The following is a 57,671-nucleotide window of genomic DNA, read 5'->3' on the forward strand; positions in this document are numbered from 1 at the left end:
GCCGCGCATCTATGAACACATCCGTGCCCTCAGACAACTCGGGTTTCGACTCCCGGTCACGGGATATACCGTGACCGGCGCACTCTAGCTCGAGGGTTACGGGATGGCAACCTGCACGGCGTGATGATTGTTCTGCGCAGCCTGACAGCCGCCAGCGGCCATAACAGGATTCTTTCGACGTCAAAAATACGGATTCTTTACATCCCGGCAGCGGTTTCGGAATCGATTCTTTACGCCTGTCCCACCGAGAATTTTCACACCGCGGAATGGGTCCGCATCCAAGGAGTGAAAGATGAACCTTCTCGATGGGCTATCGCTGCTCATGGTCGCAGGCCTCTTCGTCTATCTGCTGTTCGCGCTTCTCCGTGCCGGAAAGGAGTGAGCGTCATGTCCCTACAGGATTTCCTTCTGCTTCTGGCTTTCTTCGCGCTGGTGCTGTTGCCGGCACCCTTGCTGGGCAAGTTCATCTACCGGGCCATGGAGGGGCAGCGCACCTGGTTGCGGCCCCTCTTCGAACCAGTGGAAAAGTGCATCTACCGCTGCGCCGGCATTCGCCCGGAGCAAGGCCACAGCTGGAAGCAGTACGCCGGCGCCGTGGTGATCTTTTCCGCAGTCAGCTTGCTGGTTCTGTTTCTTCTGCTGGTCGCCCAGGGCGTGTTGCCGCTCAACCCTCAGGGCATGCCGGGTATCGAGTGGACGCTGGCCTTCAATACCGCCGCGAGCTTCGTGGGCAATACCAACTGGCAGGCCTACAGCGGCGAGGCCACGATGAGCTACCTGAGCCAGATGGCCGGCCTGACCGTTCAGAACTTCGTCAGCCCCGCCGTTGGCCTCGCCGTGCTGGTGGCGCTGGCACGTGGCATCGGGAGCCGCTCGGCGCAGAGCCTGGGCAACTTCTGGGTCGATCTGACCAGGGCGACACTGTATGCACTGCTGCCCCTGAGCGTGGTGCTCGCGCTGTTTCTGGTCTGGCAGGGCGTGCCACAAACCTTCGATGCCTACGCCAGCGCCGTGACCTTGCAAGGGCAGGAGCAGAGCATTCCCCTCGGGCCAGCGGCCAGCCAGATCGCCATCAAGCAACTGGGCACCAACGGTGGTGGTTTCTTCGGCCTGAACTCGGCGCATCCGTTCGAGAACCCGACCGTGTGGAGCAACCTGTTCGAACTGGTGTCGATTCTGCTGATTCCCGCCGCCTTGCTGTTCACCTTCGGGCACTACGTCAGGGACCTGCGGCAGAGCCGTGCCCTGCTGTCGAGCATGCTGATTCTGTTCGTGCTGGGCCTGGGCGTCGCGCTGTACGCCGAGTACCAGCCCAACCCGGCATTCGCCCACTTGCCGGTGGAGCAGGCGGGCTCCCTGGAGGGCAAGGAAAGCCGATTCGGTGTCGCCGCGTCCGTGCTCTGGGCTGCCGCCACCACCGCTGCCTCCAACGGTTCGGTCAACGCCATGCACGACAGCCTGAGCCCGCTGGCCGGGATGGTCGCGATGCTCAACATGATGCTCAGCGAGGTGATCTTCGGTGGAGTAGGGGCGGGGCTCTACGGCATGCTGCTGTTCGTGCTGATCGCCGTGTTCCTGGCGGGTTTGATGATCGGCCGCACGCCCGAATACCTGGGCAAGAAACTCGATGCCCGGGAAGTGCGTCTGCTGGTCGCGACCCTGGTGGTGATGCCCATCGGCGTACTGGTTTTCTCGGCCCTGGCCGTGAGCCTGCCGGGGCCAATGGCATCGATCAGCAACCCGGGGCCCCATGGCTTCAGCCAGGCGCTCTATGCCTACACCTCGGCCACGGCCAACAACGGATCGGCGTTCGGTGGTTTCAGCGCCAACACGCCATTCCACAACCTGATGCTCGGGTTGGCGATCCTGCTTGGGCGCTTCGGCTACATCCTGCCGATTCTCGCCATCGCTGGCAGCCTGGCGGCCAAGAAGCAGGCGCCCACCGGCCCCAACAGCTTCCCGACCCATGGTCCGTTATTCGTCACGCTTCTGACCCTGACCATCCTTCTGGTTGGCGGCCTCACCTTTCTACCAGCGCTGGCGCTCGGCCCCATCGCCGATCACCTCAGCTCAGCCCTGTAAGACGGAGCGAACATGAACGTGCAAAGTCAGGCGCCGCTGCGCGCCACTCCTGTCGCCACCAGCCTTCAGGCATTGTGGCGGCCGGCATTCAAACAGGCCTTCATCAAGCTGGACCCACGCCAGTTGATACGTTCGCCGGTGATGCTCACCGTCGAGCTGACTGCCGTGGTGACGACGGTGCTCTGCGTCATCCCGAACCAGGCGGTGAGCCCCTGGTTCACCCTGCAGATCGCCTTATGGCTGTGGTTCACCGTACTGTTCGCCAACTTCGCGGAGGCGCTGGCAGAAGGGCGCGGCAAAGCCCGCGCCGATAGCCTGAAATCCGGCAGCGAAGGGCTTACCGCGCGCTACATGACGGCGCACGGCTACTTCGAGCAGGTACCGGCCAGCCGGCTGCGCAAGGGCGATGTGGTACGCGTCGACGCGGGTGAGCTGATCCCCGGGGATGGCGAGGTGATCGAGGGCGTCGCCGCGGTCAACGAGGCGGCCATTACCGGTGAGTCGGCCCCGGTGATTCGTGAGTCCGGTGGGGACCGCTCGGCCGTGACCGGCAACACCCTGGTGGTATCGGACAGCCTGACGATTCGCATCTCCGTGAACCCGGGCGAGTCCACCCTGGACCGGATGATCGCCCTGGTGGAGGGCGCCAAACGGCAGAAAACCCCGAACGAAGTGGCCCTCGACATTCTGCTGATCGGCCTGACCCTGATTTTCCTTCTGGTGGTCGCCACCCTGCAGCCATTTGCCCGCTACGCCGGTGGTGATCTGCCTCTGGTCTACCTGGCGGCCCTGCTGGTAACGCTGATCCCGACCACCATTGGCGGGTTGCTGTCGGCGATCGGCATCGCCGGCATGGACCGCCTGGTACGCCTGAACGTGATCGCCAAGTCCGGGCGTGCGGTCGAGGCCGCTGGCGACGTGCACACGCTGCTGCTGGACAAGACCGGCACCATCACCTTCGGTAATCGCCGCTGCAGTGCCTTGTTCAAGGCACCTGGCGTCACCACGCCGGAGCTGGCGGATGCCGCGCTGCTCGCTTCGCTTGCCGACGACACGCCGGAAGGCAAGTCCGTGGTGGAGTACCTGCGAGCGCTGCATCCGATGCAGGAGCCTGCGCGTACCGATCTGCAGGCGGTGCCGTTCAGCGCCGAAACGCGGCTGTCGGGGGTGAACTGGAACGGCATGCAGTACCGCAAGGGCGCCGTCGATGCGGTGCTGAACTGGCTGGCCATGAGCCGGGCCGATATGCCCGAGGTGCTTGCCCGTGAAGTGCAGCAGATCGCGCAAAGCGGTGGCACGCCTTTGCTGGTGGCGAGCGACGGCAGGCTGCTGGGCGCCATCCACCTCAAGGATGTGATCAAGCCCGGCATTCGCGAGCGCTTCGCCGAGCTGCGGCGCATGGGCATTCGCACCGTGATGGTCACCGGCGACAACCCGCTGACCGCTGCGGCCATCGCCGCCGAGGCAGGCGTCGACGATGTGATCGCGGAAGCCACGCCAGAGAAGAAACTGCAGCGCATCCGCAGCGAACAGGCAGACGGCAAGCTGGTTGCCATGTGTGGTGACGGCGCCAACGATGCACCGGCACTGGCGCAGGCCGATGTCGGGCTGGCCATGAATGACGGCACCCAGGCTGCCCGCGAAGCGGCCAACCTGGTGGACCTGGACTCCGACCCCACCAAACTGCTGGACGTGGTGCAGGTCGGCAAACAGTTGCTGGTCACCCGCGGTGCGCTGACCACCTTCTCGGTGGCGAATGACGTCGCCAAGTACTTCGCCATTCTGCCTGCACTGTTCGCAGGCATTCATCCGCAGCTTGGCGCCCTGAATCTCATGCAGTTGCACAGCCCGCAGAGCGCGATTCTGTCCGCCATCGTGTTCAACGCGCTGATCATCGTCGTGCTGATTCCGCTGGCCCTGCGTGGCGTGCACGTGCAGGCCGCGGATGCCGCCAGCCTGCTGCGCCGCAACCTGCTCATCTATGGTCTGGGCGGCATCGTCGCGCCCTTCATCGGCATCAAACTCATCGACCTGCTGCTGGTCGCTCTGGGACTGGTTTGAGGGCTCTCGCATGAACGACATGAATGTTTCCAATCGCTGGTTTTCCCACCTGCGCCCGGCTGTGGCGATGCTTGCCCTGCTGACGCTGGTCACCGGCGCGGCTTACCCGGTTTTCGTCACCGTCATTGCCCAGAGCCTGTTCGCCCACCAGGCCAACGGCAGCCTGATGCGGGACGACAGTGGCGCCGTGCGTGGCAGCTGGCTCATCGCCCAGCAGTTCGACGGGCAGCAGTGGTTCCAGTCGCGCCCGTCTGCGGGAGGTTTCGCCACCGTGGCCAGCGGCGCGAGCAACCTGTCGCCCAGCAACCCGGCGCTCGCCGAACGGGTGGCGGCGGATACCAGCCGTTGGGGGGCAACCGAGCAGCGCCGCGTTCCCCTGGCGCTGGTGACCACCTCCGGCAGCGGCCTCGATCCGCAACTGCCGCTCGCGGCGGTTCTCTATCAGGTCCCTCGCGTTGCCGCCGCACGGGGCATCACCGCGGAGGCACTGCAACGGCAGGTCGAGAGCATGGTGCAGCGTTCGCCAATCGGCCCGGCGCTGGTGAACGTGCTGGCACTCAACGCATCCCTGGCCGGGCTCGGCGCCGAGGTCGAGGTGCCATGAACAGCACCCAGCGAGCGGACGCGCTGCTGGCCGACCTTCCCAGGGAGGGGCGCGGCCGGCTGAAGGTCTTTCTGGGCGCGGCGCCTGGCGTGGGCAAGACCTACGCCATGTTGCAGGCTGCGCGCAGGCAGCTGGAGCTCGGCGTCGATGTGCGGGCTGGCATCGTCGAGACCCATGGGCGCAGCGAGACCGCCGCGTTGCAGGCGGGCATTCCCCAGCAGCCGGCGCGCGCGGTTGCGTACCGTGGCCTGAACCTGGCCGAGCTCGATCTCGATGGGCTGCTCCAGGCGCGCCCGGCCCTGGCTCTGGTGGATGAGCTGGCCCACACCAACGCCCAGGGCAGCCGGCACGCGAAGCGCTGGCAGGATGTTCAGGAGTTGCTCTGCGCGGGCATCGACGTCTACTCGACCATCAACGTTCAGCACCTGGAAAGCCTCAACGATCAGGTTTTCGAGATTACCGGCGTGCGGGTGCGGGAAACCGTGCCGGACTGGATCATTCAGGATGCGGACGAGATTCTGCTTATCGACCTGCCACCCAGGGACCTGCTCGAACGCTTGCGCGAGGGCAAGGTTTACGTGCCGGACCAGGCGCGAGCCGCCATCGAGGCGTTCTTCAGCCAGACCAACCTGACGGCGCTGCGTGAGTTGGCGATGCACACGGCCGTGGCGCGGGTCGATGCCGAGCTGGATCGGCGCACGCTGCACTCCGGTGAGGTTCTGCCGGCGGTCAGGGGGCGGCTGCTGGTCGGCATTCAGGGCGATGACTGCGCCCAGGCTCTGGTGCGCCATGCCTGCCGCGTTGCCGACCGCCGCCACTTGCCGTGGTCGGTGGTGCATGTGGACGATGGGCGGGCGGTGGATGACCGCTGGCGACAACGCCTGCAGCAAGCCTGTCAGCTTGCCGAGCGTCTCGGTGGCGAGGTGGTGACCCTGCGTGGCGAACCGGCGAGAAGCCTGGTGGAGCACGCCCGCGAACGCCGCGCCAGCCTGATCCTGATCGCCCGTGGCAGGCCGCGGCCCGGTTGGCGGCGCAACCTCTGCAGCCGGCTTCTGGCTCTTGGCGAAGGGTTGGAAATCAACGTGCTCGATGTGGCCGCCAAGGCACCCACCGCCCGGCCATCGGCCGCGCCGAAGATCGTCTGGAGGCACTACCTGCTGGCCGCGCTGGTCAGCCTCGGCGCCACCCTGGCAGCCATGCTGCTGACCCTGTTTCTCGAATTGCCCAACGTTTCCCTGGTGTTTCTTTCCGCCGTTCTGGTGGTCGCCGTGCGCAGCAGCCTCGGCCCGGCCCTCGTCTGTGCGGTGCTGTCATTCATCGCCTACAACTGGTTCTTCATCGAACCGCTGTATTCGCTGACCATCGATCGCCAGCAGGATGTGCTTTCGCTGTTCTTCTTTCTGTTCATGGCCACGCTCAGCGGCAACCTGGCTTCTCGGCAACGGCGTCAACTGCAGAGTCTGCGGGAAACCCAGGGGGAAACCATTGCATTGCTGGAGCTGTCGCAGCGCCTGGCCGCCGCCACCGATCGCAAGGCGGTCATCAGTGCGGCCCAGCAGCATCTGCAGGAGCGCCTGCCAGTGGAGGTGCAGATCCTCGATCGCGGTACCGGGCAAGCGTGGCTGAGGGAGACGGGCGGGCCAGCGGACCTTGGCGAACGCGATGCCGCTGCCGCCGATTGGGCCTGGCGCCATTACGAGCCTGCCGGCCTCGGTACCGACACACTGCCTGAGTGCGTCTGGTGGTGGTTCCCGTTGACCGCTGAAGATGGCCCGCTGGCGATGCTCGGTGCACGCCCGCGCGACGGCTCCGTGTTCCCGGCCCCGCAGCGCCGCAAACTCACCGCGCTGTGCCAGCCCATCGCCCAGGCACTGGCCCGTGCACGGCTGGCCGAGGAGCTGGAGGCAGCCCGTCTGCACGGTGAGACCGAGCAACTGCGCAGCTCCCTGCTCGCGTCCGTTTCCCATGACCTGCGGACCCCGCTGACCTCCATGCGCGGCTCCATCGACACCCTGCTGACGCTCGGCGCGGCCATCCCTGCGGCGGATCGTATCGAACTGCTCGAAGGCACCCGGGACGAAGCCGAGCGCCTGGATCGCTACATCCAGAACCTGCTCGACATGACCCGGCTCGGCCACGGTGGCCTGAAGCTTTCCAGAGACTGGGTCGCCCCCAGTGATATCGCCAGAAGCGCCCTCAATCGCCTGCGCCAGGTGCTGAGCGGGCTGGACGTTCAGGTCGACATCCCCAGTGCACTGCCGCTGTTGCACGTACACGCCGCGCTCATCGAGCAGGCGCTGGTCAACGTTCTGGAGAATGCCGCACGTTTTTCACCCGAGGGCGGGCAGGTCCGGGTGAGGGTATTCAGCGACGCTCAGGAGCTGGTATTCGCCGTCAGCGATCAGGGCCCCGGCATTCCGTCGAGCGAGCGCAGGCAGATCTTCGACATGTTCTACACAGCAGCGCGAGGTGACCGCGGCGGCAAGGGAACCGGCCTGGGGCTGGCGATCTGTCAGGGCATGCTGGGCGCCCACGGCGGCCACGTCGAGGTGTCTGACGGGCCTGGCAACCGCGGTACCACCTTGTCTCTGCACCTGCCCATGGCCCCGGCGGTCGAGAGGGATGGCAATCATGAGTGAACGACCGCGCATTCTGGTCATCGACGATGAAAAGCAGATTCGCAAGCTGCTCAGGATCAGCCTGGCCACCCAGTCCTGGGAGGTGCTGGAGGCCGCTACGGGGGAAGCCGGGCTGGCACTCGCGGCCACCCAGTCGCCCCATGTCATCGTCCTCGATCTCGGCCTGCCGGACATGGATGGCCATGACGTTCTGGAAGCGTTGCGCACCTGGTCGACCCTGCCGGTTCTGGTGCTCTCGGTGCGCAGCGACGAAGAGCAGAAGGTCAGGCTGCTCGACAGCGGCGCGAATGATTACGTCACCAAGCCCTTCGGCATTCAGGAGTTTCTCGCGCGGGTCAGGGCGCTGTTGCGTCACTCGCCAGGCGAGCTGGTGGTACAGCCTAGGGTGCACGCGGGGCCGCTGTGCATCGACCTGGCGACACGGCTCGTGACCCTGAATACCGGCGAGGTCAGCCTGACCCGCAAGGAGTACAGCGTGCTCGAGCTGCTGGCCCGCAACCCTGGCCGGGTGGTGACCCAACAGCAGCTGCTGCGAGACGTCTGGGGCGCCAGCCATCTCGAAGACAGCCACTACCTGCGCATCGTGGTCGGCAAGCTGCGCCAGAAGCTGCACGACGAACCGAACGACCCCCACCTGATCCGGACGGAGCCCGGCATCGGCTATCGCCTCATGGCGCAGGCCTGCTGAACGCTGAGGGGGCTGCGGGCCAGGCTGCCTGCCGTGCAGGCCATGGCACCGATGAACCGCGCTGGGCAGATGGGAAGCCCTTGACTGTCTCGTGGTTGCCCTAGAGCTGGCGGGTGATCATCGCCACCGACTGCTCAGGGGAGGTCAGCGCCGTGTCTATCAGCAGCGCATCACCCTGCCAGGGCTCGTAGTCGTGATCCAATACCGACTGCCAGGTGGGTGGGGTCAGGCCGGGGATATCGATGGCTCTGCTTTCCACCCGGCGCCGGTGCTCGTCTCTGTCGGAGCAGATGACCTGAACGTCGAGCAGGCGAGTGCCAGCCTGCGCGGCGATAGTGGCCCACGCCTGGCGGCTCTCGGCGACCGGATTGACGCAGTCGACGACGACCCGGTTGCCGAAGCGCAGGTTGCTCAGCGCCAGCTCGTTGGCGACCAGGTAGCCGCTGCGCCCCACGTCTGCCGCCAGCACCTCGGCCTCTCTGATCGCCTGCTCGATGCTGTCGATGCGCAGGTACAGCGCACCCAGCCGTTCGACGAGGCGCCGTGCCACGGTGGTTTTCCCGGTACCCGGGAGGCCGCTGAATACGATCAGCATCGGATGTCCTCTGTGGATGGTTCGTGCCGGCCCAGTCGGTTGTTTGTCGTGCGCCTACTCCGGCAAGTACTGCGCCCTCGCGGCCTGCACCTTTTCATGATTATCCAGCGCCCAGAGCGCCAGCGCGCCGAGGTGGGGTAGCAGGCTTTGGCCCAGCGCGGTCAGTTCATAGGACACACTGGGAGGCTTGGTGGGAAAAACCGTTCGGCTTAACAGGCCGTCCTGTTCGAGGCTGCGCAGGGTCTTGGCAAGCATGCGCCGGGAGATCTGCGGTATCGCTCTGGCCAGCGCCGAGAAGCGCAGCGGCCCTTCGTCCAGCGCGCAGAGTATCAGCGAGCTCCAGCTGTCGCCGACGCGATTGAGCAGCTCTCGCACGGGCTTCTGAATGGCCTCGTCGCCATAGAACTTCATGCAGATGGTTACTCCGGAGTAACAACGTGACTGGAAAAACCCGTCTTGTGGGCCAGACAGCATGACGGTTATACAGGGTTACCAACGATAACCATGGTGCAACGCGTGAAAAAAGTCATCGCGATATTCGGTGCTGGTTCTGGCCTCGGCGCATCCGTCGCGCAGCGTTTCGGCCGCGAGGGCTATGCCGTTGCGCTTGTCGCCCGGCGGCGCAACAACCTGGAGAGCCTTGCCGACGAGCTGCAGGGCAGAGGAATTACCGCGCTACCGTTCACTGCCGACCTTGGCCAGTTGAACGAGGTGGCGCCGCTGATCGAAGCGATCAGATCCACCCTGGGACGCATCGACGCCATCTACTACGCCCCGGCATCCACCGAAGCGTTTTTGCCCGCTTCGCAAATGACCGTCGAGATGATGCGCACCCGCACGGACTACCTCTTTCTGGGGCTGGTTGCCGTGGTCAACGAGGTCTTGGCCGACTTCAGGCAACACGGGGAGGGTGCCGTGCTCGCCGGTTTCGGCGGCTCCGCTGCGCAGGGCATCGCGTTCATGTCCGGGCCCGCGCCGGCCCAGGCAGCGGCACGCAACTACCTGATGTCCCTGCATGGCGAGCTGGCGCAGGAAAATATCCACGTCGCCATGGTGACCATCTCTGCGGTCATCGAGGGCAGTGCCTACCACCTGAGTGTCGAGAGCAGCGAGTCCGATGCCCCGGACGACTTCGAGATGCCGGTGGTCGATCCCGATGTACTGGCCGAGCAACTCTGGGAAGCGGCCAACGGGCGAGGCGAGGTGGAGTTCGTGGTTCCCTGATGTGTTCAGGGGGACTGACGTTTCAGCAGCGTTCACGCCTCGCAATGTGGCAATGGCCTTTTGCGGCTTTGCCGGCGTACCATTCTCGTTCCGTTAACCAGGCGGCCTGAATTGGCTTCCGCCCCGAGGCGCCACATCGGACATGCTATCTGCCGAGCTCAAGTCCTTCCACATGGTCGCCCGTCTGGGCAGCATCACCCATGCGGCGAAGAAACTCGGTCTCAGCCAGCCTACAGTCACTACCCAGATTCGCAATCTGGAGGCGCAGTATGGTGTCGAACTGTTCTACCGAGGTGGGCGGCGGTTCACCCTGAGTGAGGATGGCGCGCGCCTGCTGCCGATGGTGCAGGCACTGCTGCAGCAAGAAGCCGATATCGAATTCTACCTGCGCAATTGCGGCCAGGTGCAGGGCAGCCTGCGCATCGCCGCGACCGCTCCCTATTACGTGCTCGACCTGGTCCGGCGCTTTCGCGAGCGCCTGCCGCAGATCCAGGTGACGCTGGAGATCGGCAATTCACTGCAAGTGATCGAGGCGCTGGAAGAGTATCGAGTCGATCTGGCCGCCTCCTCACAGCTGGAAGAGGATTCGCGCTTCACCCGTTTGCTGCTCGGCGAGGACCCTCTGGTACTGGCCGTGCACCGCAGCCATGCGCTGGCCAACCACAAGAGTTTGCCGCCCTCGGCGCTGGCCGGGCACTGTCTGTTGATGCGCGAAGTGGGTTCGACCACGCGCCAGCTCACCGAGCAGATGCTGCGTGAGGCCGGTGTCGCCTTGGGGCCGTTACTGGAAATCGGCAGCCGCGAGTCGATTCGCGAGGCAGTGCTGCGCAATATCGGCATCAGTGTCATCGCCCGCCACGAGGTGCCGGACAATCAGGAACTGCGCGTCATCGCCCTGGATGGTGCGCCGCTGATCCCGGAATACCTCTACTGCCTGCGCGAACGCCGCCAGGCGCGTCTGCCGGCGGCCTTCCTGGCCATCGCCCGGGAATCCACCGACGCCTGATCAGGACCTTGTCTTCATAAAAACGCTGATAGCACTATCGGCGGCTTTTGCCCTACTGCCACAAAGCCTTCGCATGCCGACCCCAAGATGACACTCGTTCGATTCCAAACGAGGTTCCTGGCATGGCTACCGTCGACCTGCAACTGCGCGACATTCATAAAGGCTTCGGCACCTTCAAGGCGCTGGATGGCGTATCGCTGGACGTCAACGCCGGCGAGCTGGTCTGCCTGCTCGGGCCGTCCGGCTGCGGCAAGACCACGCTGCTGCGTTGCATCGCCGGCCTGGAGCGTCAGGAGCAGGGCAGCCTGCACTTCGCCGGGCGAGACGTTTCAGCGCTGCCGCCCCAGGCACGTGACTACGGCATTCTGTTCCAGTCCTATGCGCTGTTTCCCAACCTGACGGTCACCCAGAACATCGCCTATGGCCTGTCCGGCCGTGGGCGAGATGAGGTCCGCAGGCGCGTCGAAGAGATGCTCGAACTGGTCAGCCTGAGCGGCAGCGGGCACAAGTACCCGGCACAGCTCTCCGGCGGCCAGCAACAGCGTGTTGCATTGGCCCGCGCCCTGGCGCCGAGCCCTTCGCTGTTGTTGCTCGACGAGCCGATGTCGGCCCTCGATGCCCAGGTACGCGAGCACCTGTGCGGCGAGCTGCGCAGCCTGCAGCGCCAGCTTGGCATCACCACCCTGATGGTCACTCACAATCAGGAAGAGGCCATGTTGATGGCCGACCGCATCGCGGTGATGAATCAGGGGCGGATCGAGCAGTACGCCACCCCAAAAACCATCTACAAAGCACCGGCAACGCCTTTCGTTGCCGAATTCGTCGGCCAGGGCAACTGGTTACCATTCGAGCGAGATGGTGGTCATGCCCGTGTCGGCCAACTGAGCATACGTCTGGCAGACACCGGGCAGGGAGCGGGCGGGCGCCTGTTCTGCCGACCCGAAGCGATCCTGATCAACCCTGAGCTCGAGCAGGACAACCTGTTCCCGGCGCATATGCGCGAGCTCACATTCCTCGGCAATCGCTGCCGCCTGAGCTTCGAACTGGACGATCTGCCGGGCCATGCACTATTGGCCGAAATGGCTCCCGAAGCGCTGCCTAATTTGCACGGCAAGCAGATTCGCGTGGCCTTGCCGCCGCGCAGCCTGCAGGTGTTCGCCTGATGGAACAGGTCGTGACGGCGCAGCGTGTAGCGAAACTATCGCAGCGCTCGACGGATACCGCCGACCGGCTGTTCGTATTGGGCGGGCAATGGCTGTTGCTGGTGCTTCTGGTGCTGGCCGTGCTCCTGCCCTTGCTTGCCATGCTCTGGCGTGGGCTGGCAGGCGATCCGGGGCAGGGCGGCGGCCTGGCGGCTGCTGGAGAGCTATTCGGCAGTGCCAATTTTCGCTGGCTGCTCGGCAACAGCCTGACCAGTGCCCTGGCTGTGGTGATGATCGTGCTGCCACTGGCCTATGGCTTCGCTTACGGTCTGCTACGCACCTGCCTGCCGGGCAAGGGACTATGGCGCGGCATATCGCTGCTGCCTCTGCTGGCGCCCTCGATGTTGCCGGGTATCGCTTTGATCTACCTGTTCGGCAATCAGGGCATGCTGCGTGACTGGATACCTGACAGCATCTACGGCTTCTGGGGCATCGTGCTGGGCCAGGCCATCTACACTTTTCCCCATGCCCTGATGGTGTTGCTCAGCGCTTTGGCGCTGGCTGACGCCCGCCTGTTCGACGCCGCTTCGAGCATGGGCGCCTCGCCCTGGCGCGCTTTTCGCAGCATCACCTGGCCAGGTAGCCGGCAAGGGGTCTTCGCCGCTGGCTGCCTGGTGTTCACCCTGTGCATCACCGACTTCGGCGTGCCGGTGGTGGTCGGTGGCGACTATCAGGTGCTGGCGCTGGAAGCCTACAAGGCGGTGCTCGGCCAGCAGCAGTTTGGCCGTGGTGCTCTGATCGGGCTGTTCCTGCTGCTGCCGGCACTGTTCAGCTTCGCCGTCGACTTCTGGTTGCGCCGCCGTCAGCGCGATGCCATGGGCGGTCGTGCCCAGGTTTATCACCCCCAGCCCCGGTCGGGTCGCGACAGCGCCTTTCTGCTGCTGGTGTTACTGGTGTGTACGGTTCTGCTCGGCGTGTTCGGCATGGCGGTGTACTCGTCGCTGGTCAAATTCTGGCCCTACGACCTGTCGCTGTCGCTGCACAACTACGCGTTCTCGGATCTGCCCGGTGGCTGGCTGGCCTATCGCAACAGCCTGTTGCTGGCGACTGCCACGGCATTGTTCGGCAGTGTGCTGATCTTCACTGGCAGCTACTTGCTGGAAAAGACTCGGCAAAACCCGCTGACCCAGGTGCTGCGCCTGCTGTGCTTCATCCCTATGGCCGTGCCCGGATTGGTGCTCGGGTTGGGCTACGTCTTTTTCTTCAACCTGCCGGCCAATCCGCTGCATGGGCTTTATGGCAGCCTGGCGCTGCTGGTGGTGTGCACCGTGGCGCACTTTTTGACCACTGCGCAGATGAGCGCAGCCGCCGCGCTGCGCCAGCTCGACGGCGAGTTCGAGTCCGCAGCGCTGTCGTTGAAGGTGCCGCTGCTGCGCCACTTCCTGCGGGTTACGGTGCCGATCTGCCTGCCGGCGCTGCTGGATATCGTCCGCTATCTGTTCGTTTCAGCGATGACCACCGTCTCGGCGGTGATCTTCCTCTACAGCCCGGACAGCGTGGTGGCGTCCGTCGCCGTGCTGAACATGGACGATGCCGGCAACGTCGGCGGTGCCGCCGCCATGTCGACCCTCATTCTTCTCACCTCCGCCAGCGTATCGCTCCTGCTGGCCTGGGCTTCGCGCGGCTTGCTGCGAAGCTCCCAGGCCTGGCGTGCTGCGCCTGGCCTTTGATCTCCCGGAGCATCCATATGCGCTACCAGCACCCCGATCATCTGCAGGCCGTTATCCTCGACTGGGCGGGTACCGTGGTCGATTTCGGCTCCTTCGCCCCTACCCGCATCTTCGTCGAGGCGTTCGCCGAGTTCGACGTACAGATCAGCCTCGCTGAAGCTCGCGGCCCCATGGGCATGGGCAAGTGGGATCACATCCGTACCCTGTGCGACCAGCCCGCTGTGGCTGAGCGCTTCCAGACGCGTTTCGGGCGCCTGCCGAGCGATGCCGACGTGACCGCCATCTACGAGCGATTCATGCCTCTGCAGATCGCCAAGGTCGGTGAGCATTCCGCGCCGATTCCCGGTGCTCTGGACGCTGTGGCGACCCTGCGTGGACGGGGCCTGAAGATCGGCAGCTGTTCAGGCTACCCGAAGGTCGTCATGCAGCAGGTCGTCGAACTGGCAGCGGCCTCTGGTTATTGCCCGGACCATGTCGTGGCTACCGATGAAGTGCCTAAGGGCCGCCCGAGCCCTGCTCAGGCACTGGCCAACGTGATCGCTCTGGGGCTCGACGACGTGGCCGCCTGCGTCAAGGTCGATGACACCGAGCCCGGCATTATCGAGGGCCGTGGGGCCGGCATGTGGACGGTGGCACTGCGCTTTTCAGGCAACTTTCTGGGCCTGACCTGGGAGCAATACCAGGCGCTGCCCGGCGAGCGCCTGGAGACCGAGCGTCAGCGTATCGATGCGTTGTTCGCCGCTAGCCAACCCCATTACCTGATCGACACCCTGGCCGATCTGCCGCCGGTCATCGATGCCATCAACGCGCGTCTGGCTCGCGGCGAAAGCCCGCAAAGCTGCTGAGTCCGTCTTCCCCATTCGTACGCCCATCCCTCGCACACAGGATCCACACCATGTTCAAGCGCATCGCCCTTGCCACTGGCCTGCTCGCCGCTGGCGCCCTGCATGCCCAGGCCGCCACCGAACTGACTGTCTACAGCGCTCTGGAAGTCGAACAGCTCAAGCCTTATCAGCAGGCATTCGAGAAGCAGCACCCCGATATCCGCATCAAATGGGTACGCGATTCCACCGGGATCGTCACTGCCAAACTGCTGGCCGAGAAGGATCGCCCACAGGCCGATGCCGTCTGGGGCCTGGCGGGTTCCAGCCTGGCTATCCTCAAGCAGCAGGGCATGCTCGAAGCTTACGCACCGGCCAGCCTGGACAAGATCGGCGCCAACTACCGCGACAGCGACAATCCGCCGTCCTGGGTGGGCATGGACGTGTGGGCCGCGAGCATCTGCTTCAACACCATCGAGGCCGAAAAACAGGGCTTGCCGAAGCCGACCAAGTGGGAAGACCTGACCGATCCGGTCTACAAGGGCAAGATCGTCATGCCCAACCCGGCGTCTTCCGGCACCGGCTACCTGGACGTCAGCGCCTGGCTGCAGATCTTCGGCGAAGACGGCGGCTGGGCCTACATGGACAAGCTGCACCAGAACATCGGCCAGTACACCCATTCCGGTTCAAAACCCTGCAAGCAGGCCGCCGCCGGCGAGTTTCCCATCGGCATCTCCTTCGAGTACCCGGCCGTTCAGCTCAAGCGCAAGGGTGCGCCGCTGGCCATCGTGCTGCCCAAGGAGGGCCTGGGTTGGGAGATCGAGGCGAGCGCGATCATCAAGGGCACTCAGCACTTGGATGCAGCCAGGAAGCTTGCCGACTTCGCTGCCAGCCGGGAGGCCATGGAACTGTACAAGGCCAACTTCGCCGTACTGGCTCAGCCGGCCATCGCCGAGCGGTTTCAGGAACTGCCGGCCGACTACGAGCAACGCCTGATCAACAACGATTTCAACTGGGCCTCGGAGAACCGCGAGCGGATTCTCGCCGAATGGCGCAAGCGCTATGACGGCAAGTCCGAGCCGGTCAGTCAGTAAGCCGCACGGGCTTTTACTTGCAATCTGCTGGCCGCTCTGGCGGCCACTTCCCCTCTCGAGGAGTTTTCCATGAGTCAGCACGACTGTGACCTGCTGATCGTAGGTGCCGGCATCCTGGGCCTTGCGCATGCCTGGGCGGGTGTGCGCCGCGGCCTCAAGGTTCGCGTATTCGAACGCAGCCATACGCCTCTGGGTGCATCCATTCGCAATTTCGGTCAGGCCCTGGTGACCGGCCAGGCGCCCGGCCCGATGCTCGACCTGGCGCGCCAGTCCCACGGCCTTTGGGCGCACTTGGGCGCGGCCGCCGGGCTGTCGATGAAGAAACAGGGTTCCTTGGTGCTGGCCCGCACCGAAGCCGAAGAGGCCATGCTGGAGGCATTCTGCGCCGGTCGTGCCCAAGAGTTTGGCTACCGCACCGAACTACTGCGCGGAGCAGCCCTCGACAGTCTTTATGACGGCCGCTTCGCTCATCACCGCGCAGCCCTGCATGGCCTGGACGACCAGCAACTGTTCTCCCGGGAAGCGCTGCCACAGATCATCGATTACCTGGCCGGCCAGGGCGTTGAATTCCACTTCTCGACGCTGGTGCGGGACGTCGAGCCTGGCAGTGCCCTGACGACCACGGGGCGCTTTTCGGCGCGGCACATCGTCGTCTGCTCCGGCCACGACTATCAGACCCTGCTGGCCGAGCCGATGGCCAGGTTGCAGCCTTCGGTGTGTCGCCTGCAGATGCTGCGGGCTCGGTTGGCGCAGCCGCTGGACCTGCAGCACGCCGTGCTCACGGGCCTGAGCTGCGTGCATTACGGCGCATTCAGTGACCTGCCCGAGGCCGAAGCGATTCGTACGGAGATACGTCGCGATTACCCGATATTGGAAGAGCGCGGTATTCACCTGCTGATCAGCCCCACGCCCTACGGTGAATTGATCATCGGTGATTCCCATGACTACGGTAGCGATGCCGCGCCGTTCAACGAGGAGGGAGTGGATGATCTGCTCATCGGGCTGGCTGAGCACACCCTCGGCGGACGCCTGCACGTGCTCGAGCGCTGGCAGGGCGTATATGGCACGCGCGGTCCAGGCCCATTCAGCGTATTGCCTGCTGCCGATGGGGTGACTGCCGTGCTCATGCATACCGGGCTGGGCATGAGCGTGGGCCTCGGCCTGGGCGAGCGAACCGTTGCCGCGCTGCTTGGCGAGAGCGAGTGGCCCGAGGCGCACGCGGTGTAACAGCTGAGCCAGGAGTGGTCCGGCAGCGTGTTCCAGGTCCCGAGCTGATCTTCCGGCTCGGGCCTGATACTACGGGCGCGAACCCTGCTCCGGGCCGGGCGAAAGGTGCGGTACTGAGTGAATCACCTGGAACATGAGTGCGTGACGCACAGCATCGACCTCAGCCAACCTCGACCTTGAGCAGGCTCCTCTCGCCGTGGGTCCATAACTGCTGTCTCCAGTTATTGTCCCAGTTCCTCTGGTGCGCACCGCTCGCGGAGTCGGAACGGGAAGCATCGCGAGCCCCGGCTCGGGCCAGCAGCTCGGCACCGATATCGATGGTCCGCGCATAGTTGTCGCGATCGAAATCGATGCCAAGGCTGAAGTTCTCGACCTTGAAGAGCGCGATCTGCGCATCGGCCAGCTCACCGGCCTGCTTCACCAGATCGGCAGATGCATTCAGTGCGTGGTCCAGCCAGGCAGCCTGATCGCTATCGAGGCCCTCGATGTTGGTGAGCGTGAGCCGCCCACCGGCTTCTACGCTGAAACCGAAGGATGCGTCTTGCAGGTCCGGTCGCTCTGCGTGGATAGCTTCGAGGAGGTCGGTATAGGTCTGCTCGATCTGTCGAGATGTAGCGCCAAGCACGGCATTCGCGGCATTCATTTCCTGCTGCTGACGTTCCACGAGGCCCAGCCGGTCGATGGGCAGGTTGGCGAGAAAGGCTTCGCTCTCTTCTGCGCTGAGCCCACTTGGGTTGTGAATCCTGCCGGCCACGGAAAGCGCCACGCTGTGGCTGACGCTGCCGGCCCTCAATGCCGCTGCGTAATCGTGGTATTTGCGCAGCGACTCCTCGCTGAGCTGCACGCTATTACCCTGCGCCAGCGCAGCGGCGTTGCTGCCGCCAGCACTCGCACCGCCAGATTTCTCCGCAGGTTCGGCAGATACCCGCCAGGCTTGGTTGGTTCGTGGAGCAATGGCTATGTAGGCGCTCAGTGCCGGCATGTCACTCATCTCACCCATCCCTATTCGTCTCTATCCCTAAGTCCTGGCGCGACGTGTCGGTGATGACGCCCGGGGCAAGATGCTCAGCCCATCGCTGGGCGAGCGTTGGCATCGATAGCCTTGTGCCTGGTTAACGGCTGCCTCGTGTGATTCTTTAGGCAATGGGGCTGCTCCGGAACGCCATGCTCATCTGCACCTCGATGCGCATACGCTTGCAACGGCTGTGCGTTGATCGCACACAACCCACACTGTCGATCTAAAGTTTTCACCGCTGCGTTGGATACCTCTAGGCATTCGAGCCCGTCTTGGGCTCCTGCCTGGAGCGATTGCCATGTTTCCTCACCTGAAAGTCCGCACCGGAATGGCTGCGGTGCTTGTCGTGTTCGTCGTCGCGCTGCTGTTTTCGGTGGTCAACAACTGGCAATCGGCCGAGCTCAGTCACGAGCAGATCAGCGAGCTGAACCGCGCCACCCGGCAGATCGACGGCATCAACAACGCCCTGTTGCTGGCCATCCGCACCAGTGCCAACGTGTCGTCTGCGTTCATCGAGTCGGTGGGTGGGCATCAGCAGGATTCCGAGGCCCGCCTGGTACGCAGTGAGGGCATCTGGAAAGAGGCCATCGCCAAGGTCGAGTCCGCCACTGCCGACATCACCGACCCGGTATTGCAAGGCTATGTCCGTGAGTTGAAGGCGGCCTTCACCGAGTACGGCGAGGCCATCGTCGGCCAGCGTGCGGCTACCCGCTCGCAGTCTGCCGCTGATTACTTCCAGGTGAATATCGCTGCCGGTAATGGCATGACCAAGTTGCAGGCGGTGCGCGTCAAGCTGGTCGACGAACTGGATGCACGCAGCAAGCAGATCATCGCGCAGTCGGCGCAGCGCCTGACCCTCTCGCAGACCCTGGCGATCGCTCTTGCCGTGGTGACGCTGGTGCTGGCCGTGCTGTGCTGGGGCTTCATCGCTGGCCGCGTGCTGCGCCCTCTGCGCGAGGCGGGCGAGCATTTTCGGCGCATTGCCGGGGGCGACCTGACCCAGCCGGTGTCGGTGCCCGGGCGCAACGAAATCGGCGAGTTGTTCGTCGAGCTGCAGCAGATGCAGACCAGCCAGCGCGACACCCTGAACCTGATCGCAGGCTCCGCCACCCAGTTGGCGTCCGCGGCAGAGCAGCTCAACGTGGTGACTGAAGAGAGCAACCGCGGCCTGCAACAGCAGGACCAGCAACTCGAACAGGCCGCCACGGCAGTCACCGAAATGACCAGTGCGGTGGAGGAGGTGGCGCGCAATGCCGTGTCCACCTCCCAGGCCGCCACGGCCTCCGACGGCCTGTCGCAGAAGAGCCGCGAGCAGGTGCGGGAAAACATTCAGGGCACCCATTCGATGGCCACCGAGATTCAGGACAGCGCCGAGCGCATCCAGAACCTGGCCAGCGAAGTGCAGAACATCAGCACGGTACTGGACGTGATCCGCTCGATATCCGAGCAGACCAACCTGCTGGCGCTCAACGCCGCCATCGAAGCCGCACGCGCCGGTGAAGCAGGGCGTGGCTTCGCCGTGGTGGCCGACGAGGTGCGCACCCTGGCGCACCGCACCCAGACCTCGACCCGGGAAATCGAGCAGATGATCGCCACGGTGCAGAACAACGCCGAGCAGGCCGCCAGCGTCATGCGTTCGAGTACCGAAAAAGCCCAGGACACCCTGAAGATCACCCAGGCCAGTGGCGAAATGCTGGAAGAAATCTTCTCCGCCATCGGGCAGATCAACGAACGCAATCTGGTGATCGCCAGCGCTGCGGAAGAGCAGGCCCAGGTGGCCCGCGAAGTGGACCGCAATCTGGTGGCCATACGCGATCTCTCGGCTCAGTCAGCGGCTGGCGCGCTGCAAACCAACTCGGCCAGCCACGAGCTGTCGCGCCTGGCGGTGGAATTGAGTGCGCTGGTGGGGCGTTTTCGTATTTGAGGGCGGGGTTGCCACCAGAAGGGGAGCGAGCCACTCCGTCAAGCTGGGTCGCTATCGCTTTCTATAGGCATCACTGCCGTGGCCGACAACGACCCCGACAGTGATGCCCTGTCGTTTACCGATAAGGTTGAGGTGCTTGTGATATCCCTTGAAGCCGCGTCAAGGGCGTTCGCTGATGCAAGGCGCCATTACCTGTGGCATTGGCGGGAAGCATCGTGATATCGCCTCTAAACATGCCCACTGCCTCCCTGCGCCTCGCACAGCGCCTGGCGATAGAGCACCACCATCTCTTCGAGCAGGTCCTTTGCGAACAGCGCGGCGGCGTGCACTAGCAGGCCTTCGGGGTGTTCGCCTTTCTTGCGGATCAGTTCGTCGAATATGTCGGCCAGCAAACTGGCACGCAGTTCGGCGTCACCCTGAGTATCGCGAGGGGGTGGTGGGCAGGTTTTCGGAATGGGGCTTTGCCCTCTGGGGAAACGAATGACCGGGCTGCGTGGTTCAGCCATGGCGCACCTCCTGGCTGGAGGCGAAGGGTGTCAGTGTGCAGGTAGGGTGGTGCCCTGGCGTAAAAGCTGGATGGCGCATTTTCCTTATGCTCCCTGGTTTGCTTAAGGAGCCGCCACCGCCGTTGCTACGCGGTTATGGTGGCGGACCGTACAGGGGTAGCAAACCGGAAACCAAGGGAACCGGCCAGGCCGAAGCCTGCCCCGTACGGGCCGCCATAGAAATGCAGTAGCACGGCACCGAGTACCGACTATGCAAGTGCGACGCACCGCGTCTTGGTTTTTCAGGTTGCTACACCCGGTCACGGCATCGACCGTGACCGGCGCACTCTAGCTCGCAGGTTTGGCGATGGCAACCTGCCGGAGCGTTGCAACGTGACTGCCTTGATTCACGGGGTGGTCATGACCCGCCTCCCGTGTGGCAGCCTGCTCTGCCGTTGTTCTCCTGGTTCGCTGCAGCGCGTGAGCAGAATCGCTCTTTGGCTGCAGCCACATGGGGCGTCACGTGTCGGGGGGTGATTGCAGTCGGTAACGAGGGTGAACAGCATTGTTCGAGGCTGGTATGGGCCCGGCGAGAAACGAATTGGCCTGGCGATCTATTTACGTGATCTCACGTTACCGTGCCGTACCTCTTTCGAGGGCGAGTTACCGAAGTAGGCGGCGTAGCATTTACTGAAATGGCTTGGCGAGGCGAAACCGCAGGCGACGCTGACATCTAAGATAGGTAAGTCGGAGTACTGGAGCAGGCGTCGACCTTCGGTGATACGAAGCTCCAGATAGTAACGTACCGGTGTGGTACCAAGTTGCTGCTGGAAGAGCCGCTCGATCTGCCGCCGAGAACGGCCAGAATATTGGGCTAATTGCTCGGCACTCAGGGGCTCTTCGACATTCGCGCTCATCAAACTGATCACATTACGCAGCGGTTCGCTCATTTTGGCGTGCAGAGCCGGACGGACGCGCCTAAACCGAGACTCTTCGAAAGCCAGGATATCTACGATCCCTTCAACCAGATCGCGGCCATGGAGTTTGTTGATCCACTCCAGCACCATGTTGAACGCACCGGTAGGGCTAGCGGCCGTCAACCTGTCGCGATCGACCATGAAGCTTTCCGAGGTGACTTGGCTGTTCTTAGCGATCTCCGCCAGGGCAGATCGATGTTCTGGGTGGATCGCACATTTATAGCCGTCAAGCAGTCCTGCTTGTCCTAGAAACCAAGCGCCGCTCCACAGGCCTGCCAAGGCGATTTGCTTTTCACTCGCAGTGTGGAGAAGTTGTTTCAGAACAGAAATCGGGCGCAAGTTGGTACGCAATCCGCCGCAGACCACCAGCAGGTCGAGTCGAGCAAGGTGGCTCACGTTCAGTTCAGCACTTGGACAGATGGTGATGCCTAGATCACTGACTACCGCTTCCCCGTTCAGGCTGAATGTTCGAGTCGCGAATACGTTAGCGCTGATCAGGTTGGCCGTTACCAGGATATCCAGTGCCTGAGTGAAGGCAGGCAGGGAGAAGTGCTCCAGAAGCAAAAAACCGACATTAGCTTTTTGTAGGGTGAGGCTCTTATCACCTATAAACCGAAGGTTTTGCCCCTGTAGCAGCTCACTGAAGCTTCGTCTGTTCGGCATATTATCGATCTCATTCTTGTCGAGTCGGCGCCAATACCTTCTCTGATGCGGTTTAAATCAACGAAAAGTAGGCAGCCAAAAAACAATCTTGCTGATTTTGAGGGCAGGTCAAGTTCTGAAGCGCCCCACCAGACCATTCAATTCGCCGGACAGCGACTCCAGGCGCTGTGAGTCGCTGCGCGCCGAATGCGCCAGTTCCTCGACCAGTTGTGCGTCGGTCTGAATCTGCGCGATGTGCCGGTTGATGTCTTCGGCCACGTGGTGCTGTTCTTCGGCTGCGGTGGCGATCTGATTGTTCTGATCGCGGATCTCGTCCACCGAGGTGCGGATCTGCTCGAAGCTGTCGCGAGCCTGCTGAATCCGTTCGACGCTCTGCTGCGACATGCTCAGGCTGCTCTGCATCTGCTTGGTCACGTCCTGAGTGCGTTTGGCCAGGCCACCCAGCAGGCTGTCGATCTCGCCGGTTGAATCCGCCGTGCGCTTCGCCAGTGCGCGTACTTCGTCGGCGACCACGGCGAAACCACGCCCCTGTTCACCCGCGCGTGCGGCCTCGATGGCAGCGTTGAGGGCCAGCAGGTTGGTCTGCTCGGCGATCGAGCGGATGGTGTCGAGGATGGCGTTGATGTTCTTGCTGTCCTGCTCCAGCACCTGCATGGCCTGGGCCGACTTCTGCAGGTTCTCGCTCAGCCGCGAGACGCTGCCGGTGGCTTCGTCGATCTGCAACTGACCATCGTGCACCTGACGTTGGCCTGAGTCGGCCGAGGAGGCTGCGTGGCTGCAGGAACGGGCCACTTCGTTGGCGGTGGCGACCATCTCGTTGAAAGCGGTGGACACCAGCTCCACGGCCTCGCGCTGCCGGCCGGCGGCGTCGTTCATGTCGCGGGCCACGCGGGTGCTGGCATCCGAGGCGGTTTGCAGATCCGCCGAAGCGCTGCCGATGCGTTGCACCAGGGTGCGGATGGCGCCGAGGAACTGGTTGAACCAGCGTGCCAGCAGGGCGGTTTCGTCATTGCCGCGCACGTCGAGGTTGCGGGTCAGGTCGCCTTCGCCCTGGGCGATGCCTTCCAGGCCACCGGCCACGCTGCGGATCGGTTTGACAATCAGGCCGGCGAAGCTGGCACCGACGATGGCGAACAGCACGGCCAACACAGCCGCGATGATCGCGATCTGCCAGGTCAGGCTGGTGGCCTTGGCCATGACTTCACTGCGCTCGATCAGGCCGATAAAGCGCCAGCCCAGAGTGCTCGACGACCAGACGTTGGCCATGTACGGCACGCCGCCTAGTTCTACCTCGACCAAGCCATTCTGTACGCCGGCCAACTGTGTGTAGCCGTCGCCCAGCTCGCTGATCAACTTGAAGCCATGGGCGGGATCGCGGGGGTCGACCAGCACGTTGCCGTTGCTTTCCAGCAGCATCAGGTAGCCACTTTCGCCAAGCTTGATCTGCTTGACCAGTTCGGTGAGCTGCTTGAGCGAAACGTCCAGGCTGATCACCCCGAGGTTTTTACCCTGGCTGTCATCAACGGTGCGGACGGTGGCCATCAACACTACATCGTCGGTCGCCCAATAGTAGGCAGGGCTGCGTACTACTTTGCCTGGCGAGTTCAAAGCGCTTTTGTACCAAGGCCGCACGCGAGGATCGTAGCTATGCATTTTGGGGTCATCAGGCCAACTGACGTAAGTGCTATCTGTATTGGCAAAGGACAAATACGCCGTAGTCGGGTGGGTAGCCGCGAACTGATCGAAGAGTTGCAGCAGCTCTTTGCCCGTCTCTGTCATCGGGGTCTGAGCCGCATCGGCGCTGACATAGCTCTTAAGGTCTCGGGCGTTCTGAATTTTCGGGCTTTTCGCCAAGTATTCGACGTTCTGTGCGATTGCGTCGAAAAACTGGTTCATGGCGTTTTCGATCTGACGAATTTCTCGATTGCTGCTGTCGAGGAAGTTGTCCTGCGCCTGAGCGCGAAGGTTTACGACCACCACGATAGCGACCACCACGACGGGCACACAGGCTATGGCCGCGAAGGCCCAGGTGAGTTTCTGTTTGATGTTCACGGGTGGTTTCCTGCGGGGTGGGAGGCATTGTTATTGGTATAGCTTCGCGGAAAGAAGTTTGGGCTTGCAAAGATGCCTGAGTCCACGCGTCGATGCAGAATTCACATAGTGTCTTTCTATTTGGTATTCAGGTGAGGTATTCCAGAAAGCTACGTCATGAATACGTAGCTTTCTGGCACGTTCACGAGCGAGCCGCCGCTCAGCCCACAGACTTCAGCGCAATCGGCCCGCGGAGGCGCTCTAGCATGGTTGCGCAGTACCAATCATCGAATTGGCATACGCCATTTTCGGCAATTTCCGAGTATGGGCCTGGTTCGTAGGAAGGCGAATTGACGCCGGCCTGAGTGCCCTCGACCAACTGACGATCCTGATCGTTGGTTGCGATCCACACCTTGGTCAGGCGCTCGATGTCGTAATCCACACCCTCGACCGCTGACTCTGGCACCAGCCACTTTGTAGTAACCAGGGTTTCGTTCGGGCCAATGGGCAGCACTCGGAAGCTCAGTGCGTGGTCGCCCAGAAAGTGGTTCCAGGTGGACGGGTAATTGAAATAGAGCAGGGCACCGATGTCAGCTTCGCCGCTTTTGTCGAGCCGACCATTGACGGCGGGCTTGCCATCCATCGTGTAGCTCACTGCACCAGCGGAGAGCGGGATGCGGGTCATGCGGAAGCGGCCGTTGATGTCCATGACCAGCTTGCTTGGCATACCGGCTCGTTCGCAGCGAGCCCAGTGGGCGCTCAGTTCCGGGTCGTCTTCGCCACCCACGCCTGCGACTGAGAGGTTCTCCACGAAGGAATTGAGCAGCTCTGGGTGTGTGCCGTCGCAGTGGTAGCACTCGCGGTTATTCTCGAAAACCAGCTTCCAGTTGCCTCGTTCGATCAGGTCGGATTTGAAGGCGACTTTGCAGTTATCCAGAAAGTGCGGCGCGATGAAGGGCTTTACCGCGCTGCGGAAAGAGTCGAAGTCGGGTGCCTTGGTGGCGACACAGACATAGATGAAGCTTTCGACGATTTCGCAGTGCACGGGCTTCAGGTTGTACTGGGTTTTATCGAAGTCAGTGCCCATGTTGCCAGCGAACAACAGGTTGCCGTCCAGCTCGTAAGTCCACTTGTGATAAGGGCATACGAGCTTGGCTACTTTACCCTGTTCGTGCTCGCAGACCTTGGCGCCACGGTGGCGGCAAGCGTTATGAAAGGCATGCACCTGGCCGTTCTTGCCACCTACCACAACGACCGGGTAATCCCCGATCTGCAAGGTGAAGTACTGGCCAGGTTTGGCGACTTCGAATGTATGGCCGGCGAAGATCCAATCCTTGTGCCAGATCTGCTCCAGATCCTGGCGATAGACCTGGGGATCACTGTACAGCTCACGGGGTAGCGAGTGTCGGGCTTTGCGTTGAGAGATCAGGTCGATGACGGTTTGCTTGTTACTCATAGTGGTCCTCCAGGAAACATACCTTGAGCCGAATTTCGTTAACGGTCTTGTTGGTCTTGTGATGTTTGAAAACTCATGGCAAACGCCGCCATCGCTATGAAAGCCTTCGGCGGCGGGCAGGCCGGAGACACCCTGCTGCGCAGTGATGCATGGTCGGAGCGTATTACGCCACCTGTGGCGCTACAAACGACATTTCAGGAGGGGAAAGCATGATTGCAGGTTATTGATCGTGTGGCCGGAACAGTGGCGCCAGAGCATCGATGGCTGATGCGGAATGCTCCAGTTCCTTTATGGCCGACTTCAACTCGAAGCAGGCTTGGTGACGGAGGTTCACACCGGCAAACAGATCGAATTTCATGTCGATATCTTCTGAGGTCATGGGGCGTTCAGGGTCACCCAATGCGGCTGTAATGGGTGACTCCAGCTGCTCGCCGCTCTTCAGTGCCACGAGTACGCGGGAAAGAATTTCCTTTGGGAAGCGTGCCGAAATATCTGCTGACTCTACGATTTCGATGCGTTCACTGACGGCAAGAATGTCTGGCGCGGTGATTGCTGCACCGGTGACTTCAACTGGGCCGACCTTGCCGCGTGCAATGAGCGCCGCCAGTGGAAAGGCGAGGGCATACTGGGCTTCGTCGGCGTTGCTGGGGCGGTGGCCCTGCAGGCACATCGACTCCCAAAAAGTTTCCACACGAATCGATGCGATGTTGTCAGCACAGATTTGCGGGTGCTCGCGCATCAGCTCGCTCATGGCGGTGAGGGCGGGCTGAGCCCAGCGGCACACGGGCCAGGGTTTGAAGTACTGGGCGTCTATTTCCCAGCGGCTGCCCAGATCATCCCAGTAGGGTGCTGCAATGGCATCTTCGACTGTCTCGGCCGGAGCGCCGGTTACCCCCTCGCGGGCCATCAGCAATGCGTTCAACCCAACGAAAGCCCCGGAGCCATGGGCATCACGCAGCATGGTCGGGTGCTGAACCACGCGCATCATCGGGCAGCGTGCGCTGAAATACTCGGCAATTCCCAGTGCATGGCGGAAGGTGGTTTCATCGAGCCCCATCAGGCGTGCGCCCGCGCACACCACGCCAATGGCCGAAAAACCACCTGAGGCATGGTAGGTCGGAGAGGTGGATATCAGTGATACACCAGCACGCAAGCCTGTTTCATAACCGACGCAGAGTGCTTCGAGCAGTTGCCTGCCAGTGATCGGCTGGCCCTGCGCATGCAGTGCGTCAGCCAAGGCGAGGATAGCTGGAACTACCGTTGCGCCCGCGTGGCCCTTGGACATGAAATGGCCTTCGTGTGCATCCAGGCTATCGGCCGTGAAGCCGCCAGCCCAGCCGGCGCCCAAAACACTTACCTGGGTACCATCGAAAGGCAGCCGACTGATGAACGCTCCACCGGGATAGTGTTGGCGAGCGAAGCGATAGAGCGTCTGGCTGGTCTCGTTGGTTACCGCCCCAGCCATTACCCCAACGATATCGAGCAGGCTTTTTTTCAGTATTGCCTGGGTATGAGCAGGCAACTGGGAAAACTTAAAGTCACGGCAGAAGATGTACAGCGACATGCGATGGCTCCTTTTGAGCTCTGCTCGGGAAATATTCACCCCGCAGACAGTGGGCCAGCGCATCGTCGTACTCTAGCGACGTTTTCTTCGTGCAAAGGATAACCGCAGGTCAGGCTAGCGGCGTGCGAAGTGGCCCAATATCCATTGCTGAAAACGCCGCACGGCATCGACGTCTTCCGCCTCTTCGCGAATAGAAAGATAGTGACGGCTGTTGCGCAGTTCCACCTCCGCCTCGATTGGCCGTACCAGAAGGCCCTGTTCGAGCAGGGCCTTGACCAGATGATTCCAGCCCAGCGCAACGCCCTGATGAGTGAGCACCATGCTGATGATCAGGTTGTAGTCGTTGGCACTGAAAATCTGTGGGCTTGTCGCTGGGCGCTCATCGATATTGATGCCCTGAAACGCCAGCCATACGCCCCAGTCGACGTGTTCCGCTACCTGTGAGCGTCCGTAGGGGCTCAGGTTGAGCAGCAACGAATCACGTACGCCCTCGAGCGTGCAGAGCTGCGGGTTGCGCTCCAGATAGTGTGGTGAGCACACAGGGTAGATGACGTCGTGGAACAGAGCAGTCCTGCGGTATCCCTCGCCCACCTTGGGCAGTTTGGTAATAAAGATATCCGGCTGTACACCGGGTTCCATGACCAAGAAGTTCTGAGTCGTGATCAGGTTCAGTTCGATGTCGTTGTGCTGGGCGAAAAAATCCGGGAGGTGCTGCGACAGCCACAGCGCCGAGAACGCGGGTGAACAGCAAACCGTCAGCATGCGTTTACTGGCTTGATTACTGCGGATGCGCTCGGCGGCCTGGGCGATGTTGACGAACGATAACTGTGCTGCATCGAAGAAAAGCTCGCCGGCGCTGGTGAGCTGCACCGCCCGACCAACACGGTCAAACAGTTGGGCGCCTAGATAACCTTCAAGCTCTCGAATCTGCCGGCTGATTGCGGCTTGCGATACGCACAACGCTTCTGCGGCACGCGTGAAGCTTTCATATTTTGCAGCAGCAACGAATGCCTTTACCGCGCGCAATGAGGGCATTCTGAGGAGTAGGGCATCTGGGTCGGTGTGCTTGGACATTCGAGCCTCGTTAATAACTGCAGTGCCATGCTCAGGGGGCACGGTGCACGCGTGTCGAAGGGTAAGACGCGCAAGCGCGTAGGTCTGTTCTCTACACGACACTCCGGTGGCGTTGAGCGAATGCATAACGCGAGGTTATCAAATTGCCTTTGGAAATGTAGTTGGATTTGCCGGGGGGATGATTATAGTTTTGACGAAAGCCCTACTCCGCGGGCAAACAATAAAAATAGGATATCGTCGTGAAAACAGACACTCATTGCTCCTGCCCATCAAGAATTATTTTCTATCACTGTGCGCTGGTTTATGGCGAGCGCGCCGAGGTTGAAGGAGGCGAGTCATGAGTGAAACCGATGAAATCATGTCTGTTCGTAATGTTTACAAGGTGTTCGGCTCTCAACCGAAAATAGCGCTGGATATGGTGCGCGATGGCGCAACCAAGGCAGATATATTTGAAAAGACCGGGCAAGTGATTGGCGTATTCGATGCCAATTTTTCGGTCAGGCGTGGTGAGATCTTCGTCATAATGGGTTTGTCTGGGTCGGGCAAGTCGACCATGGTGCGTTTATTCAACAGACTCATCGAGCCCAGCTTCGGCTCCATCTTTCTCAATGGCAAGGAAATCACCGGCCTTGCTGATAAAGACCTGCTGCAAGTTCGTCGCAGGGACATGGGCATGGTGTTTCAGTCCTTTGCTTTGATGCCTCACATGTCGGTACTCGATAATGTCGGCTTCGGCCTGGAGATAAGTGGCGTTTCGGAAAAGGAGCGCAATGCGCGTTCTCTCGAGGCGTTAAGCCAGGTAGGCCTTGCCGGGCAGGAACATTGCTTTCCGCACCAGCTCTCGGGCGGCATGCAGCAGCGTGTGGGGCTGGCAAGGGCGTTGGCAAACGATCCGGCTATCTTGCTGATGGATGAAGCATTTTCAGCCCTTGATCCTATGATCCGCTGTGAGATGCAGGGTGAACTGATAAAGCTTCAGAAAGAACAAAATCGCACCGTTATCTTTATTTCCCATGATATTGAAGAGGCCGTTCGTATTGGCCATCGCATTGCGATAATGGAAGGTGGCAAAGTTGTACAGATCGGTACGCCACGTGAGTTGTTGAGCAATCCGGTTAACGATTATGTTCGCGCATTTTTCAACGGATTCGATTCCAGTCGAATTCTCAAGGCTGGAGATATCGCCCAAGAAGGCGGTATTGCCTATGAGCCGGGCCGACAGCCCTCGCTGAAGGCCGAAACTCCGCTCAACGAGATCTTCCATATTGTGGCGCAGGCCGCTTTGCCCGTTCCGGTAGTTGATGAGGCTGGCGTCTATCGGGGAAGTATTTCTCAAGGCCGCTTGCTGAGTTGTCTTGGCGGAAACTAAACCTGCACTACGTAAAGTAAGCCGTTGTTGAGGCTGAGGTACAGCTCATGTCCGATTTTAGTTTTCTCGACCCGTTCAAAACGATCAATGTTCCAGTAGGGACATGGGTGGAAGATGCACTTCGTTATTTGGTGCATAACTTTCGCGATGTATTTCGCTCCATTCGCTGGCCTGTCGATCAGGTGCTCGATGGTGTCCAGGCAGCGCTGATGTCGGTACCACCTAGCGTATTCATCATCCTGGCGGGCCTGATCGGCTGGCAGGTGGGCGGACGCCGAATCGGTGCGCTGATGGTCGTCACGCTCACTGCCCTGGGATTGATCGGCGTATGGGGCGACGCCATGGTCACTCTCGCGCTGGTTCTGACCTCGCTGTTTTTCTGTGCCGTGATCGGTATCCCACTGGGCATTGCCTGTGCACGCAGCGACCGTCTCGAGGTGTTGATTCGCCCAGTGCTCGACGCCATGCAGACCTTGCCCGCATTCGTCTATCTGGTTCCGGTGGTGATGCTGTTCGGCATCGGCAACGTGCCTGGCGTAATCGTCACCATCATTTTTTCGGTGTCGCCACTGGTACGTCTCACCAACCTGGGTATTCGTCAGGTTCCTGAAGACAAAATCGAGGCCGCACGGGCCTTTGGCTGTACGCCTCGACAGATGCTGCTAAGGGTGCAGCTGCCGCTTGCCGCTCCCACCATCATGGCTGGTGTCAACCAGACCCTGATGCTGGCGCTGTCGATGGTAGTCGTGGCGTCGATGATTTCCGTCGGTGGTCTGGGGCTGATGGTACTGAGTGGTATTGGCCGGCTCGACATGGCGCTGGCGAGCGTTGGCGGTATCGGATTGGTACTGCTGGCGATTTGTCTGGATCGTTTCACCCAAGCGCTGGGTGAGCGCAGTCAACACCTGACTACCGGTCAGCGCTGGTACCACAGTGGTCCGGTCGGGCTAGTGGTGCGGTTGAAGAAGAAAAAGAAAGACGTTGCACAGCCTTTAACTCATTGAACTTGCCTTTCCTCTAATTAAAAACATCAGCAGGTGACTCATGAATTTCTCCATGTGCAAGAGAGCTATCGTTGCCGCCATGGCCGCTCCGGTTATCGGCATGATTCTGGTATCCGCCGCTCAGGCAGCCAACCCGGACAAACCCGGTGAGGGGGTATCGGTCACGCCTATCTTCCCGACCATCGCCGAAGAGCGTTTTCGCGGCGAAATAGCTATAGCGGGGCTCGAGGCGCTTGGCTACGAGGTCAAACAACCGAAAGAGACTGACTACCCAGCATTGTTTCTGGCGCTGTCTTACGGCGATGCAGACTTCACCGTGCACATGTGGGAGCACCTGCATGCTGCGTTCTACGCCAAGGCTGGCGGCGATGACGTGATGACCGCGGTCGGTGACGTGATGCCCGGGGTATTGCAAGGCTTCATGATCGACAAGAAAACCGCCGATGCCCACCACATCAAGGACGTGTCTGACCTCAAGAAGCCGGAAATCGCCAAGCTCTTCGACAGCAACGGTGATGGTAAAGCTGACCTTACCGGCTGTAACCCGGGCTGGGGTTGTGAGGTGATCATTGAGCACCAGCTCAAGGCTTACGGCCTGAACGATACCGTCACCAATAACCGTGGCTCTTACTTCGCCCTGATGGCCGACACCATTTCTCGTTATCAGCAGGGGCAACCGATTCTCTACTACACCTGGGTGCCGCAATGGATCTCTGGCGTGTTGGTGGAAGGGCGCGACGTCGTATGGCTGCCGGTTCCATTCACTTCATTGCCCGACGGCAAGAATGACGTGAACACCACATTCGATGGCAAGAATCTCGGCGCTCCGATCGACAACGTGAAGGCGGTTCTTAACAAGGAGTTCGCCGAGGAAAATCCGGCAGCGCGCACCTTCCTTTCCAAAGTCCGCATATCCACTGAAGACGAAAGCGCACAGAACCTGCGTATGCAAAATGGCGAGAAGTCACTCGAGGCTATAAAGCGCCAGGCCCAGGAGTGGATCAGTGCTCACCAGACCGAATGGGACAGCTGGCTGAAAGATGCACGGGCAGCTGGACAGCAGTAACGGCAGAGTTTTCTGGGCAGGCAGGTGAATCATGAAAGACTCCTTTCAAAGCGTACTGAAATCACGAAACCAGGTGTTTGGCGTGGGTGGCACTCCGGCAAGCCGCTGTGTTCGTGTCGCCTTCATCCTGCTTGACCAGTTTTCTCTGACGTCCTTTTCCACTGCACTGGACGCGCTCAATACGGGCACTGCACTCGAGCAGGGTGTCGACTACCAGATCAGCACATGGTCGCTGACTGGTGGTGCCATCCGTAGTGATGTGGGTGTGACGGTTGATACCCAGCGCCTGCCACTGGTTCGTGTGCAGCACCATATGCTTGTGCTCGTCGGAGGGCACCGCGTCAGGCTGGCGCCAAACGCCGTACTGAGTAAGGTGCTGCGCCGCGCCGCCCTCGAGCGCACGATGATGTGCGGCCTGTGGAACGCTGCATTTCATCTGGCGCAGGCTGGGCTTCTCGAAAACCGGGCCGGTGTATGCCATCCCGATAGTCTCGCGCCGATCAAGGAGTATCACCCGTCTTTGGATCTCGGTGGCAGTGGTCACGCACTCAGCGGCCGCGTTGGCACCAGTGCCGAACCTGGTGCGGTGCTGGACTTGATGCTGGCGGTGATGAAGCGCTGCGCACTGGGGCATACACTGGTGTTCGAGGACGAGATCAAGCGCTTGCACCAGCCGGAGCGTCATCAACAGGATTTGCCCGCCATTTCGAGGCCGAGTGGCAAGTGCCTCCCCAAACCGTTGAGTGTGGCGTTGTCGATGATGGAGGAGAACATAGAAGAACCGCTGGACATCGATCTGATTGCTGATCAGGTCGGCGTTTCACGGCGACAGCTAGAACGTCGTTTCTCACGTCATCTGAACGCGCCACCGTTGCGCTATTACCTGGAGCTGCGCCTGACTCGCGCGCGTCAGTTGATCGTCCATAGCAACCGCTCGCTGACCGATGTAGCTCTGGCTACCGGGTTCGTCAGCTACCCGCACTTTCACCGTCGTTTCAAGGATCTGTTCGGGCTGCCGCCGATGGAATTCAGAACCACCTACGACTCGCATTTGAGCCACCACTCGGCTTTCCAGGCACAGCCGAGCACCTGATCACGATAACCAAGGAACCGCTCGCCAAACAGCGGGTGTAGCTCAGTAGGCCCTGCATTCAGGCCGCTTCCTCAATTGCAATGGTTCAGCACTCATGAAAGTTCACGCCTTGCCTGCCGATGACAACAGCTGTGGCTGGTTCCACCTCAGCCCGCCGCGTAAACCCTGTGCCAGCCATCATGGGCACAGTGAGGCACCCTGGGTGGTTATCGGCGCGGGGTTTACCGGCCTGTCGGTAGCTCGGCAACTGGCGCTGAACTTCCCGGATGACGAAGTGGTGCTGATCGAGGCGCAGGAGGTTGGCCTCGGACCCTCCGGGCGCAACGCCGGCTTTGCAATCGATCTGCCCCATGACATCGGCGCCGAGGATTACATCGGCGATCTCGATATCGCCAGAACCGTTCTCAAACTGAACCTGGCTGGCCAGCGTCTGCTCAGCCAGTGGGTCGAGACCTTTGGCATCGACTGCCAGATGAAGGCCTGCGGGAAGTATCAGGCCGCAGTCGAGCGGCGAGGCCTGGCGGTGCTCGATGCATACCGCCGTGGCCTGGACAAGCTCGGCCAGCCTTATGAAATGCTCAGCGAGCAAGAGTTGCCGCATCACATTGGCACGCACTTCTATCGCCGGGCCCTGTACACCCCAGGTGCGGTGTTGATTCAGCCTTCGGCGCTGGTCAAAGGCCTGGCCGACAACCTGCCCGCGAACGTGACGCTTTACGAGCGCACGCCGATTCTGGAAGTTGAATACAGCACCAACAAAACACGCTTGCGGCATGCCGCTGGCAGCATCTCTGCCAGCCGGCTGGTGCTGGCCAACAATTCCTTTGGTCAGCATTTCGGTTTTCTGCAGGGGCGCATGTTGCCGATCTTCACCTACGGCAGCATCACCCGCCAGCTCACCAGCGACGAACAGGCGCGCCTGCAAGGCAAACCCTACTGGGGAGTCATTCCGGCCGATCCGTTCGGTACCACGGTTCGCCGCACGCCGGACAACCGTCTGCTGATTCGCAACAGCTTCAGTTTCAACCCTGATGGCCGCAGTAACCCCAAATACCTGCAGCGTTTTCTGCAGCGTCACAGGGCCTCCTATGCGCAACGTTTCCCCATGCTGCCCAACGTCGATTTCGAATACACCTGGGGCGGCGCACTGGCGATGACCCGCAACCACAACGGCTTCTTCGGCCAGCTGGCGCCCAACGTCTATGGCGCTCTGGGCTGCAACGGGCTAGGCGTAACACGCGGCACCATCACCGGTAAGTTGCTGGCCGACTGGCTCGCTGGCGAACGCAATGACTTGATCGATTTCCTGCTGGCCGCTCCAGGCCCCAACGCAAACCCACCGCAGCCGTTCCTGTCAGCAGGGGTCAATCTGAACCTGCTCTGGGGGCAGCGCCGGGCAGGGCGGGAGAGCTGAGGCCAACGTACTGCCGAAACGCGGGGCTCCGGTTCCGCACTATCAATGAATCAACCAGATGGAGGCTCTACCCATGAACTTCGACGGCATCTTCACTCCGGCCATTACTCCGCTGCAGAGCAATGGCGAGATCGACCATGGTGCGTTTGCGGAGGTTCTCGAATACCTGATCGAGGCCAAGGTGCACGGCATTGTCATCGGCGGCTCTACGGGTGAGTACTACGCCCATACCAGCGAAGAGCGTATCGCGTTGATCACCCGTGCTCGCGAAGTGATCGGCAACCGCTTGCCGCTGGTAATTGGCACAGGCGCCATTCGCACCGAGGATTCCGTGCTCTTCGCCGAGGTGGCCAAGTCCCAAAAGGCCGACGCCATCCTCGTCGGAACGCCGCCCTATGCACTGCCGACTCAGCAGGAAATCGCCGAACACGTGCTCACCGTGGACAAAGCCGCTGGCCTGCCGATCATGCTCTACAACTATCCCGGCCGTATGAACGTGGCTATGCAGCCGCAATTCTTCGACGCCGTAGCTGCATGCAAGAACATTCAGGCGATCAAGGAAAGTTCGGGTGATATGGCGAGCCTGCATCACCTCGCGGTTCATCGACCCAACCTGCAGATTTCCTGCGGTTGGGACGACCAGGCGTTGGAGTTCTTCGCCTGGGGCGCCCGTAGCTGGGTGTGCGCCGGCTCCAACTTCGTGCCACGCGAGCACGTCGCGCTCTATGAGGCGTGCGTGATCGAAAAGGACTTCGACAAGGGCCGCCGCATCATGGCAGCGATGCTGCCGCTGATGGACTTCCTGGAGGGCGGCAAGTTCGTTCAGTCGATCAAGCATGGTTGCGAAATCAGCGGCCTTCGCGCCGGTGGTGTACGGGCTCCGCTCAAGGATATGAGCAGCGACGAAAAAACCGAACTGGAGCGCGTCGTGGCCGCGCTGAAGAAAAACGTATCGCTGATCACTCAGGAGGCCTGACATGACCGAGTTGCTCACCAAACAAGCTTATGCAGACATCGCTGCCAAGCTGAACGTCCGTACCCAGGCCTTCATCGGCGGTGAGTTCCGTGATGCGCTGTCGGGCGAAACCTTCATCACCACCAACCCGGCAACCGACGAACTGTTGGCCAACATCGCAGCCTGTAACGCCGAGGATGTCGACGTCGCTGTTGCAGCCGCTCGCGAGGCGTTCGACGATGGTCGCTGGCGACTGCTTTCGCCCGGTGCACGTAAAAGCATCCTTCTGCGTTTCGCTCAACTGCTCGAAGATAACGCTCACGAGCTGGCCGTGTTGGAAAGCCTGGACAGTGGCAAGCCTATTCAGGAATGCCAGAACGTCGACCTGCCGGAAACCGTCAATACCCTGCGCTGGCACGCCGAGTTGATCGACAAGATCTACGACAGCACCGCGCCGGTTGGCTCGGCAGCCATGGCCATGGTCGTGCGTGAGCCGGTCGGTGTGGTTGGCCTGGTGCTGCCCTGGAACTTCCCGCTGCTGATGCTGGCCTGGAAGATCAGCCCGTCGCTGGCCGCTGGCTGTTCCATCGTCGTCAAACCGGCTGAAGAAACCACACTCACTGCCTTGCGCGTTGCCGAGCTAGCCCACCAAGCGGGGGTTCCTGGAGGTGTGTTCAACGTGGTCACCGGTGGCGGCCGTGAAGTCGGTGAGCCCATTGGTCGCCACAACGATGTCGCCATGGTCAGCTTCACCGGCTCCACTGAAACTGGCCGCCTGTTCCTCAAGTACGCCGCCGAATCCAACCTCAAACAGGTCGTGCTTGAGTGTGGTGGCAAGAACCCGGCAGTCGTCATGAACGATGTCGAGGATATCGACCAGGTCGCCCAGTTCATCGTCAATGGCGCATTCTGGAACATGGGCGAGAACTGCTCTGCCTCATCCCGCCTGATCGTCCACGCCGAGGTCAGGGATGCGTTGCTGGAACGCATTGGTGTACACATCCAGAGCTGGAAGATGGGTGACCCGCTGGATCCGGAAAATCGCCTCGGTGCGATGGTCAGCAAGGCGCACTTCGAGAAGGTTCGCTCCTATCTCGACCAGGCGCATAGCGACAAACTGGACATCGTTTATGGCGGGCAGACGGAGAAGCACATCTTCGTTCAGCCGACCGTGGTCAACGACGTGGATCGTCAAAGTCGCCTGTTCCGCGAGGAAATCTTCGGCCCTGTGCTGTCGGTGACCACCTTCACGGATATCGACGAAGCCATCGACCTGGCCAACGACACCGTCTACGGTCTGGCCGCATCGGCCTATACCGGCAGCCTGCGCAACGCGCTGCGCCTGTCACGGGAAATCCGTGCCGGCATCGTCACGGTCAACTGTTTCGGTGAGGGTGACGCATCAACGCCGTTCGGTGGCTACAAGGAATCCGGCTTCGGTGGGCGCGACAAATCGATCTGGGCGCATGACCAGTACACCGAGCTGAAAACCATCTGGATCGATGCGTCGTAGCACGCTCATTCGGCCCAGCGCGGAGCGATCAGGGCATCCAGCATTTGAGTAGTGCTGGATGCCTTGCTCAAGGAGAGTAGAGCAGTATTAAGCCGTGCAAATACTGCAACTCCATCACCAACCCAACAGCTCAAGAGCCCATAGCGTCCCCATGCCCGCCACGAGCGTCAGCGTGGTATTGCGTACCTTCCAGGCTATCAAGGTGGCCACGATGGCGGCCGGAATCTGCGGGCTGCTCCATACCACTTCGCTTTGTCCGCCGGGGTATACCACCGCCGGTAAAACCAGCGCGGCCAGCACGCTGGCAGGAACGAACTGCAAGGCCTGGCTGAGAATTGCCGGAATCCTGATCTGGCCATAGAGCTCGAGAAAGGAAAGTCGTATGGCGAAGGTTCCGAGGCCGACAGCCAGGAACAGCCCCCACAGGAACAAGTCGCTCATGGGGCTTCTCGCTCGGCGTTGCTAACGCTCGTGTCATCCGCCGTTTGCTGGCGCGTCTTGCTGATCAGCAGCCCCGCACCGATACCGGCTATCGATGCAGTCAGCAGGCCCAGGTTATACGGCATGTTGACTGCCCATACCGCGACCACGCCTGCGATCACAGCAGCGCCAAGGCTTGCCGAATTGCGGATTGCCGGAACCAGCAGAGCCAGAAACGAAAGGGGGATCGCGAAGCTCAGCGACCAGGTATCGGGAATGCTGGTGCCCAGAAAGATGCCGGCCATGACCGAGAGCTGCCAGGACAACCACATGGTCAGCGCCGTACCGGCGTAGAAGAAGTGAGCAAAGCGCCCCAGTTCGCCAGATGACAGTTTGAGAATACAGGTGGCGTACGACTGGTCGGACAGCATGTAAGACAGAGGCCATGTCCAGCGACGAGGCAGGTGATGCAGGTAGGGCGCGAGCGATGCGCTGTACATCAGAAAGCGCAAATTGATGATCAACGCAGTGAATATGATCGCCACTGGCAAGACATCGTCTTGCATCAACTGCAGCGCGACCATCTGTGCGGAGCCGGAATAGAACAGCAACGTCATGCCCATCGCCATGCCCGGTGTCATGCCGACTCCGATGGCCATGACACCTGCCAGAAGCCCGAATGGAACCACGCCCGGAGTCAATGGAATGAGCGCACGGACACCTGCCCAAAAAGCGTCTGCTCTTGTTCGGTAGGGCATGCTGGCTCCTCCAAAGTAAAACTCTCCCCCGGCTAAAGATACATGCGGGGCGCCGCTGTCGAACTATTTCAGTTCATACGAGACTCTATTGCTGGTTGCTTTGCCGATGCCACGTCACCCACTACTTAGTAACGATTGAGGTACGCATCTCTAGAGATGAGCCAAGGTATTCCGGCAAATGCGAGCGTTAGGCTAGATGCTCTTGATCTCGCTTGCCCGATCATGTGCCCACTAGAGATTTTCACGACCAACGAGATCCGACTTCCAATGGCCTCATTGCGACACTGAGGCTGCACTATATTTGCGAGGGCCTGTATCTGCAGGCCATCAGGTGGCGCCTTTTTCGCGAATCGGCTCGTCGAACAGGTCTCCCGGCAAACTGGTACGCAGTTCAGCATCACCTTGTGTTGGGGTTCCCTGTCGCTATGTCGGCCGGTGCCGCGGCTGGGCACGATTCTTCCGCTCGTATCAGTGCTCTCGCCACACGCTCGGCTACACCGCATTTCTGGTTAGGACGCTAACCGAACCCGGGTTGATCGTGATGGCGGATACCGCATCTCACTTGAACGAGATCGCCCATTTGACCCTCAAAATCTGGCTAGCGACATCTCGGTATCGTTAGCCCGACTATCAAGCAGTACCACTACCGCGAGTAATCATCGCCAACAATAATCATAAGGAAACTTCCCACATGCTCTCTTTGAAGGACATCATCACTGGCCTCGGCGCGGCCACATTGAGTCTAGGTATGGCTGCCAATGCAGTAGCCGAAAAACCTGAACTTTCATTTGGTTTCGTCAACGGTTGGGATGACAGCGTGGCCACGACCCATGTCGTGACCCAGATCATCCACGAAAAGCTTGGCTATCCGGTAAAACTGCAGCCGGCAGAGCCGGCCATAATGTGGCAGGGCGTAGCCAGAGGGGATCTGGATGTACTTCTTTCTGCCTGGCTACCGGCGACCCATGGCGACTACTACGAGAAATTCAAAGACAAGGTTGAGATTCTTGGCACCAATTACGAAGGTGCCCGGATAGGCTTGGTGGTACCAGACTACATGGATGCCAAAAGCATCGAGGATCTCAACGGCATCAAGTCCGAGCTCAACGGGCAAATAACCGGCATCGACGCTGGCGCGGGCATCATGCGTCGGACTGAAGATGCGTTGAAGCAATACGAGCTCGATTACAGAGTGATGCCGAGCTCAGGTCCGGCTATGACTATCGCGCTATCCAGAGCCATTCGCGCAGAAAAGCCAATCGTGGTGACGGGATGGGTTCCCCACTGGATGTTTGCAAAGTGGAAGCTGCACTTTCTAGATGATCCAAAGAAAGTCTTCGGAGATGCTGAACGCGTTGATACCGTCATCAATCCTACCGTGAATGAGAAGGCTCCTGAGGTAGTGGCGCTCTTGAAACGATTCACCTGGACTTCCGATGAGGTTGGCGCAGTGATGCTCGCCATTAACGAGGGCGCCAAGCCAGAGGTTGCCGCAAGGGATTGGATCGCCAAGAACCCGGAAAGAGTGGCTGAATGGCTAAAATAATCGGCTAGAGCTCGGATACAGAGCGGCCATGCTCGGCTTTCCCGTGGTCGCTCTTGAAGCATATCTCCTCGCGCCCCGATCGTTTTGACGACCCGGGGCCTGGGCGTAACCCAACATCTGACGTTCGACTTCACGACAGATTTAAACCACCCCCTCAAACCGACCTGGTTTCTGATCATTGCGGCCAGAATTTCGAGGGTCGTGACGCCATTGTCCGGGCGATACACCCGTCGCTGCCTGAGCGCGATATTGATGCCGTATCCCGTTTTTCGGCTGCGCTCGCGATGGAATGACCTGCTTCGAGAATGAGCTTGGCCCGATATATACCGGCCTGTCGCTGAAAGAGACTGCTCAGTAATAAGCGGTAGAGAATTGCTGTTCCGGCCAATCCCTGGCCAGAACAGCACGCTCTAGATTCTTATGGGGTGACGGTCGAGTAAAGCGGGAATGCGCCAGTCAGCAGAGCGCCAACAAGTAGCGCCATACACGCAAGAATCGCCCATTTGAGAGTGAAGCGCTGATGGTCACCCAGATCTACTTTGGCCAGTGCGACCAGGAGATATAGTGACGGCACCAGTGGACTCAAAAGATGTACCGGCTGACCAACCACCGATGCCCTTGCGATCTCAACAGTGGTGAAGCCGTAATTTGCAGCAGTCTGTGCGAGGACGGGCAAAATTCCAAAGTAGAACGCGTCATTGGACATGAAGAATGTGAATGGCAGGCTGACAAGAGCTGTGAATACCCCTAAGTAAGGGCCGAAGCTTTCAGGAATAACAACCAGTAAGCTGTTGGCCATCGCGTCTACCATTCCGGTTCCTTGCAGGATCCCGGTGAAAATACCGGCAGCGAAAATCACGCATGTAACTGCAAGTACATTTGAAGCGTGGCTACCAATTCGCTCCTTCTGCTCCTCAATTCGCGGGTAATTGAGCATCAAGCCGATGCCAAAGGCGACCATGAATAGAACCTGAAGCGGCATCAGTCCGACAACAAGGCAGACAAGCAGAGCTGTGGTAAGAATAAGGTTTGGCCAAAACATGCGTGGGCGCCGTGCAGCTTCACACTCCTCAGCATTGCCATTACCCAGAGCCAGGTTTTCACCAAAGCCCGTAACATCAATGACGCCAAGCCGCTTGCGCTCGCGCTGACCTATAAGGAACGCGGTAAATATAAGCGTTAAACACGCCAGTCCCATGGCCGGCAGCATCGGTAGAAAGATATCCATCGCATCCACATGCAGCGCAGCTGCCGCTCGCGCAGTCGGCCCACCCCACGGCGAAATATTCATGATGCCGCTTGCGATATTGACGATGCACGTAAGCCCTAGAACGCTCATCCCCAGCTTCTGATAAAGCGGCAGGAACGCAGCAATGGCAATCATGTACGTGGTTGAGCTGTCCCCGTCCAGTGACACCAGTAGTGTGAGCACAGCAGTGCCCACACTCACCCGCAAGGGATCTCCTTTAACCAAACGCAAGATGAAGCGAACCAACGGATCAAAGAGACCAGCATCGATCATGATCCCGAAATAGAGGATCGAGAAAGTCAACATCACACCAGTCGGGGCGAGTGTCTTGATGCCATCCAGCATCATGCCTCCGAGCCCGTTATAGAACCCACCGATCACTGCGAAGACAATTGGAATCAGCATCAGCGCAATCAGCGCAGTCATGCGCTTGGTCATGATCAGATACATGAAGCAGGTAACCATGGAGAAACCGAGAACCGTCAACACAGCATTACTCCTCTATTCACGCCACAGCGGCATTTTGGCGGCGTAGGGGTACGCCACCTCAAAGTAGGCACAGTGATTAATGTGGGAGGGTTGGCCGGCGCGGCTCTTGTGCAACTCGCGGGGTCTTACTGGAGGGATTGGTACTCATCATTTCAAGCCTCATTTTTATCTTTATTGGACGCTTTTCGTCTCAGTTTTGCTTATTAGCATCTAAAAGCGCACTGATTTCGACTTATGAGGCTACGATACTGAGCTTGTTGACCATAAAACGCAATTGCGTAAAATGATTTTCATCACCTGATTCCTTGCCGCAGATGCCGCAAGGAGACAGCCAGCAAGTTCAGAACGTGCTGATGGCTAGCCCACTGAAGAGTTTCCACGGTATCGCCGATGCATAAGCCAACTAAATCCCAACCTTCAGGTTCAGCTGAATGACGCTAACCCAGCTGCAGAAACGCATAGCTCGCGAAATACTGGATTACGTGCGTTCCCGCCGCCTACCTGCCGGCCACCACTTGGTGGAACTGCACCTTTCAAGGCTGCTCAATGTCTCCCGAACGCCTGTTAAGGCCGCGTTGGTACATCTGGCTGAGTGTGGAATTCTGAGGCATGAACACAATCGTGGTTTTTTCCTGGCACGCGCTGCAGAAGCACTGCAGGAACTCATCCTGGAATTTTCTGCAAAGGACGAAGATTCGGTTTACCAGAGGCTGGTAGCGCTAAAGCTTGACCAACAGCTTCCTGAACACGTTACCGAGATTGCCTTGATGCGAGAGCTCAACGAATCCCGCAGCAGCCTCAGAGCCGCATTGTTTCGCATGCAAAAGGAAGGTTGGGCAGTGTTACGAAAAGGGCAGGGCTGGAGCATCCTGCCAATAATCGACTCACTGGCGGCCTATGAGGAGAGCTACTTTTATCGCCTGTCCATTGAAACGGCAGGGCTGCGCAGCTCGACGTTTACTGCCGATCCTTGTGAGCTGAAAGCTTGCAGAGATCAGCAGCAGTACATTGCCGACGGCGGATACTTGAGCATGACTCCGTGGGAGATTTTCGAAGCCAATTCAATGTTCCATGAAACGCTTGCGAAGCTTTCCGGCAACAGGTTTGCCTTGCAGTCCCTTAGACGGATCAATGCGTTACGTGCGATTGTGGAATCCCGCCTGAATCTCTCTCGCAAGCATTGGCATGGCCAAGTTTTAGAGCACCTTGAAATTCTGGATTGTGTCGAGCGAGGCGATCTTGAAGCGGCAGCGGAGCGAATGCACGCGCATCTAGACGGGGCAAGAAGGTGCAAGGCAAAGTCGGGGCTGTTTGCGCGGGTGTATCCACGATCCGAGAGCAAGGCTACAACGTTATCTAGCAAGTGATGCGCGGCTTCGACGTTGGCCAAGATCTCTGACGAGCCGCATGCATATTGGAAGGCCTCGCTCGACTAACTGTTCGCCTTATAGAGCAGGCGCTATAAATACTGGCTAGAGGTCACTAGGCGTAGCAATGTCGACAGGATAGCTTTCACTCACCTCGGCGCGCTTACATCGGTCTGGCCGGTTGCGAGTAAGGCACCCCGTATAAAACCGCTTTCAAGCCGCTTGCTCAAAAATGTCTGGATATAGGCTGCGGCTTGCTTATGCTGCTTAGGCACCGCCATCGCCTGACGAATCGCCGTGAATCCGCCTTCCAGAACCCGGTAACCCGTATTGCTGGCTGCGAACAGCTCAAGGGGCTGCCGTACCCCCGCTGCCGCATCAAGGGCATCAGAAATGAACAGATCAACTGCCCCCGAGGAGGTTGATGCTCTTTCTAGTGTCGCCTTCTGCAGTGTTCGACTTAGGTACAAGTCATAGGCAGCCCCTTGCCCCACGGCAATCCTGATTCCATCATTATCCAAGTGATCACAATGAGTGTAGGGCGAGTCATCCTTGACCAGGTAAGTGCCTTCAATGATTACGTAGGGCTCGCTGAAATCGATTTGCTCCGCTCGAACGGGTTCTATTGCAAGAAACGCAATTGACCATACGCCATCTTGCATCGCCGCAAAGACCTTTCCCGCGGCGTCGAAAGAAATCAGCTCAAGCTCAACCTGCAGTTCGCTCGCCAGCTCTTTGGCAAGAGAAACGGATACGCCATGTGGCGAACCGTCGTGCCCGGGTTGCGCCAAGACCGGATTTCCAAAGTTGATCGCTGCTCGCAGTACTCCTTCTGGAGCAAGCTCGCCTTTCACGATATGCAGTAACTCATTCATGTCATCGTCCCGTTCTTCGACAAAAGCCCATCAAGTGATGGGCTGTAAATGATCGTGAGGTCAGTGACGCAAGGCTCTTACGACATGACTTTGCGCTGGCTATTTGCAACCTTGCTGGCCGGCGCGAGCAGGCTATCAAGGACGTAGGGCAGAATCCCACCGTTTTGGAAGTAGGTGGCTTCGATCGCAGTATCGATTCGAGCAAGAAGTACGACCTCTTCTTTGGTGCCGTCCTTACGTGTGATGCTCAGCACGACGTCCTGCCCAGGTTCGACGCCATCATCGATTCCGAGTAGATCAAAATGCTCCGAGCCGTCGAGACCAAGTGCTTGCGCGTCGTGACCATTCTTAAACTGCAGCGGCAGCACACCCAGCCCTGCCAAATTGTTGCGGTGAATACGCTCAAAACTTTTGGCTATCACGGCCCGGACGCCAAGTAGGCGCGTGCCTTTGGCAGCCCAATCACGGCTCGACCCAGTGCCGTACTCATCACCCGCAAAAATTAGAACAGGCGTCTCTTTTTCCAGGTAATGGCGAGATGCCTCGAACAGGCCTACGCGCTCACCAGTGGGCTGCAGCAGCGTATAGGGCCCCTCGTCAGCCGAGCCATCAGCTTTCAACGGCAACATCTGATTCTTCAGACGGACGTTGGCAAAAGTCCCTCTGACCATGACTTCAAAGTGGCCGCGTCGAGCGCCATAGGTGTTGAAGTCTTTCTGATCAACACCATGCTCCATGAGCCAGCGTCCTGCGCTTGAACCTGCGGAGATCGAGCCTGCAGGGCTTATGTGGTCGGTGGTGATAGAGTCGCCAAGGATCGCCAGCGCGCGAGCATTCTTGATCGGCTTGGCAGCGATACTCGTATCGAAGAAGTCCGGTTCTGCCGCGTAGGTAGAAGCAGGCCAGTCATACACATTTCCAGTCGCGCTCGTGATGCCGTTCCACAGATCGTGATCGCGCGTGAGGTCGGCGTACCAATCCTGATACAGCTTGGGGTTGCCTGCTTTTACGCTGAGCGCCTTTATCTCGTCGTTGCTCGGCCAGACGTCTGCGAGCATTACTGGCTCGCCATCTTTACCGTGGCCCAACGGAACCCTGGTGAGATCCACACGAGTGCTTCCCGCCAACGCGAACGCCACCACAAGCGGTGGGCTGGCTAGGAAATTTGCACGTAGATTGGCGTGGATACGAGCTTCGAAATTCCGGTTTCCGGATAGCACCGCACTGCAAACCAGATCTTCGCCAACGACCACCTTCTCCAACGCCGGCTCCAGTGGACCGATGTTGCCGACGCATGCACCGCAACCGTAGGCAGCGATTCCAAAACCCAACTCGTTCAACGGGGCGATCAGTCCAGCATCTTGCAGATAGGCGGAGACTACGCGTGAGCCCGGGGTAAAAAGCGTCTTCACCCACGGCTTGGCTCGCAAGCCGTGCCGCAGCGCATTACGAGCTAATAATCCTGCCGCGATAAGCAGTTCCGGGTTGGAGGTATTCGTACAGGACGTGATTGCCGCGACCAGCACATCGCCGTGGCCAACCTCGTAGTCGGCCTTACTGCCATCGACCGAGCGGGTGCTTACCGGAAAACGCTGCTCCAGTTGCTCTTCATTCTTGGCATATCCACCGCTCTTGGCATCCTGCAGCATGACCTCGTCAAAACGGCAGCCGAGGGCGGCAAGATCCACCCTATCCTGAGGACGCTTGGGGCCGGAAACACAAGGAACAATCTGGTCGAGATCGATCGTGATCACCTGGGAATAATCGATGCTTCCGCTTGCAGGCGACCCGAACAGTCCCTGAGCAGTGAAGTACCGGCGTATGAGCTTGACCTGATCGTCACTGCGACCAGTGTGGGCGTAGTAATCAAGAGTCTTCTCATCGACCGGAAAGAAGCCGGTGGTAGCACCGTACTCAGGTGCCATATTGGCGATTGTTGCGCGGTCGGTCGCACTAAGCGACCTCGCCCCCTCGCCGAAGAACTCCACCAATTTGCCAACGACCTTAGCAGCCCGGAGTGTTTGAGTTATCTGCAGGACGGCATCAGTAGCCGTAACTCCTGGGCGCAGCTCTCCCGTCAAGTCTACCCCCACGACGTCGGGCATCAGCATATAAACCGGCTGGCCCAACATGCCAGCTTCTGCCTCGATGCCGCCTACCCCCCAACCGAGGACCCCGATTCCGTTGATCATGGTTGTGTGGCTATCAGTCCCGACCAGGGTATCTGGATAAACCACACCGTCCTTCTCGATAACGCCCTGTGCCAAGTACTCGAGATTGATCTGATGGCAGATCCCGATTCCCGGCGGGATCACCTTGAATGTATCGAAGGCTTGCATTCCCCACTTCATCAACTCGTAGCGTTCACGATTGCGCTGGAACTCAATCTCCATGTTCTTACGCAGGGCGTTAGGCTCATTGGAGAATTCAGTCTGAACGGAGTGATCAACCACCATGTGCACGGGCACTAGCGGCTCGATCAATTTCGGATCGGCACCTCGCTTGCTAGCCTGACTGCGCATGGCGGCCAGATCCGTCAGCAGGGGAATGCCGGTAAAATCTTGCAGCAGCACACGTCCTACCACAAAAGGGATCTCTCGCTCGCGCTTGGCATTGGGCCGCCAGCTAGCGAGATCTTGAACATGGCTCGTCAGAACTTTGCTGCCGTCGCAATTACGCAGCACTGATTCCAGAAGAATTCGAATGACGACCGGGAGCCGAGAAATCGCAGGATAGCCTGCAGACTCCAACGCATCCAATGAGTGGTAGGACAGGGCTCTTCCATCCTCTGCCTCTAAGGTACGAAGACTGTCGAAGTACTTGGAATCGGTCATTATTATCATTCTCGATGTGCTAATCAGGGGGTACGTAGTGGTCTGCCGCTTACCCAGGCATGCGCGCGATAACGCCTTGGGAGTGAGACGAACGCGCTGAACGCATTGAGACAGAGCCTCAACGGCACGCTAGATGGGTACTAACCACTGCACTTGCTTGTGGCTGAGATGAGGTGCGCCGTTTACAACTTGATAATCCGACGCCATACAAATCACAGATTGCGTATTTATTTTATAAAGCGCAATCAGACTATTTCGATTGAATTGTGTTTGTCAACACGCATGCGCACTGCGGCCTGTCAACGCAACTCGGCACGATGCGGCCATCACGAACAAGAAACGCGCTTAGCTGACGTTACTTGAGCCATTAGCCGAGTGATGACAGTCGCTCCCGGCAAAATGAAGGTGCTCGGCGCAGTAGATGCAGATGATCCACTGGCTACGTCAGGAGCTTTCAGCGCGCAGCCGATGAGCGGCTGCACGAGTAGATCGGAGCTTAAACGGGTCATCCTGACGCTGGATGATCGCTCTTAATGGGATGTTCGAAGACTTTGGAAACGGCCTTCTTGCGCCTTGCATCCTCGATGTGTTGGCGCATCAAACTCGCTGCGTAGAGATTATCGCCCTGACTGATCGCATCGAGAATGTGGATGTGCTCCTGCGCAAGCTCTTGACGGGGAAGCTCGTGTCGGGCCTGACGGTACTCAACTAACCTGCGCATTTGATCGAGGCGACGAAGAGTTTGCAGCGAGAATCGGTTACCTGACCATTTGGCAATCGTTTCATGAAGGCGTGCATTTGACTCAAACCGATCAATGCTAGTCATCGTCTTGTAGCCACCGTTCAAGATGCTCATTTGCTCCTGGCGCAGCATCTGGAGCTCTTCGAGATCAGGGCGAAATTTAGGGCTTAGAATGCCCGCCGGCTCAATGGCAATTCGCAGGCTGTACATGTCGTCGTAGGCTTCGAGCGAGTCGATCATTGGTAGGAAGCGCCAACCGTAGCCCACTTCCTTCTCGACCCAGCCTTCACTTTGTGCCCGGCCAAGCGCCTTACTCACCTCACTGCGCGTAGCGTTGAGCAATCGCACCAAATCGGCCTCGGTGACCGAGTCCGGTAGAAGACCATCGAAGCGAGCTTCTGCCAGTCGCAAATACATCGGGTCATCGCCTTCTCCGAGGAGGTCTAGCACCTCGCTTGGCAATGAGTCGATCTCTCCTTCCAGGTGATATCCGCGATTGCGGTCATAGCGCATGAAGCCAACACCTACGAGGCACTCCAGCGCGATCTTCACCGGTGATCGAGATGTGCCAATGAGCTTGGCGAGCGTCCATTCAGGCAGATGGGCGCCAGGGGCGAGCTGCTCGCGGCGTACGTAGCTAATTATCTCGCGAAGCGCCTTTCGCTGGCTGTTGGTCAAGTCAGTGGTCATGCGTTTTTCTTTTTAAGATTCAGTCAGATCGCTCAAATATACACATCCCTGCCCATGTTGCATCCAGCCTGCAAATTGGCGTCCGTTAAAAAATATGAGACAATTGCGCTTTAGTATCAATAAGCGCAATTTAGATTGAGGGTGGTGTCATGTCACAGAAGTCATTCAAAGCTCATTACATGCGCGGCGGTACCAGCAAAGGGGTCTTTTTTTGCGATGACGCTTTGCCCAAAGATCAGGCCCTCCGAGATCGGATCCTACTTAGGGTGGTGGGCAGCCCTGATGAGTATGGACAGCAGATAGACGGAACTGGCGGTGCCACTTCTAGCACTAGCAAAGTTGTAATCATCGCTCGATCTGAGCGAGACGACTGTGATGTCGACTATCGCTTTGGCCAGGTCGCCATTGATCGTCCCGTCATCGACTGGTCTGGAAACTGTGGAAATCTCACTTCCGCAGTCGGGCCTTTCGCTATTAGTCAGGGCCTTGTCGATGCCCCTGCGGATGGCATCGCAATTGTCCGTATCTGGCAGGCGAATATCGGTGCTCGGATCATCGCTCATGTTCCTATGCGTGATGGGCAGGTAATCGAAGAAGGTCGCTTTGAGCTGGATGGTGTTGCGTTCCCGTCTGCCGAGATCAAGCTCGAGTTTATTGATCCTAGCGGTGGCGATGATGGCGACGGCGGTAGCATGTTTCCGACCGGAAGCCCGGTCGACACCCTTGAGGTTCCTGGGGTCGGTGAGGTCAAGCTGACACTGATTAATGCAGGCAATCCGGCAATCTTCATTCAGGCCGAGGCTCTGGGTCTGCGAGGCAATGAGCTCCAAGCGGAGATCAATCAAAACGTAGATTTGCTAGCTAGTGTTGAGGCGATTCGTTCTCACGCGGCCGTGCGCATGGGGCTGGCCAAGTCCGCAGAAGAAGCGACTCGCAATCGTCCCCACACACCTAAGCTTGCGTTCATTTCCTCGCCTATTGCTTATGTTGCCGCAGGCGGTAAGTCGATCAATCCTGATGACCTTGATCTCAATGTTCGAATCTTTTCGATGGGCAAACTCCACCACGCTATGACGGGTACCGGTGCGGTAGCTATTGCAGTCGCCGCGATGATCCCTGGAACCATCGTCAATCAGCTGGTACCTGATGCAAGCGGGCGTCAAATACGGTTTGGTCACCCATCTGGAAGTTTGGCTGTCGGGGCAGAGGCTCGTGAGGTGAATGGAAAGTGGGTTGTGTCCAAAGCGGTAATGAGCCGATCTGCTCGCCGAATCATGACGGGTGATGTGTGGGTTCCAGCAGACGTATGCTCCCTCTAAAGCAATTCATTAATGCCTGAAGCGAATCCTATTGCTTATAGGATCCGCTATTTTCTCTGGCATGGCAGACAAGCGTTGCTTTGTGCATGAAACGTTCATGTGGGTGCTTGCTCAGGCTGTATGAGGCTTACCCTGTTTGACATCCACTCTGGTTGCCAGCAATGACTACTTGGGTAGCAGCAGTCCATCGATGATCCGAGTGACCAAGAGTATTTTCTGATTGCTATAGATAAGGCGGCACCCATGGCCGGGTGCCGCAAGGCCTAGCTCATCGCAGCGCACTACAGCTTCAGTCGGAAGGTGCCGAAACACCAGTGATCTCATCTCGCTTGGTCGCTCCCTCGATGAGGCCGGTCTTGTGCAGCTGGTTGATGAAATGATCCAACCATTTCGGAGCACGAATCCCCCTGGATGACGGCAATCCTATCGCGCGTCTGATTTCCATAAATGAAGGTTCAAACAGCCGTAGTTCGGTAGGCGTCTTCAGGTCTGCCTGCAGCTGCTGCCTGATTGGCAGCGCGTTTACAGCAGGAGCGCAGGTGCTATCAGGCTGAGTAACTTGGAAAGCGCCTCTTTTTGTCCTTAGCCGAATCCACGGTGCAATGCCGATAGCGTCCTGCCTGGGTTCGCAATCTAGTCATCAAGCGCTAGGAGCGCTGCCGCTTCAAAAACAGGGCGTCCACTCACCTGAGGTGGCTGAGCGATCATAATGGCTATTGCTGTTATGGCATATCAAACGCATATTCGAGCAGGTGGCGCTTCCCAGCCTTGAAAATCGCTCCTGTGATTGCGGTATGCGTTTAATATAAAAAACCCTTAAAAATCAAAAGCATGAATATTTTAGATTCGTCGAATAGATGTTGGTGCGACAGGTTTGTGGGGTTAGAGATACGCCTTGGTTGCGTTTGCGCGTTGACAAGCTCAATTTTACAGGCGTAGCCTAGTGGCGTTTCTGCTGCAAAATAAACAATCTCGAGAGACCGCCTGTTTTCGAGTTTGCCTGGAACGGTAAATCAGCTTCTTTCTGTCTGGGGCACGGTGAGATCGCACGTGTGGAGCGCGTGTGCAGGTAGGGACGCCAGGCGTGCCAACGGGTTGTCCTGATAGAGCGCCATGAGCATTTGGAATAGCACTGGTTTTGCAACGCACTGCGCCGAGCGACTAACTCATCCAGGGTGGCTGTAAGCCGAGATAACAGCATGTCTGAGCCTGTGCGCTGAAGACGAATGCAGTTGGCGAAGGCTGCCGCAGATCGACTGCGCTAAGTCGACCGAGACTGGGCCCATGGCCGCAGTTTTCAAATAAGTCTAAAAATAGAGAGGAAACACCATGCGCACTGACGCAAGCGTGGCTGACATCGAGAAGGCTACGATCAAGAAGATGACCATCCGGCTCATTCCCTTCCTGATGCTCTGCTACTTCATCGCTTACATCGACCGAGTCAACATCGGCTTCGCAGCCCTTACGATGAATGACGACATCGGCTTGACCGCTACCATGTTTGGTTTTGGTGCAACTCTATTTTTCGTTGCTTACGTGCTCTTCGAAATGCCCAGCAACGTGGCGATGGAAAAATTCGGTGCCCGTCGCTGGATTGCCCGAATCATGATCACCTGGGGCATTGTTGGTTTTTGTACTGCTTTCATCACTGGCCCCATCTCTTTCGGCATCGCTCGTTTCCTTTTGGGGGCGGCAGAAGCGGGCTTCTTTCCTGGTGTCATCCTTTACCTCACCACTTGGTTCCCAAAAGCCTACATGGCTCGGATCGTCGCCGTGTTCATGGTAGCTGTACCGCTGTCTAACTTCATCGGCTCGCCGCTTTCCGCTTTGCTTCTGAAGATGGATGGGATTTTGGATTTCAGAGGTTGGCAGTGGTTGTTGATGCTTGAAGCGGCCCCAGCGGTGATCCTCGGGATCTTGGTGTTATTCATTCTTCCAAGTAACAGCAAAGAGGCCCGCTGGCTGACTCAGGAGCAGAAAGATTGGCTCGCCAATAAGCTGGAAGAAGAACGCAAGGAGCGTGAGGTCAAAGGCGATGGTAAGAAAGCCAAGCACGGCATGGGTAAGATCTGGGCGGCAATGACCAATAAGTACGTACTATTGCTTTCCGTCATCTACATGAGCATCTCGGCAACCAGTAATACCCTTTCTCTTTGGATGCCTCAGATTCTCAAAAGCTTTGGTCTCACAGAGATGGAAACTGGCTTGCTGAACATGATTCCTTTTGGGATCGGTGCGGTTTTCATGATCTATTGGGCAATTCGTGCCGACAAGATCGGTGATCGTATGTATAGCACTGCCATACCACTGGCGATCACGGGCCTGAGCTTCGCGGCTACCTTGCTGACCGATTCGCTCACCGTAACGCTGATTCTGCTCTCTATGGTGCTCATCAGTAACTTCGCGTTGAAAGGGCCTTTCTGGGCTCTCACTTCGGAAACACTGTCGCCAGCAGTTTTGGCAGTCGGAATTGCAGCCGTTAACACTCTGGGCCACATCGGAACGGGGACTCTGAATTACTTTGTCGGTGTTATTCGGCACCACACCAACAGCTTCCCACTCGCACTGTTGCCGCTGGCCTGTATGTGCTTCGTAGGGGTCATTCTGGTGTTCTTTATCGGGCATCGAAATGCTCGTGAGCTGCGAAAAGCTGAAGCGACTTTAGCTCAAGGCTAAGCTGCAGAGAGGGCCGAGCCTACTGAGGTGTGTCTCGGCCCTTCTTGGATGATCTGCATATAAAAAGCTCGTCACAATTTTTTGCGTGAGTTGCTGCAGCAGCACCTTCGTAGAAGATCCGAAAGTAGCCGATCGCGGCTTTACTAGTTTTAATCGCAGGTGCATTCGCCCCGCTAGTCGACCTCACATTACTTTAGACATGAGAGGTTGTACCCAGCCCATGAAATATTGAGGATTTGAGTAGAATGGCCAAGGCCGCTGATGTCGTTGTTCAATGCCTGGAAAACGAAGGCGTCGAGTATGTGTTCGGAATACCAGGGGAGGAGAACCTCGACCTGCTGGAGTCGCTACGCAAATCCGAAATCAAGTTAGTGCTCACCCGGCATGAACAGTCAGCAGGGTTCATGGCGGCAACTTATGGGCGGCTCACTGGCAAGACTGGTGTAAGTCTGTCGACCCTTGGCCCTGGCGCCACCAATCTTGTCACGGCGGGTGCCTATGCCTACCTAGGCGGTATGCCGATGCTGATGATCACCGGCCAGAAGCCGATCAAGAAGTCCAAGCAGGGCCGCTTCCAGATCATCGACGTCTGCGGGATGATGGATCCCATCACTAAGTACACCCATCAATTCGCTTCCGCTGACAACATTCCGGCTCGCATGCGTGAAGCTTTCCGCCTCGCTGAGGAAGAAAAGCCTGGCGCTGTGCACTTAGAGCTACCGGAGGATATCGCTGCCGAACAAACCGAAAGCTTGCCGATTCCACCAAGCCTGCATCGCCGTCCGCTCGCCGAGCACAAAGCTATTGATGCAGCAGTCAGCAAGCTGAAGGCCGCGCGTAATCCGATCCTGGTACTCGGTGCCGGCGCCAATCGCAAGATGACCGCTAAGGTTCTCAAGCAGTTGATTGACAAAATCGGTATCCCTTTCATCACGACCCAACTAGGCAAGGGTGTGGTTGATGAGCGTCACCCGCGCTTCTTGGGCAACGCTGCGTTGTCGTCCGGTGACTTCGTGCATCGTGCCGTGGAGGCAGCCGACCTAATCATCAATATCGGTCACGACGTAATCGAAAAACCGCCGTTCTTCATGGTGCATGGCGGTACCGAGGTCATTCACATCAGCTTCCGATCCGCCGAAGTCGACGCCGTCTACTTCCCGCAGATTGAGGTGATCGGTGATATCGCCAATACCATCTGGCAGATCGGTGAGGCCCTAGATACCGCTGACATTGAACACTGGGATTTCACCCGCCTGCTGAACATCCGCGAGGCCAATGAGGTTCAGATCATCGAAGGCGCTGACGACAGCCGTTTTCCGGTCTACCCGCAGCGTATCGTCGCAGATGTTCGTAGCGCACTTCCTTCCGACGGCATCGTCGCCCTTGATAACGGCATCTACAAGATTTGGTTCGCCCGTAACTACAAAGCGCACAGGCCCAACACAGTGCTGCTCGACAACGCTCTGGCAACCATGGGCGCAGGCCTCCCATCGGCCATGGCCGCCCACCTGGTTTATCCCGACCGGCCGGTTGTCGCCGTCTGCGGTGACGGTGGTTTCATGATGAACAGCCAGGAGCTGGAAACCGCCGTACGACTCGGCATGCATGTCACGGTGGTGATCTTGCGTGACGATGGCTACGGCATGATTCGCTGGAAGCAGGCCAACATGGGCTTTACCGATTTCGGTCTGGATTACGGTAATCCGGACTTCGTCAAATACGCCGAAGCCTATGGTGCCAATGGGCACCGAGTTGAAAGTGCCGAAGGCTTCCTTCCGCTGCTGAAACACTGCATCAGCACCCCGGGCGTTCACGTAATTGACTGCCCTGTGGACTACTCCGAAAACGACAGGATTCTAAACACTGAGCTTCGCACGCGTAGCGCACAGGTCTGACCAGTTTCTTTGTGATGGCCCTTCGGGGCCGCTTTCAAGTCTGAATTATTCTGAGACCTCACCATGCAACTGAAAGACGCTCAACTGTTCCGCCAGCAGGCTTTCGTCAACGGTGCCTGGGCTGATGCCGACAGCGGCCAGACCATCAAGGTGACCAACCCGGCCACGGGTGACGTGATCGGCACCGTGCCGAAGATGGGCGCGGCCGAGACTCGCCGTGCCATCGAGGCGGCCGACAAGGCGCTGCCGGCCTGGCGTGCGCTGACCGCCAAGGAGCGTTCCGCCAAGCTGCGCCGCTGGTATGAGCTGATGCTGGAGAACCAGGAAGACCTGGCGCGCCTGATGACCATCGAGCAGGGCAAGCCGCTGGCCGAGGCCAAGGGCGAAATCGCCTACGCGGCGTCCTTCATTGAGTGGTTCGCCGAAGAAGCCAAGCGCATCTATGGCGACACCATCCCGGGTCACCAGGCTGACAAGCGCCTGATCGTCATCAAGCAGCCGATCGGCGTTACCGCGGCCATCACGCCTTGGAACTTCCCGGCTGCGATGATCACCCGCAAGGCTGGCCCTGCGCTGGCTGCTGGTTGCACCATGGTGCTCAAGCCGGCTTCGCAGACGCCGTACTCCGCTCTGGCTCTGGCCGAGCTGGCCACCCGTGCCGGCATCCCGGCCGGCGTGTTCAGCGTGGTGACCGGTAGCGCTGGCGATATCGGCAGCGAGCTGACCGGCAACCCGATCGTGCGCAAGCTGTCGTTCACTGGCTCCACCGAAATCGGTCGCCAGCTGATGGCCGAGTGCGCCAAGGACATCAAGAAAGTGTCGCTGGAGCTGGGTGGTAATGCGCCCTTCATCGTGTTCGACGATGCTGACCTGGACAAGGCCATCGAAGGCGCGATCATCTCCAAGTACCGCAATAACGGTCAGACCTGCGTGTGCGCCAACCGCATCTATGTGCAGGACGGCGTCTACGATGCCTTCGCCGAGAAGCTCAAGGTAGCGGTCGAGAAGCTGAAGATCGGCAACGGTCTGGAAGAGGGCACCACCACCGGTCCGCTGATCGACGAGAAGGCCGTGGCCAAGGTCAAGGAGCACATCGAGGACGCCGTTTCCAAAGGCGCCAAGATCCTCTCCGGCGGCAAGACGCACGCCCTCGGCGGTACCTTCTTCGAGCCGACCATTCTGGCCGACGTACCGAAGAACGCGCTGGTCTCCAAGGACGAAACCTTCGGCCCGCTGGCGCCGCTGTTCCGCTTCAAGGACGAAGCCGAAGTGATCGCCATGGCCAACGACACCGAGTTCGGTCTGGCTTCCTACTTCTACGCCCGTGACCTGAGCCGCGTGTTCCGTGTGGCCGAGGCGCTGGAATACGGTATGGTCGGCATCAACACCGGCCTGATCTCCAATGAAGTGGCGCCGTTCGGCGGCATCAAGGCCTCGGGCCTGGGCCGTGAAGGCTCCAAGTACGGCATCGAGGATTATCTGGAAATCAAATACCTCTGCCTGAGCATCTAGGCGCTCGCACGGTTGCTGTCCACATTACCAGCCGTGACTTCAGGGGGGAGCGTTTTGCCACGCGCCAAGCACTTTTGAATACCTGGCGGAAGCGACGGCTTTAGTGACCAGTAGGAACGACTACCTGGCAGGTTGGCTTGCGCACGGTCGAACAAGCGCTCTATTGCGGATGCGAGGGCGCCCAGACCGGATCAGCAGGCCGCGCTAGGTTGAATAGGCGATTCGATTCAGGTAGGAGTTGCCGATTGGTCAGGGCGCGAGTTTCTTGCGGAGGTTCGATGGTCGTGGCGCCATTGTCCGGGCGCTACACCAGTCGCTGCCTTGAAGGCACGGCTGAGCGCGATATCGGTGCCGTATCCCGTCTTTTCGGCAGCGACCGCGATGGAATGGCCTGCTGCAAGAATGAGCTTGGCCCGATAGATACGCCACGTTGCGATATAGCTCAGCGGCGGCACGCCGACAACCGACTTGAACAGGGCGGCGAAACTGGAGCGTGACATTCCGGCGTCGCGGGCGAGTTGCTCCAGCGTCCAGCGGTGCGCCAGATCGGCGTGGATGCGGTTCAGGGTCTGTGCCAGTTGGCGATGGGTCAGCCCGGCTAGCCAACCCTCGTGCATATTGCCCTCAGAGCTGGCCCAGGTGCGGATTGCCTGGATGAACAGAACGTCGAGCAGCCGACCGACAACGTAGGAGCCCCCGAGCGAGGCCTGCGCTTCCTCGGTGCCGATCTGTTCGAGTATGGACACCATCCGCCCGGCGTCTGACTCCGGCATCGCGATATGTACTACGTCAGGCAAGAGTGCCGATAGCGGCTCGCCGGCAGCGTGGTCAAAAGTGAACAAGGTCGAAAAGAACTCACACGCTTCACCATCCCCACCGAACGAGACTTTCTGGCCTGTCACGTGGTCAGCGATCTGCCAGCAGGGCACGGCGACGCGCTCCGGTGCATCGCCCAATATGCCCATGACTCCCTGCTTGATGATGAGGCAATCGCCTTGCTGAACCACGACCGGCGGGTGACCGATATGGGTAAACCAGCAGTTGCCCTTCGCGACGACGACAAGACGCGCCTGAGCTCCGCTGTCGAACGAGATCGCCCATGGCGCCTGGGCGTGTAGCCGGACGAAGAGCGAGCTTTCGAGCTGCATGGCGCTGAGCACGGAGTCGAATGGATGCATGACGATCTCGGACGATAGGTTATGAATTAAAGACTCCACGTAATGGATGATCCGGTCAAGCTCCGAGATACTTTTCCCACCAACATGGGGATACGTATGAAGATCTATCGTTTGCAGAAAATCGGCTCGATCAATGGCCTGGCTTTATGTGAGGAGCCCACGCCGCAGCCCGGCCCTGGAGAAGTGCTGATAAATATCAAGGCAACCTCGCTCAACTTCCGCGACCTCTCGATCATCAGCGGTCAGTCGCCGTTCCCTCTCGAAGAAGGGCGTGTGCAGTTGTCTGATGCAGCCGGGATCGTCGAGGCAGTCGGTACGGGTGTAACCCGCTTCGCGGTCGGCGACCGGGTGGTGAACAACTTCATGCCTGGCTGGCATTCAGGGTCGTTTCGCGAGTTCACACCGCAATATGGCACGCAGCTCGATGGCTGGATGGCCGAATATCGCGCTGTCGACCAGAACGAGTTGGTCGCTATTCCCGATTCGATCAGTTTCGAAGATGCAGCGACACTGCCATGTGCTGCAGTCACCGGTTGGAACGCCGTTGCCGGTGTCGGGCCGCAGCACAGCGTGCTGACCCAGGGCTCCGGTGGCGTATCACTATTTGCGCTGCAATTCGCCAAGGCGCGTGGCGCCAAAGTGATCGCGACGACCTCTTCGGCTGAGAAGGCGCAGCGGCTACTGGCATTGGGTGCCGACCATGTCATCAATTACGCCGAAAACCCCAACTGGGGCGAGCAGGCGAAAGCGCTTACCGATGGGCGTGGTGTTGATCGCGTCGTCGAGGTCGGTGGCCCCGGCACTTTCGCTCAGTCGCTCAAGGCGGTCGCGCTCAGCGGCCAGGTATCGATGGTCGGTGTGCTGGCCCAGGGCGAGATGCCCAGTTACCTCGAGATGTTCCTCACCTTCGCGCGGTTCCAGACGATCGTGACGGGCAACCGCCAGGATCTGCAGGATGTGATCGCGGCCGTGGCGCAGAACCGTATCCGCCCGGTGATAGACAGCCGCTTCAGCTTCGACGACGGCAAGGCCGCGTTCGAGCATTTCGGCAAGCGCAATCTGTTCGGCAAGGTCGTCATCACCAACGAACGCTGAGACCGAGCTTCCCAAGCTTTCAATAGCGCGCAGCAAGGCGGGTATCGACGCGTCGGTGCTGCGCGTTTATCGCGCTTTTCTCATTACATGGAGCATGCAACATGGCAAAACTGACGGGTAAAGTCGCGGTGATCACCGGTGGCGGAAGCGGCATCGGTCTGGCCTCCGCGAAGCTGTTCGCGGAGGAGGGGGCACAGGTTGTCATCGTTGGCCGCAGCAAAGCCGCCCTTGAGGCGGCCGCGGTTGAGATCGGTGAGCGTGCCGTGGCCATCGTTGCGGACGTTTCCGATCTGGCTGCGCTCGATGCGCTGTATGCCGAAGTTGGCAAGCGCTTTGGCAGGGTCGACGTGCTGTTCGCCAATGCGGGCGTGAACAATCTCGCGCCATTCGAAGCGGTCACCCCGGAAGACTTCGACAGGCAGTTCAACGCCAATGTCCGTGGGCTTTTCTTCTCCGTACAAAAGGCGCTGCCGCTACTCAGCGAGGGTGCATCGGTGATCCTCAACGCCT

The 57,671-nt window shown here is 59.5% G+C and carries 45 protein-coding genes and 1 pseudogene (1 of these 46 cut by a window edge); 30 read left to right on the plus strand and 16 right to left on the minus strand.

The genetic code is table 11. The features are described 5' to 3' along the window. The first annotated feature begins 292 nt into the window (after positions 1-292). From kdpF to ACT9T4_RS00800, 6 genes are read left to right on the plus strand one after another with little or no spacing between them, the layout of a single operon-like run. Positions 293-382 carry a K(+)-transporting ATPase subunit F gene (gene kdpF, locus ACT9T4_RS00775; RefSeq protein WP_082045652.1) on the plus strand — a complete coding sequence of 30 codons (90 nt, stop codon included), beginning with the start codon at positions 293-295 and terminating at the stop codon, positions 380-382. A 5-nt stretch (positions 383-387) separates the two neighbouring features. Continuing rightward, entirely contained in the window at positions 388-2,082 is a 1,695-nt protein-coding gene (gene kdpA / locus ACT9T4_RS00780) for a potassium-transporting ATPase subunit KdpA (protein ID WP_042551745.1), read from the plus strand. Between the two features lie 12 nt (positions 2,083-2,094). Then, positions 2,095-4,143 carry a potassium-transporting ATPase subunit KdpB gene (kdpB, locus tag ACT9T4_RS00785; RefSeq protein WP_042551744.1) on the plus strand — a complete coding sequence of 683 codons (2,049 nt, stop codon included), beginning with the start codon at positions 2,095-2,097 and terminating at the stop codon, positions 4,141-4,143. 10 nt (positions 4,144-4,153) lie between these two features. Then, on the plus strand, positions 4,154-4,747 hold the full coding sequence (gene kdpC / locus ACT9T4_RS00790; RefSeq protein ID WP_231570098.1) for a potassium-transporting ATPase subunit KdpC: 594 nt from the start codon (positions 4,154-4,156) through the stop codon (positions 4,745-4,747). Beyond that, a complete protein-coding gene (locus ACT9T4_RS00795; RefSeq protein ID WP_042551743.1) occupies positions 4,744-7,386 on the plus strand; it encodes a DUF4118 domain-containing protein in 2,643 nt (880 codons plus the stop codon). Before kdpC ends, ACT9T4_RS00795 begins: the two co-directional genes overlap by 4 nt. After that, entirely contained in the window at positions 7,379-8,074 is a 696-nt protein-coding gene (locus ACT9T4_RS00800; RefSeq protein WP_179538869.1) for a response regulator, read from the plus strand. Before ACT9T4_RS00795 ends, ACT9T4_RS00800 begins: the two co-directional genes overlap by 8 nt. Positions 8,075-8,174: 100 nt before the next feature. Here ACT9T4_RS00800 and ACT9T4_RS00805 read toward each other — a convergent pair whose 3' ends face one another. Together ACT9T4_RS00805 and ACT9T4_RS00810 are read right to left on the minus strand one after the other, a co-directional pair. Next, on the minus strand, positions 8,175-8,669 hold the full coding sequence (locus ACT9T4_RS00805; protein WP_042551741.1) for a P-loop nucleotide/nucleoside kinase family protein: 495 nt from the start codon (positions 8,667-8,669) through the stop codon (positions 8,175-8,177). Between the two features lie 54 nt (positions 8,670-8,723). After that, positions 8,724-9,080, minus strand: coding sequence for a winged helix-turn-helix transcriptional regulator (locus ACT9T4_RS00810; protein WP_042551740.1), 357 nt, complete (start codon positions 9,078-9,080; stop codon positions 8,724-8,726). Positions 9,081-9,185: 105 nt separating this feature from the next. Here ACT9T4_RS00810 and ACT9T4_RS00815 point away from each other — a divergent pair, with 105 nt between their 5' ends. The 7 genes from ACT9T4_RS00815 (at position 9,186) to ACT9T4_RS00845 (ending at position 16,913) form a co-directional block, all read left to right on the plus strand. Further along, positions 9,186-9,893 (plus strand): SDR family NAD(P)-dependent oxidoreductase, encoded by a 708-nt coding sequence (locus tag ACT9T4_RS00815; RefSeq protein WP_042551853.1) that lies wholly within the window; start codon positions 9,186-9,188, stop codon positions 9,891-9,893. Between the two features lie 142 nt (positions 9,894-10,035). Continuing rightward, positions 10,036-10,899: a LysR family transcriptional regulator gene (locus tag ACT9T4_RS00820; protein ID WP_042551739.1), complete on the plus strand. Its 864-nt coding sequence runs from the start codon at positions 10,036-10,038 to the stop codon at positions 10,897-10,899. A gap of 122 nt (positions 10,900-11,021) precedes the next feature. Next, positions 11,022-12,062 carry a putative 2-aminoethylphosphonate ABC transporter ATP-binding protein gene (locus tag ACT9T4_RS00825; RefSeq protein WP_499115039.1) on the plus strand — a complete coding sequence of 347 codons (1,041 nt, stop codon included), beginning with the start codon at positions 11,022-11,024 and terminating at the stop codon, positions 12,060-12,062. Beyond that, complete coding sequence (locus tag ACT9T4_RS00830) at positions 12,062-13,771, plus strand: putative 2-aminoethylphosphonate ABC transporter permease subunit (RefSeq protein ID WP_499115040.1); 1,710 nt, start codon at positions 12,062-12,064, stop codon at positions 13,769-13,771. The genes ACT9T4_RS00825 and ACT9T4_RS00830 overlap by 1 nt, the downstream gene beginning before the upstream one ends. A gap of 17 nt (positions 13,772-13,788) precedes the next feature. After that, positions 13,789-14,616, plus strand: coding sequence for a phosphonoacetaldehyde hydrolase (phnX, locus tag ACT9T4_RS00835; RefSeq protein WP_499115041.1), 828 nt, complete (start codon positions 13,789-13,791; stop codon positions 14,614-14,616). A gap of 50 nt (positions 14,617-14,666) precedes the next feature. Further along, a complete protein-coding gene (locus tag ACT9T4_RS00840; protein WP_179538867.1) occupies positions 14,667-15,686 on the plus strand; it encodes a putative 2-aminoethylphosphonate ABC transporter substrate-binding protein in 1,020 nt (339 codons plus the stop codon). Between the two features lie 69 nt (positions 15,687-15,755). Continuing rightward, complete coding sequence (locus ACT9T4_RS00845; RefSeq protein WP_179538866.1) at positions 15,756-16,913, plus strand: TIGR03364 family FAD-dependent oxidoreductase; 1,158 nt, start codon at positions 15,756-15,758, stop codon at positions 16,911-16,913. 160 nt (positions 16,914-17,073) lie between these two features. Here the strand turns inward: ACT9T4_RS00845 and ACT9T4_RS00850 are convergent, their stop codons facing one another. Next, positions 17,074-17,904: a hypothetical protein gene (locus ACT9T4_RS00850; RefSeq protein ID WP_156152624.1), complete on the minus strand. Its 831-nt coding sequence runs from the start codon at positions 17,902-17,904 to the stop codon at positions 17,074-17,076. A gap of 787 nt (positions 17,905-18,691) precedes the next feature. Here ACT9T4_RS00850 and ACT9T4_RS00855 point away from each other — a divergent pair. Both ACT9T4_RS00855 and ACT9T4_RS00860 read left to right on the plus strand, forming a co-directional pair. Further along, positions 18,692-18,988, plus strand: a pseudogene (locus ACT9T4_RS00855) (HAMP domain-containing protein); the annotation flags it as partial. Next, complete coding sequence (locus tag ACT9T4_RS00860; RefSeq protein WP_413694630.1) at positions 18,989-19,852, plus strand: methyl-accepting chemotaxis protein; 864 nt, start codon at positions 18,989-18,991, stop codon at positions 19,850-19,852. A 227-nt stretch (positions 19,853-20,079) separates the two neighbouring features. Here ACT9T4_RS00860 and ACT9T4_RS00865 read toward each other — a convergent pair whose 3' ends face one another. The 6 genes from ACT9T4_RS00865 to ACT9T4_RS00890 form a co-directional block, all read right to left on the minus strand. Further along, the gene (locus ACT9T4_RS00865; protein ID WP_499115042.1) at positions 20,080-20,358 is read right to left on the minus strand and encodes a hypothetical protein; all 279 of its coding nucleotides are present in this window, start codon (positions 20,356-20,358) and stop codon (positions 20,080-20,082) included. Between the two features lie 593 nt (positions 20,359-20,951). Next, positions 20,952-21,977 (minus strand): GlxA family transcriptional regulator, encoded by a 1,026-nt coding sequence (locus ACT9T4_RS00870; protein WP_499115043.1) that lies wholly within the window; start codon positions 21,975-21,977, stop codon positions 20,952-20,954. 108 nt (positions 21,978-22,085) lie between these two features. Beyond that, entirely contained in the window at positions 22,086-24,029 is a 1,944-nt protein-coding gene (locus ACT9T4_RS00875) for a methyl-accepting chemotaxis protein (RefSeq protein ID WP_179538861.1), read from the minus strand. A gap of 199 nt (positions 24,030-24,228) precedes the next feature. After that, the gene (locus ACT9T4_RS00880; RefSeq protein WP_179538860.1) at positions 24,229-25,464 is read right to left on the minus strand and encodes an aromatic ring-hydroxylating oxygenase subunit alpha; all 1,236 of its coding nucleotides are present in this window, start codon (positions 25,462-25,464) and stop codon (positions 24,229-24,231) included. A gap of 220 nt (positions 25,465-25,684) precedes the next feature. After that, a complete protein-coding gene (locus tag ACT9T4_RS00885) occupies positions 25,685-27,028 on the minus strand; it encodes an MmgE/PrpD family protein (RefSeq protein ID WP_499115044.1) in 1,344 nt (447 codons plus the stop codon). Between the two features lie 114 nt (positions 27,029-27,142). Beyond that, a complete protein-coding gene (locus ACT9T4_RS00890; protein ID WP_042553952.1) occupies positions 27,143-28,102 on the minus strand; it encodes a LysR substrate-binding domain-containing protein in 960 nt (319 codons plus the stop codon). Positions 28,103-28,439: 337 nt separating this feature from the next. Between ACT9T4_RS00890 and ACT9T4_RS00895 the strand changes: the two genes are divergently transcribed. From ACT9T4_RS00895 to ACT9T4_RS00925, 7 genes are all read left to right on the plus strand, one after another. Continuing rightward, entirely contained in the window at positions 28,440-29,471 is a 1,032-nt protein-coding gene (locus tag ACT9T4_RS00895; protein ID WP_042553953.1) for a quaternary amine ABC transporter ATP-binding protein, read from the plus strand. A gap of 47 nt (positions 29,472-29,518) precedes the next feature. Beyond that, positions 29,519-30,475, plus strand: a complete 957-nt coding sequence (gene proW / locus ACT9T4_RS00900) for a glycine betaine/L-proline ABC transporter permease ProW (protein ID WP_042553954.1) — start codon at positions 29,519-29,521, stop codon at positions 30,473-30,475. 52 nt (positions 30,476-30,527) lie between these two features. Beyond that, positions 30,528-31,541 carry a glycine betaine/L-proline ABC transporter substrate-binding protein ProX gene (gene proX / locus ACT9T4_RS00905; RefSeq protein ID WP_231570160.1) on the plus strand — a complete coding sequence of 338 codons (1,014 nt, stop codon included), beginning with the start codon at positions 30,528-30,530 and terminating at the stop codon, positions 31,539-31,541. 31 nt (positions 31,542-31,572) lie between these two features. Then, on the plus strand, positions 31,573-32,634 hold the full coding sequence (locus ACT9T4_RS00910; protein WP_499115046.1) for a GlxA family transcriptional regulator: 1,062 nt from the start codon (positions 31,573-31,575) through the stop codon (positions 32,632-32,634). A 94-nt stretch (positions 32,635-32,728) separates the two neighbouring features. After that, the gene (locus ACT9T4_RS00915; RefSeq protein ID WP_042553957.1) at positions 32,729-34,048 is read left to right on the plus strand and encodes an NAD(P)/FAD-dependent oxidoreductase; all 1,320 of its coding nucleotides are present in this window, start codon (positions 32,729-32,731) and stop codon (positions 34,046-34,048) included. A 73-nt stretch (positions 34,049-34,121) separates the two neighbouring features. Beyond that, positions 34,122-35,024: a dihydrodipicolinate synthase family protein gene (locus ACT9T4_RS00920; RefSeq protein WP_499115048.1), complete on the plus strand. Its 903-nt coding sequence runs from the start codon at positions 34,122-34,124 to the stop codon at positions 35,022-35,024. 1 nt (position 35,025) lies between these two features. Continuing rightward, positions 35,026-36,516, plus strand: a complete 1,491-nt coding sequence (locus tag ACT9T4_RS00925) for an aldehyde dehydrogenase (protein ID WP_499115049.1) — start codon at positions 35,026-35,028, stop codon at positions 36,514-36,516. 114 nt (positions 36,517-36,630) lie between these two features. On the opposite strand, the gene ACT9T4_RS00930 is transcribed toward ACT9T4_RS00925, so the two are convergent. Then, positions 36,631-36,957 (minus strand): AzlD domain-containing protein, encoded by a 327-nt coding sequence (locus ACT9T4_RS00930; protein ID WP_179538856.1) that lies wholly within the window; start codon positions 36,955-36,957, stop codon positions 36,631-36,633. Beyond that, positions 36,954-37,694 (minus strand): AzlC family ABC transporter permease, encoded by a 741-nt coding sequence (locus ACT9T4_RS00935; protein ID WP_499115050.1) that lies wholly within the window; start codon positions 37,692-37,694, stop codon positions 36,954-36,956. The genes ACT9T4_RS00930 and ACT9T4_RS00935 overlap by 4 nt, the downstream gene beginning before the upstream one ends. A 691-nt stretch (positions 37,695-38,385) precedes the next feature. On the opposite strand from ACT9T4_RS00935, the gene ACT9T4_RS00940 reads away from it, so the two are divergent. Then, complete coding sequence (locus ACT9T4_RS00940) at positions 38,386-39,240, plus strand: glycine betaine ABC transporter substrate-binding protein (RefSeq protein WP_042553962.1); 855 nt, start codon at positions 38,386-38,388, stop codon at positions 39,238-39,240. Positions 39,241-39,658: 418 nt separating this feature from the next. Here the strand turns inward: ACT9T4_RS00940 and ACT9T4_RS00945 are convergent, their stop codons facing one another. Further along, on the minus strand, positions 39,659-40,978 hold the full coding sequence (locus tag ACT9T4_RS00945; protein ID WP_042553963.1) for a CitMHS family transporter: 1,320 nt from the start codon (positions 40,976-40,978) through the stop codon (positions 39,659-39,661). A gap of 431 nt (positions 40,979-41,409) precedes the next feature. On the opposite strand from ACT9T4_RS00945, the gene ACT9T4_RS00950 reads away from it, so the two are divergent. Then, positions 41,410-42,345, plus strand: a complete 936-nt coding sequence (locus ACT9T4_RS00950; protein WP_042553964.1) for a GntR family transcriptional regulator — start codon at positions 41,410-41,412, stop codon at positions 42,343-42,345. Between the two features lie 149 nt (positions 42,346-42,494). Here the strand turns inward: ACT9T4_RS00950 and ACT9T4_RS00955 are convergent, their stop codons facing one another. The 3 genes from ACT9T4_RS00955 to ACT9T4_RS00965 all read right to left on the minus strand — a co-directional run bounded on the left by ACT9T4_RS00955 (position 42,495) and on the right by ACT9T4_RS00965 (position 47,486). Further along, entirely contained in the window at positions 42,495-43,220 is a 726-nt protein-coding gene (locus ACT9T4_RS00955; RefSeq protein ID WP_042553965.1) for an ABC transporter substrate-binding protein, read from the minus strand. A gap of 77 nt (positions 43,221-43,297) precedes the next feature. Further along, positions 43,298-46,054, minus strand: a complete 2,757-nt coding sequence (acnA, locus tag ACT9T4_RS00960) for an aconitate hydratase AcnA (RefSeq protein WP_499115051.1) — start codon at positions 46,052-46,054, stop codon at positions 43,298-43,300. 505 nt (positions 46,055-46,559) lie between these two features. Continuing rightward, complete coding sequence (locus ACT9T4_RS00965; protein WP_042553967.1) at positions 46,560-47,486, minus strand: GntR family transcriptional regulator; 927 nt, start codon at positions 47,484-47,486, stop codon at positions 46,560-46,562. 149 nt (positions 47,487-47,635) lie between these two features. Between ACT9T4_RS00965 and prpF the strand changes: the two genes are divergently transcribed. The 4 genes from prpF to gabD all read left to right on the plus strand — a co-directional run bounded on the left by prpF (position 47,636) and on the right by gabD (position 54,888). Further along, positions 47,636-48,805 carry a 2-methylaconitate cis-trans isomerase PrpF gene (gene prpF, locus ACT9T4_RS00970; RefSeq protein ID WP_042553968.1) on the plus strand — a complete coding sequence of 390 codons (1,170 nt, stop codon included), beginning with the start codon at positions 47,636-47,638 and terminating at the stop codon, positions 48,803-48,805. A 1,329-nt stretch (positions 48,806-50,134) separates the two neighbouring features. Further along, entirely contained in the window at positions 50,135-51,481 is a 1,347-nt protein-coding gene (locus ACT9T4_RS00975) for an MFS transporter (RefSeq protein WP_042553969.1), read from the plus strand. Positions 51,482-51,726: 245 nt separating this feature from the next. Continuing rightward, the gene (locus ACT9T4_RS00980; protein ID WP_042553970.1) at positions 51,727-53,376 is read left to right on the plus strand and encodes an acetolactate synthase large subunit; all 1,650 of its coding nucleotides are present in this window, start codon (positions 51,727-51,729) and stop codon (positions 53,374-53,376) included. 63 nt (positions 53,377-53,439) lie between these two features. Continuing rightward, positions 53,440-54,888 (plus strand): NADP-dependent succinate-semialdehyde dehydrogenase, encoded by a 1,449-nt coding sequence (gene gabD, locus ACT9T4_RS00985; protein WP_179538853.1) that lies wholly within the window; start codon positions 53,440-53,442, stop codon positions 54,886-54,888. 227 nt (positions 54,889-55,115) lie between these two features. On the opposite strand, the gene ACT9T4_RS00990 is transcribed toward gabD, so the two are convergent. Beyond that, positions 55,116-56,066 (minus strand): AraC family transcriptional regulator, encoded by a 951-nt coding sequence (locus tag ACT9T4_RS00990; protein WP_042554576.1) that lies wholly within the window; start codon positions 56,064-56,066, stop codon positions 55,116-55,118. A 42-nt stretch (positions 56,067-56,108) separates the two neighbouring features. On the opposite strand from ACT9T4_RS00990, the gene ACT9T4_RS00995 reads away from it, so the two are divergent. Both ACT9T4_RS00995 and ACT9T4_RS01000 read left to right on the plus strand, forming a co-directional pair. Continuing rightward, positions 56,109-57,161: a zinc-dependent alcohol dehydrogenase family protein gene (locus tag ACT9T4_RS00995; RefSeq protein WP_257026901.1), complete on the plus strand. Its 1,053-nt coding sequence runs from the start codon at positions 56,109-56,111 to the stop codon at positions 57,159-57,161. Positions 57,162-57,262: 101 nt separating this feature from the next. Next, positions 57,263-57,671, plus strand: the 5' portion of a protein-coding gene (locus tag ACT9T4_RS01000; RefSeq protein ID WP_179538852.1) for an SDR family oxidoreductase. 341 nt of this gene lie beyond the right edge of the window; the window shows 409 of its 750 coding nt (coding positions 1-409); the start codon lies at positions 57,263-57,265; the stop codon falls past the right edge of the window.

The organism is Pseudomonas sp. SZ40 (assembly GCF_052958135.1).

Excerpts from the sequence above, each read along its gene's own strand:
- ACT9T4_RS00925 (WP_499115049.1), top strand. The coding sequence starts at position 35,026 with ATGACCGAGTTGCTCACCAAACAAGCTTATGCAGACATCGCTGCCAAG.
- ACT9T4_RS00935 (WP_499115050.1), bottom strand. The coding sequence starts at position 37,694 with ATGCCCTACCGAACAAGAGCAGACGCTTTTTGGGCAGGTGTCCGTGCG.
- ACT9T4_RS00980 (WP_042553970.1), top strand. The coding sequence starts at position 51,727 with ATGGCCAAGGCCGCTGATGTCGTTGTTCAATGCCTGGAAAACGAAGGC.
- acnA (WP_499115051.1), bottom strand. The coding sequence starts at position 46,054 with ATGACCGATTCCAAGTACTTCGACAGTCTTCGTACCTTAGAGGCAGAG.
- ACT9T4_RS00895 (WP_042553953.1), top strand. The coding sequence starts at position 28,440 with ATGAGTGAAACCGATGAAATCATGTCTGTTCGTAATGTTTACAAGGTG.
- ACT9T4_RS00850 (WP_156152624.1), bottom strand. The coding sequence starts at position 17,904 with ATGAGTGACATGCCGGCACTGAGCGCCTACATAGCCATTGCTCCACGA.
- ACT9T4_RS00920 (WP_499115048.1), top strand. The coding sequence starts at position 34,122 with ATGAACTTCGACGGCATCTTCACTCCGGCCATTACTCCGCTGCAGAGC.
- ACT9T4_RS00880 (WP_179538860.1), bottom strand. The coding sequence starts at position 25,464 with ATGAGTAACAAGCAAACCGTCATCGACCTGATCTCTCAACGCAAAGCC.
- ACT9T4_RS00885 (WP_499115044.1), bottom strand. The coding sequence starts at position 27,028 with ATGTCGCTGTACATCTTCTGCCGTGACTTTAAGTTTTCCCAGTTGCCT.
- ACT9T4_RS00845 (WP_179538866.1), top strand. The coding sequence starts at position 15,756 with ATGAGTCAGCACGACTGTGACCTGCTGATCGTAGGTGCCGGCATCCTG.
- ACT9T4_RS00840 (WP_179538867.1), top strand. The coding sequence starts at position 14,667 with ATGTTCAAGCGCATCGCCCTTGCCACTGGCCTGCTCGCCGCTGGCGCC.
- prpF (WP_042553968.1), top strand. The coding sequence starts at position 47,636 with ATGTCACAGAAGTCATTCAAAGCTCATTACATGCGCGGCGGTACCAGC.
- ACT9T4_RS00810 (WP_042551740.1), bottom strand. The coding sequence starts at position 9,080 with ATGAAGTTCTATGGCGACGAGGCCATTCAGAAGCCCGTGCGAGAGCTG.
- ACT9T4_RS00820 (WP_042551739.1), top strand. The coding sequence starts at position 10,036 with ATGCTATCTGCCGAGCTCAAGTCCTTCCACATGGTCGCCCGTCTGGGC.
- ACT9T4_RS00990 (WP_042554576.1), bottom strand. The coding sequence starts at position 56,066 with ATGCATCCATTCGACTCCGTGCTCAGCGCCATGCAGCTCGAAAGCTCG.
- ACT9T4_RS00805 (WP_042551741.1), bottom strand. The coding sequence starts at position 8,669 with ATGCTGATCGTATTCAGCGGCCTCCCGGGTACCGGGAAAACCACCGTG.
- ACT9T4_RS00860 (WP_413694630.1), top strand. The coding sequence starts at position 18,989 with ATGCAGACCAGCCAGCGCGACACCCTGAACCTGATCGCAGGCTCCGCC.
- ACT9T4_RS00995 (WP_257026901.1), top strand. The coding sequence starts at position 56,109 with ATGGATGATCCGGTCAAGCTCCGAGATACTTTTCCCACCAACATGGGG.
- ACT9T4_RS00915 (WP_042553957.1), top strand. The coding sequence starts at position 32,729 with ATGAAAGTTCACGCCTTGCCTGCCGATGACAACAGCTGTGGCTGGTTC.
- phnX (WP_499115041.1), top strand. The coding sequence starts at position 13,789 with ATGCGCTACCAGCACCCCGATCATCTGCAGGCCGTTATCCTCGACTGG.
- ACT9T4_RS00870 (WP_499115043.1), bottom strand. The coding sequence starts at position 21,977 with ATGCCGAACAGACGAAGCTTCAGTGAGCTGCTACAGGGGCAAAACCTT.
- kdpF (WP_082045652.1), top strand. The coding sequence starts at position 293 with ATGAACCTTCTCGATGGGCTATCGCTGCTCATGGTCGCAGGCCTCTTC.
- kdpB (WP_042551744.1), top strand. The coding sequence starts at position 2,095 with ATGAACGTGCAAAGTCAGGCGCCGCTGCGCGCCACTCCTGTCGCCACC.
- proX (WP_231570160.1), top strand. The coding sequence starts at position 30,528 with ATGTGCAAGAGAGCTATCGTTGCCGCCATGGCCGCTCCGGTTATCGGC.
- ACT9T4_RS00955 (WP_042553965.1), bottom strand. The coding sequence starts at position 43,220 with ATGAATGAGTTACTGCATATCGTGAAAGGCGAGCTTGCTCCAGAAGGA.
- kdpC (WP_231570098.1), top strand. The coding sequence starts at position 4,154 with ATGAACGACATGAATGTTTCCAATCGCTGGTTTTCCCACCTGCGCCCG.
- ACT9T4_RS00910 (WP_499115046.1), top strand. The coding sequence starts at position 31,573 with ATGAAAGACTCCTTTCAAAGCGTACTGAAATCACGAAACCAGGTGTTT.
- ACT9T4_RS00865 (WP_499115042.1), bottom strand. The coding sequence starts at position 20,358 with ATGGCTGAACCACGCAGCCCGGTCATTCGTTTCCCCAGAGGGCAAAGC.
- ACT9T4_RS00930 (WP_179538856.1), bottom strand. The coding sequence starts at position 36,957 with ATGAGCGACTTGTTCCTGTGGGGGCTGTTCCTGGCTGTCGGCCTCGGA.
- ACT9T4_RS00800 (WP_179538869.1), top strand. The coding sequence starts at position 7,379 with ATGAGTGAACGACCGCGCATTCTGGTCATCGACGATGAAAAGCAGATT.
- proW (WP_042553954.1), top strand. The coding sequence starts at position 29,519 with ATGTCCGATTTTAGTTTTCTCGACCCGTTCAAAACGATCAATGTTCCA.
- gabD (WP_179538853.1), top strand. The coding sequence starts at position 53,440 with ATGCAACTGAAAGACGCTCAACTGTTCCGCCAGCAGGCTTTCGTCAAC.
- ACT9T4_RS00825 (WP_499115039.1), top strand. The coding sequence starts at position 11,022 with ATGGCTACCGTCGACCTGCAACTGCGCGACATTCATAAAGGCTTCGGC.
- ACT9T4_RS00965 (WP_042553967.1), bottom strand. The coding sequence starts at position 47,486 with ATGACCACTGACTTGACCAACAGCCAGCGAAAGGCGCTTCGCGAGATA.
- ACT9T4_RS00890 (WP_042553952.1), bottom strand. The coding sequence starts at position 28,102 with ATGTCCAAGCACACCGACCCAGATGCCCTACTCCTCAGAATGCCCTCA.
- ACT9T4_RS00795 (WP_042551743.1), top strand. The coding sequence starts at position 4,744 with ATGAACAGCACCCAGCGAGCGGACGCGCTGCTGGCCGACCTTCCCAGG.
- kdpA (WP_042551745.1), top strand. The coding sequence starts at position 388 with ATGTCCCTACAGGATTTCCTTCTGCTTCTGGCTTTCTTCGCGCTGGTG.
- ACT9T4_RS00950 (WP_042553964.1), top strand. The coding sequence starts at position 41,410 with ATGACGCTAACCCAGCTGCAGAAACGCATAGCTCGCGAAATACTGGAT.
- ACT9T4_RS00830 (WP_499115040.1), top strand. The coding sequence starts at position 12,062 with ATGGAACAGGTCGTGACGGCGCAGCGTGTAGCGAAACTATCGCAGCGC.
- ACT9T4_RS00975 (WP_042553969.1), top strand. The coding sequence starts at position 50,135 with ATGCGCACTGACGCAAGCGTGGCTGACATCGAGAAGGCTACGATCAAG.
- ACT9T4_RS00940 (WP_042553962.1), top strand. The coding sequence starts at position 38,386 with ATGCTCTCTTTGAAGGACATCATCACTGGCCTCGGCGCGGCCACATTG.